Below are 57671 nucleotides of genomic sequence, written 5' to 3'. Positions count from 1 at the left end.
TTCTTCGGGGCTGAGGTCGTAGATGTCTACATCCAGCGGATCGCCGGGGTCGATCTGGTTTTTGATGCCGTCGATACCGGCGCAAAGCATCGCTGCAAAAGCCAAGTAGGGGTTAGAGGTGGCATCCGGGCAGCGGAACTCCAGGCGCTTGGCCTTGGGGTTGTCGCCGGAGAGGGGAATGCGCACCGATGCTGAGCGGTTTCCTTGGGAGTAAGCCAGGTTCACCGGTGCTTCGAAGCCGGGTACCAGACGCTTGTAGGAGTTGGTGGTGGGGTTGGTCAGCGCCAGCAGAGCGGGGGCGTGCTTAAGAATGCCGCCGATGTACCACAGAGCCATCTGGCTCAGCCCGGCGTACTGGTCGCCCGCAAACAGAGGCTCACCGTTGTTCCAGATCGACTGGTGGGTGTGCATGCCAGAGCCGTTGTCGTTAAACAGCGGCTTGGGCATGAAGGTAACGGTCTTGCCCCACTTCTTGGCGACATTCTTGATGCAGTACTTATAGATCATCAGCCAGTCAGCGGCCTCGATCAGCCGCCCAAAGCGGATGCCTAGCTCGCACTGACCGCCAGTGGCCACTTCGTGGTGGTGCTTCTCAATGGGTACGCCCAGCTTGGCCATGGTCAGCAGCATTTCGCTGCGCATATCCTGAGAGGTATCGGTGGGGGCAACGGGGAAGTAGCCCTCTTTGTAGCGGGGTTTGTAGCCCAGGTTGCCGCCCACTTCTTCGCGGCCAGTATTCCAGCGACCCTCGACGCTATCGACGTAGTAATAGGCCGAGTGCTCGTTTTGGTCGAAGCGCACGTCATCAAAGATGAAAAACTCAGCTTCGGGGCCAAAAAAGGCAGTGTCGCCCAGACCAGTGGACTTGAGGTACTCGATCGCCTTGGTTGCGATCGCCCGAGGGCAGCGAGCATAAAGCTCCCCGGTGCGGGGCTCTTTAATGGTGCAGATCATGCTCAGGGTCGGCTCCGCCATGAAGGGGTCGATCCAGGCGGTGTCAGGATCGGGCACCATCATCATGTCCGACTCGTTGATGGCCTTCCAGCCCCGGATGCTGGAGCCGTCGAAAGCCACCCCATCGGTAAAACTGCTCTCGTCAATCTGGCTCTTGTGCAGAGTGAGGTGCTGCCAGATACCCGGCATATCAATAAATTTCAGATCGATTAACTCAATGCCGTCATCCTCAATCCACTTCAGGATGTCTGCTGGGGTTGCCATGAACTACTCCTTAGCCTCTTTAGCGTTCAAACGTGGGGAAACCGATTTAACTCGTCGTAGATGATGCCCTGGCTCCGTCCCAAATTCCCTGCCAAATCGGCAAGGCTGCACCAGGCAAGCCCTATGCAACACCGGTTTGTCGGCACGGGCACTCTGACCCTGCTGGTTCCACAGGTATCAGCTCATCAGAATTATCCTAGGGAGAGGGGTTAGTCCGTTTTGTATCACCTACTACTTTTTGTCAGGGAAAGCTAACAAAAGCGCTGGGTCAGACCATGATGTTTTGTAACAATTCGCTCATCAAGTCCCGTCTCTGGCGGGCTCGGGCAACCCAGGGGTTAAGCCCCCGTGGTAAACTTCTTCGAAGATAAAACCTGGTATTTATTAGGGTTTTGGCCTTTGGGGTTTAGAACCTTTAGCCAGGGACGGGCAGCCTGCGCCTGCCACCATTTATAAAATGCTGTTTGCCAAGTGAGAGTTGGGAGAAACCACCTATGCGGGACGCTGTCACCACGCTAATCAAGAACTACGACAACACTGGACGCTATCTCGATAGCAGCGCCCTCGACTCTATTAAGTCCTACTTTGACAGCGGTCTCGATCGCATCAAGGCGGCGGCAGTTATCAGCGCTAACGCCGCTGGCATTGTCAAAGAAGCCGGCGTTACCCTGTTTGCCCAAGTCCCCGAGCTGATTCGCCCCGGCGGCAATGCCTACACTACCCGCCGCTACGCCGCCTGCCTGCGCGATATGGACTACTACCTCCGCTACAGCAGCTATGCCCTAGTGGCTGGTAACCCCGACGTGCTCGACGAGCGAGTGCTGGCCGGGCTGCGCGAAACCTACAACTCTCTAGGCGTGCCCATTGCCCCCACGGTAATCGGCATTCAGCTGATGAAAGACATTGTGAAAGCCAAGATACAGGAAGCGGGTGTCGCCGATCCTTCTGTAGTCGACTATCCCTTCGACTACATCACCCGTTCGATCAGCGAGACCAGCATCTAGGCGAGGTTCGAGGAATGGTATAGCGAACGGCTGCTTCGTGACGACCTTTCCCCTGGCTCTGGGTATAGACTTTGGCACCTCTGGGGTGCGTGCCGCTGTGGTCGATCCGCAGCGGCATTTATGTTGGCAATATCGCCAGGGCTACCCCGACTTACCCGCCCCAGAATGTTGGCGGCAGGGGCTATTTGCTCTGCTAGAGGCGCTGCCGGAGGCGCTCGCTCCCCAGATTGGCCGAGTGGCGATCGACGGCACCTCGGCCACCGTGCTGCTGTGCAACCAGGTTGGGGAATCGCTGACACCGCCACTGCTCTACAACCATCCTTGCAGAGAATCCTTAGAAACCGTCAAAGCCTTGGCCCCTGCCCAAAGCCCCGCTGCCAGCGCCACATCGAGCCTGGCCAAGCTGGTGTGGTGGCACCAAACGTTGCCCTCCTCAATCTGGAGCCAAGCGACCTATCTGCTGCACCAGGCCGACTGGCTTAGCGCCCAGCTCCACGGCCAACGGGGGCTGAGCGACTACCACAACAGCCTCAAGCTGGGCTACGACGTGGGTGCCCTAGATTACCCCGTCTGGATGCAGGGGCAGCCGTGGAGTCGGTTGCTGCCGCGGATGTTAGCGCCGGGGGAATTGGTGGGATGCGTGACAGAAAGCGTGGCTCAACAGTTTGGCTTATCTCCCCAGTGCCAGGTGATGGCAGGCACCACCGACAGCATTGCGGCTTTTTTAGCTAGCGGCGCGATCGCCCCAGGAGATGGGGTCACCTCCCTGGGGTCAACCCTGGCCATCAAACTGCTCAGCAACCAGCGAGTCGATGTGGGAGACTACGGCATCTACAGCCACCGGCTAGGAAACCATTGGCTGGTAGGCGGTGCCTCCAACAGCGGCGGTGCCGTGCTCGAAAAATTCTTTGACCGAGAGGCGTTAGTCGCCCTGAGCCAGCACATCGATCCCGCCGTGCCCACGGAGCTAGACTATTACCCCCTGGTGCAGCCGGGGGAGCGTTTTCCCATTAATGACCCCACCCTAGCTCCGCGGCTCTCGCCCCGCCCAGAGGATGACAGCCAGTTTTTGCACGGCCTGCTGATGGGCATCGCCCGCATTGAGCAGCGAGGATACGAGCTGCTTACCCAGCATGGGGCCTCGCCCCTGCGGCAAATTTTCACGGCTGGGGGCGGTGCCGCCAACGAGACCTGGCGACAACTGCGAGCTGCCCTGCTGCCAGTGCCCATTAAAAACGCCGCCTCGGTGGAAGCGGCGGTCGGTAGTGCCTATCTAGCGTTTGGATGGCTGGGGGATGCCATTGAGTGATTCTTAAAGCAAATGAAGCGAGCGCGATCGCCCTTCCCCCAGCTACTAGGCTATGAATTAAGCTTATTGTCCCGGCGATATTGCAGGTAAGCCGCAACGAAAAGCCCGGCCAGGGTGACAGGAATAAACCCTAAAACGATGCCACTTAGCAAAGGCTCAACCACAGCAATAACTCCTTGTCTCAACAAAAGTCTATGGTCTAACCATAACACTAATCAGGGCCTGGACTTAGGCCCTGGCGATGTTGTCGGCAGACCTCAACCAGGGCTTGCGCGACCTCTGGGCAGCCGCCCCAGTGCAGATGCAGGTACGAGGCGTGAATACGATGTGGTGCCCAGCCCTCAGTGGCGTGGCGCTGCGTTGCTCCGTAGCGCTTGAGTTGGTACAGGGGCGAGGAAGAGGGCGTTTCTGCCTCAGAGCGGTGAAACTCGTGCCCCCAGATGGTTTGACCGGCCTGTAGGAGTAAACTGCTTTGTTCTGCCAGGGCGTGACGGTAGCCCAGGGTGAGTCGTCCGGTCATGCGCACACTGGTGGGCAGCACGCCGACCATGGGCCAGGCATTGTCGTTTAGATCGACCAGGGTAGTGGCTAGATACATCAGCCCGCCGCATTCAGCATAGACGGGTAAGCCTTGATGAATGAGCGCCTTGAGCGTTGACCGCAGGTCCTGGTTTGCAGCTAGCTCCGCCGCAAACATTTCAGGAAAGCCGCCGCCAAAGTACAACCCATCGGCATCGGCAGGAGGATGGGCGTCCCGCAGCGGGCTCCAGGGAATAATCTCAGCTCCTAAGGCGGTAAGGATGTCGAGGTTGTCGGGGTAGTAGAAGCTGAAGGCGGGGTCTTGAGCGATCGCGATCCGGGGTGAGGGGGTGACAGGGTGACGGGGTGACGGGGTGACGGGATAGCTTGCTGGTGTTAACCCCGAAACGCTTGATGTTTCTAAGAGGGGCGTGAGGGCATCCCAGTCAAAGCAGGTGTGGCCGAGATGGGCGAGGCAATCGAGGATGTCGGGGAGTTGGGGGAGTTCAGCGGTGGGCACTAGGCCCAAGTGGCGATCGGGGAGGGCGATCGCAGTTTGCCGCCACAACACGCCAAGAATGGGCAGGTCGATGCTGGCCAGGGCATCGGTGAGGAGTTCGAGGTGGCGATCGCTGCCCACCCGGTTTAACACCACCCCGGCAAGCTTGACGCGCGGATCGAGACTGCGGTAGCCGTGAACGATGGCCAGCACCGATCGCGATAGACGACTGCAATCGACCACCAGCAGCACCGGCAAGTTCAGCAGACGGGCGATATGGGCGGTGCTGGCAACATCCGAGAGCCCAGACGCACCGTCGAATAGGCCCATGACTCCCTCGACTAGGGCAAAGTCGGCCCCTTGGCAGCGGTGGGCAAAGCAATGCTGAACGTAGGTTTCTGAGGTCAGAATAGGGTCGAGGTTGTAGCAAGGTCGCCCCGTCGCCTGCTGGTGAAACATTGGGTCGATGTAGTCTGGCCCCACCTTAAACGACTGCACGCGGGGCGATTTTTGCGCCAGGGCCGCCAGTAGCGCCAGGGTGACGGTGGTCTTACCCACGCCGCTGCGCTCGCCCGCGATCACCAGGCCGCCGGGGCTAGCCGCTGTGCTCAAAACCCTGCCCTCATGGTTGGCTTCCTACTGTTAAATCTGTGCCAACCATCTTATCGGGGGACGGGTACCGACGGTGGCGGTTGGGTAATCTGGGAATATCTACGGTACGGGATAGCCCAACGCGATGACGACTCCTTCGCTACTGGAGCAAGCCAAGGATGGGGATGCTGCGGCGATCGCCGCCCTGCTTACCCACGCCCTCAAGCCTAAGGGCATTACCGTGCGGGGCGATCGCCACAGCTACTGTTTGCAGCTGTGGTTTAGCGGCTGCCCCGCCCCACCTCAACCGGCAACGGTGGCCTACGTTCGCCGCACCATGGAAAAATTGCAGCCGTCTGTCACTGGTATTGTGCAACTCTACGGCATACAAACAGGCGATGCTCAGCCTGTTTGGAGTGAGGAAATTGCCCTGCTGTCGCTGTCCTCAGAGGCTTCCCTGTCTGACGAGTCACAGTTCCGGGAGACGTCAACCTTACCTGATGAGGGCAGAGCTACTACCCCGGACCCCCAACCGAGTCCCTTCACCGCTGCCCCAACGCCAGTAGCAGTGGTTCGTGCCTACGAGGAACTGGGGCTATCTCTGGGAAATCCGTTGCCTCAGGTAGAGGCTGTGTATTTCAAGCGGCGGGCAGAGTTGCTTCGCCTGGGCGATCGCGCTGCCCTGGAGCCCCTCAAGTGGGCTTTCACTACCCTCAAAACTCATCTAGAGCAGAGTGCTGTTGCCGAGGCCGATTCTGCTAGCACCACTCTGCTAGAGGCGATCCCCACTACAGGTATAGAGCCGGGGCGGCGATCGCCACTCCGGCAAACAAAACTCCAGCCCAACCCACCAGCAGACGACACCGATTTGCTGTCATTTCAAAACCGCTACAGCAATGGGCTAATCTTTCCGGGGTTGCTGCTGCTGGGGGTGCTGATGAACGCCATGCCCATCGTGAATGCGCTGCTGTTCGGCATCAAAATTTGGCTCCATGAGTTTGGTCATGCCACCGTCGCCTGGCTGTCGGGACGGCAGGCGCTACCCCTGCCCATCGGCTGGACGAGCTACAATCCCCAGCGATCGGGTTTAGTCTACCTTGCCATTCTTGTTTTGCTGGGTCTGCTCTTCTGGGTCGGACGACGCGAGGGCCAACGTTGGCCTATGGTGCTGGCCACAGTGCTGGCTGTGGTGCAGTTCTATATGACCTGGCTGCTGCCCGCTGAGCGATTTGACATGCTGATGGCCTTTGGCGGCGTGGGGGGCGAAATTTATCTGTCTGCCCTGCTGATGGTGGGCTTTTACTTCCCCCTCCCCCACTACTTTCGGTGGGATTTTTACCGCTTTCCGGTGGTGCTGGGGGCGGCCTTTTGCTTTTGGGGTCAGGTGTGGCTGTGGCAGCAAGTTCCCAAGGGCAAAGCCTCGATTCCCTTTGGCAGTCTGTGGGGTGAGGCCGAGCATGGCGACATGAACCAGCTAATCGACATTCACGGCTGGATGCCGGGCAATGTCATAGGCACCTACGGCACCTTGACCCACCTCTGCCTGCTGGGAATTGTCGGCATTTACGCTTACACCCTCTTTTGCCAGCACCGCCAAACCTTTGTGGCATTGGGCCGCCAGTGGTTACCCTAGCGATGCCACTCGATAACGCCGCCGGGTTTGTCGATCAGGGTAATGCCTTTAGTCTGAAGCAGATCGCGGATGCGATCGCCCTCAGCAAAGTCCTTCGCGGCCCTAGCCTCGCGCCGCTGGGTCAGCAGCGCCTCAATCTCCCCATCCGAAAGCCCATCTTCGACAGCAGCTTCAACCTCGGGAGCCACCTCTAACCCAAGCACCTGGGCTAGGCACACCAGGGTTTGCCACTGTTGGCGGAGAACATCGCTAGCGGTATCAGCCTCGCCAGTATGGGTGATCAGATTTCCCGCGCGGCGCAGGTCTTTGGCCAGGTCGAATAGCACCGCTAGTCCCCCAGCCGTGTTGAAATCGTCATCCATGGCCGTCTGGAAGGTTTGTACCAGTTCACTCTCCTGGTCAATGCGCATGGCTGCCGGATCGCCAAAGGCAGAATCCTTGACATCGGCCCAAGCGAGCTTGGCGCCAAACTGGTAGCCAAACAGCAGGCCATCCTTGAGCGTGCCCCAGCTCGTCTGGGCAGCTTGGATAGCTTCATCGGTAAAATCTACCGGCTTGCGGTAGCTGCCTTGCAGCAAAAACAGCCGCACCGCCATGGGGTCGGGGGCGTTGGGCGCATCTAGCAAATCCCGAATGGTGGTGAAGTTGCCGAGGGATTTCGACATTTTCTCACCGCCCACGTTCACCATGCCGTTGTGCATCCAGTAGCGCGACAGGGGATGGCCGGTGGCCGCCTCCGATTGAGCGATCTCGTTCTCGTGGTGGGGAAACACCAGATCGCTGCCGCCCACGTGGATGTCGATGGTGTCGCCAAGGCGATCGCGAATCATCGCCGAGCACTCAATATGCCAGCCCGGTCGCCCCGGCCCCCAGGGCGACTCCCAGAAAGGCTCGCCTTCTTTAGCGCTCTTCCATAGGGCAAAGTCGAAGGGGTCTTGTTTAATCGAATCTTCGGCCACCCGACCGCTGGCCCCAGCCTGCATGTCGTCAAGCTTGCGGCCCGAGAGCTTGCCGTAGCCCTCAAATTTACGCACTGAATAGTACACATCGCCGTTGGCGGGGTAGGCGTAGCCCTTCTGCTCTAGTTCGCTAATCAGCCGCTGAATGCCATCCAGGGTTTGGGTGGCATAGGTGTACTCATCGGCCTCCATCACGTTCAAGCGGGCAATATCCTCTAAATAGGCCTGGGTGTAGCGCTCTGCCACCGTCTGCATAGAAGAATCTTCTGCCTTGGCCCGATTCAGAATTTTGTCGTCAATGTCGGTGAAATTTTGCACGTAGTGAACCGCATAGCCCCGCCACAGCAGGTAGCGTCGCACCGTATCCCACGCCACGTAGCAGCGGGCGTGGCCCAGGTGCGAATGGTCATAGACCGTGACGCCGCAGCAGTACATCTTCACCCGGCCCGGCTCGTGGGTTTCGAGGGGTTCTTTTTTGCGGGCCAGGGTGTTGTAGAGAACGATGCTCATGGTAGGGGCGGGCAACGGTGCAAAATGCCCATTATATAAAGAACGCCAACAGAACGATTCAACACTGAAACCGCCCTCAGTGCAACGCAGCGCTTCAGGCTCGCCAACAGTCCCAGCTAGCATAACGACAAGAGTCGCGGCAACATTCTAGAAGATTGTCGCGGGCAGAGTCACAGCATACCTACAGGCCGGGGGATTAATTTGGCCCAAGTCAACCTGTAAACTCAAATATGTAAGATTTGATGCGAAACATTGGGAGCCATGGTTAGTCGATCCAGCCTGTGTCGGATAGTTGTAGCCACGCTGATGGTGCTAACCCTTTGCCTCAGCTGGGTGAGCCCGGCCCAGGCCACCAACTACGATCGCCAAAACCTGAGAAAGTCCAACTGGTCTAACCAAGACCTGCGCGACAACAACTACACCCGCGCCGACATGGCCGACGCCGACATGAGTCACGCCAACCTGCGCGGGGTTCGCCTATTTGACACCACCTTGGCCCGCGCCAACATGGAAGGTGCCGATATGACGGGGGCTACCCTTGATGGGGCTCGGTTCTTTCAGGCCAATCTGACCAACGCCATTTTTGAGGGGGCCTACGCCTTTGGCACCGACTTTCGCGAAGCCATTATCGATGGGGCCGACTTTACCGACGTGCTTCTCGACCCCAAGGTCAACAAAATGCTTTGCGATGTGGCCAAGGGTACCAATCCGGTAACGGGGCGCAATACCCGCGATACCCTCTACTGTTCCTAGGTTTAGATCAGTCTCCGCTGGGAGTAATCCTGTGACTGCGATTCTCCTATAGCGAAAGAGGGGATGGCAAACTGGCCTATAGCGATCGCCTGACTACCGATGAAAACCTCTTAACCTTCGTAGCAACGGCTATGGAGGTAACCAGGCAGAAAGAAAAGCCCCTGTGCTGAACCAGCACAGGGGCCAAAGGCATGAACTTCAGGCGGTCAAGACCTCCTACGCCGCAACGGGCTCAGCCGAGTTGATCGTAATGACCAAGTCGTTAAAGTCATTGTCAAACAGGTCTTCGAAGCCCCAAACGTTGCCGTTGCGCTGGATCCGGGATTCACCGATGGTAGCCAGGTTATTGATGTCACCATCCACCAGCAGCACAGGGGCATAGTAAGTGCCACCGGGCAAGGTCAGGTTTACGTTAGTCGTCATCAGGTTGTCGACAAACAGCTCGGCATCGAGCAGGTTGGCGGCAACAGCTGTCTCGTAACCAGCATCCCCAGCCACAAGACCATCCACGCGCCCCTGGGCATCGGTTTCGTAGAACCTCAGCACGTTATCAAAGGTCGCCTCGCGGGTCACGGTAATATCAACGACGACATCGCCATCGATACCAGTCAGGTCAACTAACTCAGCCACAGGCGGCTCAAACGACTCATCCCCAAACAACGTGCGGTACATCATTTCATAGATGAAAGTGTTGTCTAAGGTAGAGGGCAGCAGGTCGGCATTGAGACCGTAGGCTTTAGACACGATGCTACCGGGGAAGTCGGGGGTGCCCACCCAGGCTACACCGAAGTTGCCCATGGGGCCGTCGATGCTGTCGGTAGCGGCAAACGAATCCCAAGGGAACTCCACACTGCCGGTGCTGCCGGTAGCGCCATCCAGGAAGACAGGGGTACCTGCCTCGGTGGTGGGGTTGGCGTAGATGAACGGGACCTCAGCTTCCTCTGCACCCAGAGCTGGCCCTGAGATGGGGTTACCCGAGGGGCGGGTATAAGGGGCAAATTGGAACACCTGTAGACCACCGGCATCGCTATCGGCAGCGGTGACCACCAGGGTGTTGGGGTCAACGTTATCGACGTAGTCCATGGCGACACCAATGGCGGCATCGGCCCGACGCACACCTTCGATAGTACCTGCCGCATTGTTGCTGTTGCCGAAGTTGTCGGTGCCCTCTTCTTCAAGCACCACAAAGAACCCGTCGGGATCGTTGGACACCAGCTTGAGGGTGGCATCCAGCATTTCGGCAACGGTGGGAGCCGTTTCGACGTAGAGAGGCTGGGGAGAATCCGTATTCAGCCCCAGATCTTCTTCGGTGGTAGCGTCAAAGGTGGCGTCAGCCGCAAAGACCCCCAGCAGCTTTTCGGGAGGATTGTTGCCATTCACCACCTCATTCATCTGGTCTTCGGTGTAGACCACGGTGTAGCCCAGGGACTCCGCCAGCTCAATTAGGTTGGTGGTGGGGCGACGCTCGGGGCGCGTTTCTGCGGCGCTCATGTCGGCGTCTACGTGGAACCCAGTTTCACCGATGGGCAGCATGTATAGCTCGCCACCGCCCATGATGACATTGGTGCCAGAGCGAATGGTCTGCTCGATAATTTCGGCGTACTTGTCGCGGGCGCGGATATCGTCGCTGTCGCGGTTGGTGGTAGCGGCGGCAAAAGCAGCGGTGCCCGGCTCAGCCATTTGACCGGACTGAATCAGCGCGGTGGCTTTGCCAGCATCGATCGCCTCTTCCAGAATGGTTTTGCCCACATTGCCAGAGGCTGGCACCACAACGGAGTTGTCTTCTTCTAAACCAAAGGACTCGTTGAAGACCTTGACCCCAGTAGCGTGGGTGACGGCCCCAGCGTTAGAGGTGCCGGTCAGCTGGTTTTCCATGTGGCCCAGGTATACCCCGGCGTTAGACATTTTGTCCCAGTTGAGGCGACCGTCTGGCCCCTCGTCGATGTTGCGCAGCGCCATATAGTGGGAGGGGCTGGTGCCATCGGGGTGAATAAAGATGACGTTGCCAGTCTCAGCGGTGGGGGCAGGCGCAACCTTAGTTTCGTCAGGAATGCGAGACTCAAGTTCTACGTCGAACAGGGTTTCGTACATCAGCTCATAGATGCCGGTGTTGTCGACGGTGGAGGGCAGCTTCTCGGCGTTGAGGCCCTCAGCCTTAGAGACAATCGAGCCAGGAAAGTCAGGAGTACCAGCCCAGCCCACCGCAAAGGGAAACACATCTCCGTCAGCATCGGGGGCAGCGATAAAGGGTAGGGTGCCTACGCCGCCCACGCCGTCGAGGGGTACCGGACGATCTTCGAGGGTGGGGTTGTTGTTGATGGTGCCTACGGGTTCCTCTGCATCAACGGGGTCGCGCACTTGCAGACCACCCGCATCGCTATCGGCAGCGGTGATGATCAGAGTGTTTTCGTAGCGGCTGAGAAAGTCTTGGGCCACGCCGATCGCCGCATCGGCCCGCCGCACTCCCTCAATGGTGCCAGCGGCGTTGTTGTTGTTGCCAAAGTTATCGGAGCCTTCTTCTTCGACGATCGCGATCGAGCCATTCTCAAAGTTGGGATGGGCCTCCATCAGCTGCTGGGTAACCTCCAACATTTCGGCGAGAGTTGGCGCAGTCTCTAGGTAGAGCGGCAAGCCAGCCTCAGCCAGCACTTCTTCGGGGCGATCGTTGAAGGTGTGAACGGGCGCAAAAACCCCCAGCACCTTTTGGGGCGTTGCCGACTGCTCTAGCAGGGCATAAAGCTCATCGCGGGTATAAACCACGGTGTAGCCCAAGAGCTCAGCCAGCTCAATCAGGTTCTCAGAGGGGCGACGAACGGAGTCGCTGGCGATCGCATCGTATTCTGCAGCGGTGCCGTGAAAGCCATCGGTGCCCACTGGCAGCAGCGTAACTTCGCCCCCCGCCAAAATAAAATCAACCCCTGATTCAATCACCTGACGAGCGATTTCAGCGGTTTGGCCCCGAGGCACAACCGTTCTGCCATCGACCTCAACATCGCCGGTCTCAGCCACAAAGGCCGCCGTACCCGGTTCGAAGATAGCCCCAGACTGCACTAGCGCGGTGACCTTGCCAGCGTCGATCGCCTCTTCAACAATGGTTTTACCCGTGTTACCCGATAGCGGCGTAATCTCCGAGCCATTTTGCTCTAGGCCAAAGGATTCGGCATACACCTTAGCCCCAGTGGCGTGGGTGACAGCACCCCCGTTAGAGGTGCCGCCGAGCTGGTCTTCCATATGCCCCAAGTAGACCCCGGCATGGTCCAGGTTGTCCCAGTTGAGGCGGCCATCGGGGCCTAGATCGGCAAATCGCGCGGCGGCGTAGTGAGATGGGCTGGCTCCGTCAGGATGGATGAAGATAACGTGGTTGTTAGCCATTGGTATGCTTCCTTACAGATTGTGTCTCTAAAACCGGGCAAGCTCTACGCAGCAACCTTTCATCTCGCCTAGCCCATCCCGATCGCTGCCAACCTTGGCAAAGCGCACTAAAGCAGGCCACACGGGTTGTGACCGTGCGACGTCTCATTGACTGAGCCTGATACCTCAGAATTGAGACAAGGGTTAGAGCGGGGCAACTCCCCTGATCGCTTTAGAGGGACTTAGGATTAAGCATCGAGAGCTGGTTACTGCTTGACCGCCGCTTGATAATCTCTCACAGGAACTTTAAAGAGAGGCTGACATCGGGTTAACGGATCCCCCGTAATTGGTTTAACCATTTGGGAAAATTCTTAACCGTGCGTTCCATCCCACTCCACCGACCTGTTCAGGTAGCCCTTTCAGGTCAATGGAGTGAGTTAGGAACTGGTTTAGCCTCAGGCTACTTAGGCAACAGCCTCAGTCGAGTTAATGGTGACGACTAGGTCGTTGAAGTCGAAGTCGTTTAGATCCTCGAAGCTCCAAACATTCCCGCTGCGCTCAATGCGAGACTGCCCCAGGGCCGCATCATCGATCGTAACTAGGTTTTCAGAACGGCCTTGAATCAACAACGCTGGTGCGTAGTAGGTGCCACCCGCCAGCAGGATGGATTGATTGACAACGCTGAGGTTGTCAACGGTTAATCCGTCTGCATCGAGCAGATTAGCCGCAACCGCTACCTCATAACCGGCTTCACCCGGTAGAAGCCCGTCCACAGCACCCCGAGCGTCGGTCTCATAAAACTTCAGGATGTTGTCGTAGGTTGCTTCGCGGCTCAGGGTAACATTCACGGCAACATCGCCATCAAAACCGGTCAGGTCAACTAACTCCGTGATAGCGCCTCTAGACAATCCGGCGACACCCAAACGGGCATCGAGATCTAAAGGCTGGTTGAGCTGGATCTCGATGATTTCGTTGTTGTCAATCCCTGGCGGACGGCCCACCGAGAAGGGGTAGTTGTTGTCATTGGCCACCAGGATGGTGTCTTCATCAAGCACCAAGACACCCTCAATGGTTTGGAAGGGGAAGTCAAAGGTGGTGCTGCCGTCTCCGTTGAGATCGTTGGGGTCACTGATGTTCAACAGATCGACCAGTTCTTCTTTTTTGACAAACCCTTCGCTGTTGAGCTGAGACAGGTCAACTTTAAAGATCTTTTTGAACTCTGCTGCTTCCCCCTGGTTGTTATCCCGCTCAATTACGAGAAACTCGTTGGCATTGATAGGGGTGAAGTCGCCGATCGCATGGGTCGTCGACTCCAACTGATACAGACCTGCCAACCCTTCGAAAGAACTGCTGGCCACATCAAATTCGTAGATGCGCAGGGAGCCAGCGGGGTCGCCAACCACCGTGCCTTCAAGCATGGGGTAGAGGGTGGCGCGATCGGGGCTAAAGGCCATGCCCTCAAACCCACGTGAACCGCTCAGATTTGCCACTGCTGGCTCGTCAATAAAGGTGCTGCGAGCGGTGAAGCCGGTGCCGGGGAAGTCGGTAAAGAAGCCGTCTACCCCTAGCTCAATGAACTGCTTATATTCACTGATGGGATTGCCCTCATAGCTGTCGGGGAGGAAGAAGCTCTCATTTCGCAGCGTATAGAGGTGAACCAGCAACCCAGCGTCATGGGCGTCGGCGATCAGGGTGGTGGGGGTGCCGGTGACGCGATCGCCATCACTAATTGACCCATCACCATTCAGGTCATCGGGCTGACCGTTACCATCGGCATCCACCGTGCTCAGAGGCACAATGCGCTGTTTGTTGGGGCCAATGCCAGCCGCATATTCAGTAATCTCTGCCAAGCCAGCCGGTGTAGACAGGTCGGTGTAAGTGCGAGCATCGCCAGCCACTACAAAGTCGTAGGGCTGACCCGAACCGCCAAAGAGCTGCACCAGCGGAATGTCAATCTCGGCGGCGGGCATGATGGTGTCGTTTAGCGCCTTTAGGTTCGCCACCTCAAAGGACTGAATATAAACTCGGCTAGGGTCAGTGAAGCCTTCTGCCACCAGGGTTTCCACCAGGATTTCGCTGGTGTTGAAGCCCCGCTGCTCAAAGAAGGTGGGGTGCTTGGTTTCGGGGTAGATGCCGATCTTGCGCCCGGTTTCTAACTCGACCTCTTGCACCAGGTCAATCACCTCAGCCAGGGTGGGCACCTTCAGACCATCGTTGTCGAATTCGGTACCCCGGATAGCTGGAATCCGCTCAATGGCGTTGAGCTGCTTGACCTCTGCCAGGGTAAAGTCTTCGGCAAACCAGCCGCCCCGCAGAACGCCGTCTAGGTCTTTCACCGTGAGGCGCTCAGCAAACTCAGCCCGCAGGTAAACATCGGTGCTGGTGTCGGTGGTGTTGAGCACGGGGTTGCCGCTGGCATCCAGCTGGATGGTGCCGTCAGGATTCAGCGCCACCACCCCTAGCATGGGCTCGTGGCGAGCGATTAGCACGCCGTCTTTGGTAACAACTAGGTCGGGTTCGATAAAGTCAGCACCCTGGGCGATCGCCAGCTTATAAGCTTCCAGCGTGTGCTCGGGCCGCAGGCCAGAGGCACCCCGGTGGCCAATCACGATGGGAGCATCGCCCGTCAGCGTGTCAAACTCTGTAGTGGCGAGCACTTCAGGGTTTTGGGGAGAACGGACAAAGTCACTGGTAATTTGGTCGCGCACCAAGTCACCCGTACCAGGGAAGTCGGTAAAGTAGCCATCCACACCCAGGTTGATGAACTGCTCAAACTCCTTATTGGGGTTGCCCTTCTTAGTGGTGCTGTCCTGGTAGTCAGAGGCCAAAAATCGCTCTTCGTTGCGGAAGGTGTAGGCATGGACAAACAGCCCCGCATCGTGGGCATCGGGAATCAGCGTAGAGGGAGCCGTGGTCGTTTTATCGGCATCGTTGACGGCGCCATCACCATTCACATCATCAGCCGCACCGTCGCCGTCAGCATCCACACCCTCGACGGACACAATCATGCGCTTCCAGGGGCCAATGCCGTCGGCATACTCAGCGATTTCGGCCAGTCCTTCAACCGTTTGCAGATCGCCGTAGGTGCGGGTGTCGCCACTGACAGTAAAGTCGTAGGGACGCGCGTTGACATCCTCATAGATGAGCGAGCCGTCCAGGGCCACATCAAAGGCGTCCAGCAGCTGCACAAGGGGAATGTCGGTCTTGGTGTTTAGGTCCTTTAGGTTAGAGACCTCAAAGGATTGGATAAACACGCGGCTGGGGTCGGTGAAGCCCGTGGCTTCTAGGGTCGCCAGCAGAGGCTCTTCCAGCGACAGAACGAGACCGTCGTGGTAGGTGGGGTGCTTGGTTTCGGGGTAGATGCCGATCTTCTTGCCGGTATCTAGCTCGGCCTGCTTGACCAGGTTGATCACCTCTTCAAAGGTCGGAATCTGGAATACGCCATTAAACGCATCGGTGCGATAGCCCTGGGGCATGATGGCGCGCAGGGTCTTGATTTCTTCTAGGGTGAAGTCGGAGGCAAAGAATTCGTTTTCGTAGGTGACACCATCAATCACGCCGCTACGCTTGCGATCGGCAAATTCGGGGCGGTTAGCGACATCAGTGGTGCCTCCCAAAATCGGCTCGTGGCGAGCAATCAGCACGCCGTCTTTGGTAGCCACCAGGTCGGGTTCGATAAAGTCTGCACCACGGGCGATCGCCAGACTGTAAGCCTCTAGAGTATGCTCGGGCAATTCACCACTCGCGCCCCGGTGAGCAATCACCAGCGGAGCTTCGCCGTTGAGAGTGCTCAGAGGTTTGACATTGGGAGTAGCAATGGGCGCATCTAGCAGCACACCGGTGGCGTCAAAGTGCAGCAGGTAGGGGCCAAACTCATCCCCAACCCAGATTTCACCGTTGCCGTCGACGACAAACGATTCCACATCAAAGTCAGCACCAGTGAGGAAACGCTCTGTCGTCTCCCCGTTCACAATGTCGAAAGGAATCAGGTTATTGGGATCGCGGAACTGCACAAAGCCCTGAATGTCTACAGTGCCATCCCCACCTTCTGACCCAGCCAAGCTCGGATCAGCCTGATAGAGCCGCAGCAAGTAGTCAGCACTGTTGGTCTTAGCACCAAAGCCATTGTCAGAGAGGAACCAAAAAGTCGAGCCATCGCCACCAGGGGCAAACTGAACGCCGCTGAAGCCTTGAATGGGCTGGCCGTCGAAGGGGCCGGTGCGACCATTGCCAGAGATGGGTGCACCAGTGCCATCGTTGCCGCCAGCGTCAGGGCCTTCAGCAAAGGTGTCAGCGGGCAGCGAGGCAAAGCCAGTTAGCTCTGCACCCTGAGTTGTATTCAAATCCATAGCTGTCAGGCTCTCCCAAATAACTCGCTTTAATCCGTTCAACTAGGTATCAAAATTCCTTGCTGAGTTATCAACTCAGCAAATTATTCTCACCCCAATTTCCAGGGAAAATGTTCTCACAAAAGCTTTGAAGCGAGATTAAATGTGGGCTATTCTAGGGTTAACTTTGTTTCCCTTGTAAATTAAGAAATTGTTTAAAGAGGGAGCTGTTGTAGAGTTGGCAACCAACGGATCCCGTCTACCTCCATTAAAAGAAGGTTAGTTTTAGAGTCCTTCTTTTATTGAAAATACCTATTAGGTTTGGAACGATTCAACGTAGCCAAGTCATGTTTCTTGGCTGATTCACTTTAGAAGAAAATCCCTTAAAGGAAAAATTAGCAATAAAGTTTGGTTTAAGTTTAGAGAAAATCTAAGTTAAATGTCTGCGCAGTCGATGGGATGTTGATAAGGCAGGTGCGATCGCATTCCTACGAACATTTTGCCAGATCCAACTTTCAGGGCATGCCAATTTTGTAGAACATGTCTTGAGAAGATCCCTTGCTAGCTAAGCAGGTAGCCAAATGGTCAATAGCCCATCTGACTTAAACGATTCATGCTAATGCAGCGAAGTCAGCAGCTTCAGTCTCTTGGCAAAGTTGGGGCGTCAGGTCGATTGCTGGGACTAACGCAGTAGCGATTGCGGCCTGCCAGTTTGGCTTGATATAGGGCAGCATCGGCAGCGGCTAGTAGCTCGCTGGGTGAAGTCTCGCTGAGGGGTACGCAGCAGGCAATACCAAAGCTCAAGGTGATGTGGTCCGCTACCGACGAAAACCCGTGGGGCAACCGGGCTTGGGTAAACTGATGTTGAATTCTGGTGGCTACCGCCATGGCCCCTACCAGGGTAGTTTTGGGCAATAGGATCACAAATTCTTCTCCCCCATAGCGAGCCAGCACATCGCCAGGACGCTGAATGTGATCCTTCAGCAGTTGGGCCACCTGCTGCAAACACCGATCCCCTGATGGGTGCCCGTAGTGGTCGTTGTAGGGCTTGAAATAATCCACATCACACATGATCAAAGCCATCGAGGTAGTAGCCCGCTGGGCCTGTGCCCACTCCTGAATGAATACCTGATCAAAATGGCGACGGTTGGCTACTTGGGTGAGGGCATCTGTAGTGGCAACTTGATTCAGTTCTTCGTTTGCCTGCTGTAGTTGCTGAGTCAACTCTTGCAGCTGCATTTCTGCTCGCATCTGGGCATCAATGTCTTGAAATGCTCCATAAAGGCGGGTGCAAGTGCCGTCGATAAACTCCGCCTGCCCCAGCGATCGCACCCAGCGTAGGTTTCCCTTAGCGGTCACGAGCTGTAGCTTCTCATCCCAAGGCTGCCCGATGAGGCGCGCGCGCTCAATGGCAGCAGCCATGCGCTGATGGTTAACGCCTGAAGGATAAAAACTGAGGGCTGCGGCTAAGGTTGGCTCAAAGTCGGCATCGGCCTCATGAATTTCTCGGGTAATAGGGGTCCAGTGCACCAGGTTCTGTTGCAGATCGACTTCCCAGCCGCCGACGCGGGCGACGCTATTGGTTTGCTCTAAAAAGACTTTGGTGCGCTGAAGCTCTTCTTCCATGAGCTTGCGCTGAGTGATGTCGCGCCCCTCTGGAATCAGCAGCACCACCTGGCCTTGGTCATCTAAAACCGGCCGCAGGGAAAAGTCGATGGTCAGCATCTGCTGATTGGCCCCCTGCACGGCCACCTCGTAGCGCACAAACTCTCCCCCGACAGCGGCGGTGATCGACTGCTTAAGCTGCTCCTGGGCTTCGCAGGAAAAATTCCACCAGCCCGTATCCCAAATGGGGCGATCGACCACGTCTTCTCGCTCAAAACCACCAAAGGCCAGGGCAGCTTGATTGGCCTCCAGCAAAACACCCTCTGGCGTCAGCAGACCAATAAACTGATACATCTGGTCAAAAATGGCCTGAAAGCGCTGCTGGCTCTCCCGCAAAGCCTTTTCCGCCGTTACCCGATCAGAGACATCCCGCACCATCACCAGCACTTCATCCCCCTTCAGAGGCACAATCCGCGCCTCTTCGTAGTAGGGCTGGCCATCTACAGTGATGGTGTATTCGTAGATCTGCCGCTCGCCAGTGTCGAGCGCCTGCTGGATGAAGTGCAGCCGCTGATCGGCTAGCGCCCTGGGCAGCATCTCGTAGATTGACTGCGGACGCTGGGTATCAACATCACCGTAGAGGGTGATCTCACCGCCCGAGATAAAGTCGTAGCGCAGACCACGGCGATCGATGCGCATGAGCAGATCGGGAATCGCTGACAACATGGCCTGCTTAGTGGCTTCACTCGCTTGCAGAGCCAGCTCAGTCTGCTTGCGCTCGGTAATGTCTTGGATGTAGCCCAGGAACTGAGTGACGGTGCCATCGGCAGCATAGATCACCCGAGTAAAATCATCAATCCAGCGATATTCACCGTTGGCATGGCGCAGTCGATAGGTTTGGGCGTAGCAGGGGGTTTGGGTCGCCGTAGCTGTGGCTACCTCTGCCTGGACCCGTTCCATATCATCGGGATGAATCAGGAAAGCAAAGGCCACGTGCCCCTCTACCAGCGCCCTCGATTCATACCCCAGTTGAGCCTGCACATTAGGGGAAATATACTCCACTGGCCAGTCAGCGGTCGTTCCCCAGCGGATGACCATCGTTGGGCCGCCAACGAACAGGCTGCGTTCTTCTTCGAAGGCTTGCTCAATCTGTTTGCGATCGCTAATGTCTTGCACAATCGCAATGTCTGAAATCGCCTGCCCATCAGCATCACGGAGAATAGACAGCACCAGATTAGTCCACCGGACGCTGCCGTCCTTGTGAAAGTAGCGCTTTTCTAAGGTGACTGACGAGGCTTGCCCAGCGTAAAGTTTGGCCAGGGCGGCTTCAGTTTCTTGCCGTTCATCGGGATGGGCAATGTCTTGATAGCGCAGCTGGAGTAATTCTGCCTCGCTGTAGCCCAGCATGTCGCAGTAGGCCTGGTTAGCCTGCAAAAAATGACCGTCTAGATCTGCTTGGTTAATGCCCAGGGCAGCTTGCTGAAAAATGGCCCGCAGCCGGCTTTCACTCAGGCGCAGGGCCTCCTCTAGCTGTTTTTGTTCAGTGATGTCAGTGGCAACGCTGTCGAGGCGAACCGGCTTGCCCTCTGGGTCATAAACCACCCGAGAGCGATCGCGCACCCAGCGCAGTTCTCCATCAGCTCGGGTAATGCGATACTCCAGATCAAAGCGTTCCTGCTCGCCAAGCTGCCCTAAAAACTGCTCAATTTTGGGTTGGTCGGCGTGGTAGATCAGACTGCGCCACAGGTCAGCGGCATCCAAAAAAGCCTCTTTAGAATAGCCAGAGAGAATCTCCACAGCAGAATTGACGTACCGAGTGGTCATCGTTTGTAAATCGATTGACCAAACCACACTGTCGATATTGCTGAGAATGCCGTCCAGCAAAGAGTGCTTGTGGGCGAGCTGAGTTTGAACAACCCGCAATTCCTCGGTGCGTTCTTTAACCTGCTGGGCCAGCATTTGGTTGAGCTGCTCCTTGAGCACCTCGGCCTGCTTACGCTCGGTTACATCCCGCAGAATAGACAGGTGAAAGTGGGGCGAAACATTGGCCGTAGCCGCGTACTCCACAATGCGTTCTTCCCCGTTGTCAACCCGTAAAGCAATCTCTCCCTGCATGTGGCCCTGGGCCAAAAACATCTGCCACTGTCGAAGTAGGTCAACCCCAAGGGGCAAAACACAAAAATCGGCAATGGTGCGGCCAATAATCTGCTCTCGAACACAGTTCAGCAGCTTGCAGGCGGCAGGATTAGCCTCAACATACTGGCCCTGATCGTTAACAATCAGCATGGCATCGAGGGCCATGTTGAAGAGGTTACGACCCTGAGATTCTAAAGACATTCCCTCTTCCCCTAAACCAGCCTGAGGCAAGGGACTAAGGTTTACAGACAAACCGTTAGGAGTTAGAGACACAATAAAGTGTGGAGCAAAAGACAACAGAAAAATGGAAACACCCTAGAGGGCAGGTTGCACCACAAAGGGTTTTAGAAAACGCGGGGCAAAAAGAAGGTTTTAACCGGGAATGTAATCTGAGTTGTTTAGTCACTCTAAGGCGGGAGCAGCCTTCGTTCTGTATCACTGTCGCTATGCCCATAGCAATGACCTATTTTTCCCAATTGCTCGGCAATTTATCCTGCCCAGTCTCCTACTCTCGGCCATTGGGCTTAGGTGCCGTTGGCACCTAAGCCCAATGGCCCTCAAGAACAGCTTCCTAAATCAGCTACCAACAAAACAGCCCCTGCCAGACGTTGCTGGCAGAGGCTGTTCATTTAACGGATTAAACGCGCTTAGCTAGCGGCAGCACCACTGCGGCTGTAGGTAGCCCAGAAGCTGGGGTGCACCTTGCCCTGGATGTGGTTCCAGTAGTGGGCGGCTTCGGCGGGCAAACCGGCTTCGGCGGCCAGACGGCCCAGCATCGATTGCTGACGCTGCTTCACGGAGCGATGACGGTTCATCATGCTCATACGGGCTTTGTCTTCGGTGCTTAAGGCGCTGGCTACGGCGGGAGCTGCCATTGCGGGGGCTGCGATCGCAGCCACAGGTGCGACCTCAACCACAGGCATGGCCTGGGGAGTGCCGGACTGGTGGGCCACACCGCGATAGACCAAGTCTAGGGTGGGCTGCTGCACAGCAGCTTTTTTAACGGTGCGGAATCGAATATCTACGCCGCGAAACTTGCCAGCCTCATCAGTTAGGTTGGATTCCACAACGGGGGGAGTGTAGTCGTAGCTTACGCCGCGATAGGTGAGTTTCATGGGGTCGCCTCCAAAAGATCAAGGGTTTGATCAGAACATTGGGGCGCGTTCCTTCGGGGGCTATTAACCCCTACTTCCGTCTCACTTTAGCCAGTAACGAAAAAGCGAGATGAACGAATTTCTGATTACTTCTGTATAATAAGCTACAGTTTTGATGAATGTCAAGAGAATTTCTATTCTGTACAAGCTTCTACACAATCCTAAAAGCCTGGTAAATCAAACATTTGAAGCACCCAGCGGCAGCTCAGAGAAAATTTGCCAGATTTGCCCATCGTGGCGGAGCAAGGTCAGGGTAGGCACTTCAAAATCGGCCGAGAAAGGGCGGTGCTCAAACTCAGCCCAGGCTTGGTGAAAGGCAGCGGGCGTGAGATCACGAAAGCCCACGGTGACGTGAGGGGTAAAGGGGCGAGGGGCGCGACGATGGTCACCGGCTCGATAGCCCTTCCGCAGCCCACAGTGAGTTTCTAAATAGGCCACTAAGGCGGGTTGAACGGCCATCAGCGCTGCCGTCTGGTGCACATCTATATAAATCACTCGCGGCGGAAAGGCATTAAACCCTTCTAGAACAATGGGAACGGGCCGCTGCTGACGGGCAAATCTATGCAGATGGTGCTGTAGCTCGTCCAGCCGCTCTAGAGACCAATCAAAAGGCGGCTGTAGGGTGATGTGAGGCGGGGATCTAAGGGCAGCCCTGCTGCCAAAGCGCTGCTCAATTTCCTGCTTGATGACGGTAATGGTATCCTGCACCGGCTGGGGCGGCAGTATGGCTACAAAAAATCGCGCAAATTTCGGCGATGGGCTAGCCATGCGGGGCAAACCTTAACTATGGGAGCTGAGTCTAGGGCCAGCGATCGCGATCACGGTCATAAAACGACAGCCGAGCGTAGCCCATAAAGGTAGACTTCACCGTTTCACCCACCGGGTAGGCCGTTGCGCCAAACAGGTAGACCCCGCCGAAACGAGGATTCCGCACGGGCCGTAGAGCCAAGGTGATCGGTACCCCAGGTTCGGCAGGCGGATCGAAGGAAATCGACAATTCGCGAGCGTCCTGATCTTGGGCGAGTTCCCCAAGGGGCAAACGTACCCGCCCCTCGGGGGTGTTAGCAAAGGCTTCGGTAGCCTCTAGTCGATAGCGAAAAATCGGGTCGTAGCCTTCGTTCAAGCGAATCACCACCCGGTCTAGAGGCTCAACCGCCGCCTCGGGAAAATCAAAGGTGAGGTAGTAGGTGACATTGCTGTCGCTGACCAGATTGCGGGTGGCGTAGCTTTCGGTCAGGCGCGGCGGATACGAAAAGCCCACGGTGCCGTCAGAGTACTGAATCGCCGGGGCGGAGGCTAGCGCTAAAAATCCCCAGGTAGAGCCCAGGGTCAGTAGACCGGCACCGGCCAGCGCAACGCCTCGTCTAAGAGATGGCCTAGGTAGGGATGTGAACATAGCGCGATCGCAACAACGGGCTACCTCACCTTTGGCAACAACCACATCGCCAAACTGAGGCTAGATAACTCCAAGTCTAGCGCCGTCAGCCCGAGAATTTGGGCCAAGAATTTGGGATCGCTCTAGTTGTCAAACAGATTGAGCTGAAGTTCTGGCTTCACCCGCATGACGACTAAAGTCATGTCGTCGTCGTTGCTGCGATCGCCCCCAATGAAGCGATCGATCAGGTCAAAGGTATAGTCTAAAATCGCCTCGGCTGATGTGCAGTTACGGCAGGCCCACTGAAGAGCCCGCTCCAAGTTTTCTTCCTCAAAGCGCTCACCGCGAGGGTTAGAGGCCTCGGTAAAACCGTCGGTGTAAAACACTACCGTGTCGCCCGGCTGAAGCTCCACCTCGGCTTCGCAATACTCGGTGTTCATATCCAGGCCCAGCAGCATACCGGGGGTATCGAGCCGGGTGATGGTGTTGGTGGCAGCCTGCCACAGTAGCGGTGGATTGTGAGCAGCGTTGCCGTAAGCCAGGCGGCGAGTTTTAGGATTGTACTCGGCATAGAATAGCGTCACAAAGCGGTTCGAGCTTTCTAAATCGCTGTGCATGACGAAGTTTAAGTCTTGCAAGATGCGGGCGGGCGAATGGCCGTTAAGCACCTCCGTACGCAGCATGCCCCGCATCATCGTCATGATTAATCCGGCGGGCACACCTTTGCCCATGACATCGCCAATGGCAAAGCTCCAGGGAGCCGCCGCTGTCTGCGGTGAGTCGGTCTGGCGCAGCTGGTCAAAGGTGGTGGGAATAAAGTCGTAGTAGTCGCCCCCCACCCGGTGAGCGGTGCGGCACTTTGCGGCCAAATCCATCCCCTGGACGGCGGGGCACTCGCGAGGCAGTAGTTGCAGCTGAATTTCGGCCCCAATCTCAAGTTCGCGATCGAGGCGCTCTTTTTTGCGCACCGCCGCCGTTAGCTCGTTGTTTTCGATCGCCACCGAGGTTTGGTCGGCCACCAGGCGCACCAGCTTCTGGCGAGTCTCTGTCCAGGCGTAGTCGGGGTCGCGGCTAAACACATAGAGCCGCCCCCTCTCCACATTTTGTACAATGATAGCGGTGCCAAACAGCTGAAACTCATCGCCCAGGTAGCGGTTGACCTGGCGATCGAGGGCCAGCATGGCGTTGCGTGCCATCGACATCATGCTGCTCTCAGGGGCGGCTTGAAAGCTGGCGGTCACCTGACGGGTAGCGGCTTCCAGGGCCGATCGCACGTCCTGGCACTGGTCTTCGCTCTGGCAGTGCAATCGCTCTAGGCGCACCTGCCCATCGGCCCGAAACAGCACTAAGGCACCACCGCTAGCGTCAGTCACCCGACTGGCAATCATGGGAATCAGCTCAAGGAACTGATTTAAGTTGTTGAGACTGCGGAGGGCGAACCCCAGTGAACTGAGCAAGTCTTGAATTTTGTACTGCTCACGCTGCAGCCGAGCCACCAGTTCTTTAAGAGCAAACACAGGTGGGGTATCTGGCAAAGCGCTATTGCTAGCGCTCTCAAAGGAGGGTAATGGCCCGGATGGCATGGGGAAAGCTGTCATGGACGACCTGTGCAAAATGCTCTCGTGAGACTCAACAAACCAAATGACCAACTAAATATAGGGGCTAACTGAAAATTTGGCGCACGTCTTTAAACTCAAGCGGAGAAAATCCCTATTTTTGGCGGGATATAGCAACTTTTGCGAAGGCAATCCCGGCTGCCTGCAACCGGCGATAGCCCATAGTAGCGCACAAATTGAAGGCCAAGGATAGCATTCCCAAAAGGTCTTAACTACCTCTGGAGGAGGAGATAGTCCGGTGAGGACGAGATAGGTAGTGGATAGATTTTATTTATGGCTGGGGCGCGATCGCCACCACCCTCGGCAGAGCGCCAACGCATTCTCCTGGCTATGGCAGACCACCGGGTAATCGAGTTGAGGACGATTCAAAATAAACAGAGAAATATTGAGCTGTTCAGCCGCCGCGCGCTTGATATCTTCTCCCCCAGGTGCGCCAGAGGCTTTGGTAATGACCTGAGTAATACCCCACTGCTGCCAGAGTGCACGTTCTAGATCGGCAGTAATAGGAGGGCGCAGGGCAATCAGGCGATCCGGGGTGAAGCCTGCTGCTAAAGCCGCTTCCAACGCTACCGGCGACGGCAAAATACGGGCGAACAGGGTAGCCTGAGCCTGCCAGGGGGTGAAGTGGTGCAGCCAGCGATAGCCGAGGGTGAGCAACGTCCGCTGTTCTAACAGAAGCTCAGGGGTGAGCACAGCATGGAGGTCTTCTATATAGTGAATGCGCCCGTTGGAAGAGGGCGCTATAGCCGGACGTTCGTAACGCCAGTAGGGGAGGTTGAGGGTCTGGGCAGCAGCGATCGCACCCTTTGAAATCTCTACCGCAAACGGATGCGACGCATCTAGCACCGCCCCGATCCGCTGAGTCTGAATAAACTCCCCCAGCGCTGCCACATCCAACCCACCGACTAGAACCTTTAGATAGGTGCTCTTTTTATAGGCATGCTGTGCGGCCACCGTTGTCACCGTCACCAGACAGGAAATGTGCTCCGCCGCTAGGGCTGAGGCCAACTCCACCGCCTCCCCTGTACCCCCAATCACCCATAGCACTGAACCTCGATTGCCCACAAATTCCCCCCGCTCTCGTGTGTTCTTCCCGAGCCGTAAAAATGCGTTTTTCCATCCTTTCGCCTCAAAAGATTGCAGCAGACTCGCGGGTCTGTCCCTACACTCTGCTACCCTTTCCCTCATGATCTGCCTAGCCCGGCCATGAACCAACTGCTGCTGATTCCTATTGTTGCGTTTGCCAAGCTGCTGACCCTGGCCCTACGGGTATCGGGTCGGGGGTCAGGTACTGCGCTGCCAGGTTACCTTGTAGGCCGCTATTTTCCCTTTGTTCTAAAGGCACTGGTCAGCCAAATTCCGGTGGTGGTGGCCATTACCGGCACCAACGGTAAAACCACCAGCCAAACCATGCTCAGCGCCGTGCTTGACCAAGTGCCGCAGGCTAAGGTGCTGCGCAACAAAGCCGGGGCCAACCTTAGCCAGGGTATTTTGTCAGAGCTACTCAAGCAGAGTAACGCCGTTGGTCGCCTCGACTTTACCCATGCGGTTCTTGAAGTCGAAGAGGCTACCCTGCCCCGCATCGCCAGACTGATCAAACCCAATATCATTGCCGTCACCAACCTCTACCGCGACCAGCTCGATGCCTACGGCGAGATCGATCGCACCGAAAAGTTAATTCGCGATGGCATTGCCCAATGCCCTAGCGCCGCCGTGGTCGTCAATGGCGACGATCCCCGCACCTCTCGCCTCACTCAGGGGCTGGGGAATGCCACCTACTTTATGTCTCTCGCCCCGGAGTACGCCCGGTTTTTGCCTTATGAAGGCAAGCTCAACAGCCGCGTCCCCGGCAGTCAGGGGCTAGAGGCGACAAATATCCACATCAACGAAGACTTGACCACCGATTTCTCAGTTCAAGGGCAAATTAATAATGAGAGGGTGAACCTGCCCCAGGCCAAAACGGTGTCGCCAGGGTTCTTTCATGTGTATAACGCGCTGACTGCGATCGCGATCGCCAACCTACTGGGCATAGACGGAGCCACTGCGATCGCCGGGCTCAAAACCTTCAAACCAGCCTTTGGCCGTGGCGAAATTCTCACCCGTCAGCAGGGCGATAAACAGGTCAACTATCGCCTGCTGCTGGTGAAAAATCCCGCCAGTTTTAGCCTCAGCCTAGAGCTGCTGCGCAACATCCCCGCTCTTAAACTCATTCTTGCCATCAACGACAACACCGCCGACGGCAAAGACGTCTCCTGGCTGTGGGATAGCGAGCTAGAACGGCTCAACCACGCCGATATTGACTGGATTCTCTGCACCGGCATTCGCGCTAAAGATATGGCGGTGCGGCTCAAATACGCCCTGGATGCTTCCCTCAGTCCTATCCCCGCCGAAGAATCCATTCGCCAGGTAACTGATTTATCGTTTGAAAAAGCTGGCTCCGGCGACACAGTCTTTGTACTGCCTACCTACACCGCCATGCTCGAATTCCGCAAGCTCATGGGCAAAACTTTGGATGTGCTCTAAGGCTTTGCCCCCTAAACCCCAACCCCGTCTCAACTCAAAATTCACAATTCAAAACTCCTCCATCCTCCCCATTCCTCTCTCCTCCCATGCCCTACGCCCTCACCATCACCCACCTCTACCCTGACTACCTCAACCTCTACGGCGACACCGGTAACCTCATCGTGCTGCGCCGCCGCTGCCAGTGGATGGGCATTAACTGCACGGTAAACGCTCTGACGATGGGAGAGATAGCGCAAAGTGGCCAGACCGATTTTTACTTTATGGGCGGCGGCCAAGATACTGACCAGGTGGCGGTAGTCAACGACTTCCACCAGCTCAAGCACGAGGCCATTCGGGCCGATACCGAAGCAGGGGTGGTGTTTCTGGGGGTGTGCGGGGGCTACCAGCTCATGGGCAACACCTTTTTGATGGGCAATGGTGAAGAAACTCAGGGTTTAGGCATTATCAACGTCAACACCCGTGCGCCCGGCACCGACGTCAAGCAGCGGTGCATCGGCAATCTAATCGTCGAAATCGATCCTGCTACCTACGCCGAGATGCAGACAATGTATGCGGCTTCCCGAACCATTCCTCGAACCCTCGTGGGGTTTGAAAACCATTCAGGGCAAACTTACCCAAGCGACGGCGTACAGCCTTTAGCCAAAACCATCGCTGGCTTTGGCAACAATGCCACCGCTGAGTACGAAGGAGCGCGCTACAAAAACGTCTTTGGCAGCTACATGCACGGGTCGCTGCTGCCTAAAAACCCACATTTTGCCGACTATCTAATTGGGTTGGCCCTACGCCGCAAGTACGCCGAGGCCAACCTCACGCTGCCCGCCCTGGCTGACACCGAAGAATTTGCCGCCCACGAGTCTGTGATTCAGCGCTATGGCTAACCCTCAGCTATGAAGGCAACTCCCAAAATACTGGTAGGCCAACGAAAAAGTCCGTGGCTGGCGGTCAACTTATCGGCAGCGCTGCCTGGTATGGGGCAAATTTACCACGGTGCGATCGCCCGTGGTTTATTTATCGTCGTGGCTCATCTAGGGCTCGTTGTCTTCATCTTCTGGTCGATCTTTGCGCCTCGGGGCAACACCCTGCGAGGGCTAATCACCCTCATCCCATTGTTCAGTCTCTACATATTCAATTTGTGGGATAGTCACCATGCTGCCAAGCAAGGCATTACTCTCAACAAGTTCAGCCCATTGCGCTACCAATCTAGCGATCCTTGGTACCCCGTATTTCTCTCCCAGATATTACCGGGGCTAGGGCACCTGTTTTTGCAGCAAGCCATCGTAGGGGGGATGCTGCTGATCTTGGGCATTCTCACGGCCTACCTGGCCAACTTCAACCCAGCTCTGCTACCCATACCGCCCATAATTTGGGCGATAGGTTGCGGATTGGTCTACCGAGCTGCTCCCGCCCGTCAGCGTCAGTGGAGCTGGCTAGGAGGGTTGCTTGTGACAGTGCTGATCACCCGTCTGGCGATCAGCTCTATCCCATTTGTCGTGCCGCAGAAAGTGGTGCAGTGCATTGTGCCCAGCGAGTCGATGCTGCCCACGCTAGAAGTGCGCGATCGCATCTTCGTCCGCCCTCGCCCTTTTGGGCATCCCCTAGCTGTGGGCGACATCGTTGTCTTTTCCAACCCCGAGCGCACTCCAATTGAACAAGCCGGAGAACTCAAAAATTTAATGGTAAAACGGGTCATTGCTCTACCCGGTCAGCAGGTAGAGATCCGCAACGGCCAAGTTTGGCTTGATGGCATCCCTCTAATCGAATCCCTTCTGGTCGAGCCTATCCTTTATCAATGGGGTCCAAAATCAGTACCCAGTGACCACCTGTTTGTACTTGGCGACAACCGCAACAACAGTCGTGATTCCCACGTATGGGGGTTTCTGCCCCGAGCTCACGTGGTAGGCAATGCCTACAAAATCTATTGGCCACCCCAACGAGTACAGCCTTTACCTTAGCTAGAAATGTTCTCAAATAATTTAGTCGTTCACCATAAGTTTAAGTTATTAATTCTCCAGCTTTTCCAGAGTTAGATTAATTCTCTACCAAGGTATTTTGAGCGTAATTTTGTCTACCAAGGCTAATGTGAACAGCTCCCGCTATATTTATGTAGTTTTCACATGCTGCCTATCTGACTTCACCGACTGCTCACAATCATCGTCCGGGTCGGGGCTAAGCTAGCCAGCAGGCGTATCTTGGGAAAGCCTGAATATGCATATAGTCACTACACAAAGGGCTTTACGTCCTGCTTAGGCACACCGACACACTCTAGTGATGACTTTATTAGTCCTAAAGCACACAACTTCATGATCAAGTTAAAAACTCGTTAATGCGATTGAAGACAGCAGTTAGAGTGTAGAAATCTGACGTAAGCTACGACAAGAATACTTAAGTTAAAGACGGGCTTAATCCAACTTGATCCCCAGCTCTACGACTAAATATAATTCATAAAAAAAGAGGATTGTAAATTGACATAGGTAGACTTTTATCGGAACAAATGAGTTGGGGTTCAGCTCAGTTTCCGCAAGTTGAGCACATCGGTTCGAAGGCCAAAACTTCCTAGTTTATTAATTTCTAGAGGGTTTATGAAAGCAGTTATATTAGCTGGCGGTTTAGGTACTCGTCTAAGTGAAGAGACCAGCATTAAGCCAAAGCCTATGGTCGAAGTTGGAGGATATCCAATCCTCTGGCACATTATGAAAATTTATTCTGCCCACGGCATTAACGATTTTGTCATTTGTTGTGGTTATAAAGGCTACGTCATCAAAGAGTATTTTGCCAACTACTTTTTGCACATGTCTGACGTCACCTTTGACCTCCGCTACAACCAGATGAATGTGCACACAGGCAATGCTGAGCCTTGGAAAGTGACGCTGGTAGATACCGGTGAAAACACTATGACTGGAGGTCGGTTAAAGCGAGTTCGGGAGCACATTGGCAACGAGCCCTTTTGCTTTACCTACGGAGACGGGGTTGCCGACGTCAACATCACCGAGCTGATTGAGTTCCACAAGCAGCAAAACACCCTTGCCACCCTCACGGCAGTTCAGCCTCCTGGGCGCTTTGGAGCGATCGCCTTACACGAAGGCCAAACTGTCATCGAATCCTTTGCCGAAAAAGCTGACGGCGACGGCGCTTACATCAACGCTGGCTACTTTGTGCTAGATCCCCAAGTAATCGACTTCATCGCTGACGATACAGTGATGTGGGAGCACGAACCAATGCGGAAATTAGCCTCTATGGGTCAGCTGTCGGCCTTCCGCCATGACGGTTTCTGGCAGCCGATGGATAGTTTGCGCGACAAAAACATGTTGGTCGATCTGTGGCAAGCCGGAAAAGCTCCCTGGAAAGTTTGGTAATTCTTAAATGCTAATCTGCCTGGCATGCTAGGCCCAAAAAATCACCAGCATTTATTCCCACCTAACTTTTGATTCAGTCCCTTGATCTGACTGGGAGCATTGGCATGATTTTTGAAGAAACATCCTTGTCGGGAGCCTTTACGGTTTCCCTAGACAAACGAGGAGATGATCGCGGCTTTTTCTCGAGAGCGTATTGCACTCAAGAGTTCGAGAGCCAAGGGCTAAAACCGGTCGGTATTCAGTGTAATCTGGCTTCAAATTATCTCAAGGGCACACTACGAGGCCTACACTATCAGGTGCCCCCAGCAGCGGAAGCCAAGTTTTTTCGCTGTATCCAGGGAGCCAACTACCACGTCATTGTGGATATGAGGCCAGAGTCTCCCACCTATCTAAAGCACTTCGGCGTTGAACTGTCGGCGGAGAATCGCTTGGGCCTATACGTGCCAGAGCTATTTGCCCACGGCTATCAGGCACTGACCGATGGGTCAGAAGCGTTCTATATGGTTAGCGAGTGCTACACCCCTGGCTGCGAGCGCGGCCTGCGCTACGACGACCCAGCCTTAAACATTCGCTGGCCCTTGCCCGTGACCACCATCTCCGACAAAGACACCGCCTGGCCCTTGCTCCCCAGTCTACTCACCATCTAACCCGAGGTCTTTTCTATGATCATTGTTGATACAGCGCTCAAGGCGCGTCACGAAGCCGGTAACCCAGTGCGCGTTGGCCTGTTGGGGGCAGGGTTTATGGGGCGGGGGGTGATTAACCAAATTGTTAATTACACCCCCGGCATGGTGCTCACCGCGATCGCCAACCGCACAGTAGACACCGCCGTTGAGGCCTACGCCAAATTTGGTGTAGAAAATGTCAAGGTCGTCTCCACCCTGGGCGACATGGAAGATGCGATCGCCCGGGGCTACTCCGTCGTCACCGACGACCCGACTTTACTCTGCCAGTCCGACAGCATTGACGTGCTGATCGAGGCGACAGGCCACGTAGAATATGGCGCTCGGGTTACCCTGGCGGCGATCGAGCACAAAAAGCCCATGGTGCTGATGAACGCCGAACTCGACGGCACCGTTGGCCCTATTCTCAAAGTCTACGCCGACCGGGCTGGAGTGATCATTACCGGCTGCGACGGCGATCAGCCCGGTGTGCAGCTCAATCTCTACCGCTTTGTTAAGAGCATTGGCCTCAACCCCTTGCTCTGCGGCAACATCAAAGGTCTGCAAGACCGCTACCGCAACCCCACCACCCAGGAGAGCTTTGCCAAGCAGTGGGGCCAAACCGCCCACATGGTAACCAGCTTTGCCGATGGCACAAAAATCTCCTTTGAGCAGGCCATTGTCGCCAACGCCACCGGCATGAAAGTGGCCCAGCGGGGCATGCTGGGCTACCACTCGAAAGGCCACGTCGATGACATGCTCGATCTCTACGACGTAGAGCAGATGAAGTCCCTTGGCGGCATTGTTGACTACGTGGTCGGGCCAAAGCCTAGCCCCGGCGTGTTTGTCTACGCCACCTGCAACGAGCCGACCCAGGCCCACTACCTCAACTACGGCAAGCTTGGAGAAGGCCCGCTCTACAGCTTCTACGTGCCCTATCACCTGACCGTCTTTGAGGTGCCACTGTCGGCGGCTCGGGTGGCACTGCTGAACGATGTCATCATCGCGCCCCTAGGAGCTCCGGTCGTAGACGTAATCACGACCGCCAAAATCGATCTTGAGGTTGGCCAAACTTTGGATGGCCTGGGTGGTTACCACACCTATGGCCAGTGCGAAAACGCCGACATTGTCAACCAGGACAATCTTTTACCCATGGGCTTAGCCGAAGGCTGTCGCCTCAAGCGCCCTGTCGCGAAGGATCACGTCCTTACCTATGACGACGTTGAGATCCCGGCGGACAGCGTTGCCCATCGGCTGCGGGCGGAGCAAAATGCCTACTTTGCCAAGGCTAAAGTAGCTGCAGCGGTGTAGCTAGTTGTAGCCTTCTTCAGCGGAGTTTTGATCCATGCCCACGGCCACAGGCGGCTGGGCAAGGGCACCCAATGGGGGTGTCCGCCCATGCCTTATCCTGCTCATCTCTAATTTCTACTTTCTATAAGGAAACTGTAATGGTTCAAGCACCGAGTCTAGCCTCTTTAAATACTGCGGAAGACGTTATCCAGGCTGACCTAACCTATATCTGCAATCACCTATCGGAAGAATTTGCCACCCTGTCGGGTAAAAACCTGTTGATTACCGGCGGCGCTGGGTTTTTGGGCTACTACCTGGTGCAGTCTGTGCTGCACTGGAATGAAGTTAATGCCACCGCTAAGCCCATTCACCTGACCATCTACGACAACTACATTCGGGGCGTGCCCGAGTGGTTGACCGACCTATCTAGCAACCCCCACCTGGAGCTGGTCAAGCACGACATCACCAACCCTCTGCCTGAGAATGTTGGTGATTTCCAGTTCATCATTCACGCGGCCTCGATCGCATCACCGACGTTTTACCGCAAGTATCCCATCGAGACGATGGATGCGAACGTCAACGGGCTGCGCTACCTGCTGGAGTACTGCCTACAGCAAAAAGCCAAGGGCACGCCGGTAGAGGGCTTTTTGTTCTATTCCACCAGCGAAATCTACGGCGACCCCAGCCCCGAAAATATCCCCACCCCCGAGACCTATCGCGGCAATGTGTCCTGCACTGGGCCTCGGGCCTGCTACGACGAGTCGAAGCGCTACGGCGAAACCCTATGTGTCAACTTTGCCATGCAGCACGAGTTGCCTATCAAGACCGCACGCCCCTTTAACAACTACGGGCCGGGTCTAAAAATCACCGATCGCCGGGTACTGCCCGACTTCGCCCGAGACATCTTCAACGGCCGCGACATCGTCATGCTCTCCGATGGTGCCCCGACCCGCACCTTCTGCTACATCGCCGATGCGATCGTCGGCTACTACAAAATCCTGGTCAAAGGGCACCCCGGTGAAGCTTACAACATCGGCGTTGAAACCCCCGAGATCTCGATGGCCAACCTGGCAGAGCGGGTCGTTGAGATTGCCCGTGACCAGTTTGACTACGGCGGTCAAGTTGTACGCCAGACAAGCGCCGACCAAGACTACCTGATCGATAACCCTAACCGCCGCTGCCCCATTATCGATAAGGCCCGCGATCATTTGGGCTACGACCCCAGCATCACCATTGACGAAGGGCTGAAACGCACCATGGTTTGGTATTCCGGCAATCGCGAAGCAGAGGACGCATAAATGAAAATATCTGTTGTGGGAACGGGCTACGTCGGCCTCGTGTCGGGCACCTGTCTGGCTGAGAAAGGTCACGATGTTCTCTGTGTCGATATTGACCAAGCCAAGGTCGATCAGATCAATCAGGGCATTCCGCCCATCTACGAGGCTGGCCTAGAGGACATGCTCAAGGCCAACGTGGGTACCCGACTGCGGGCCACTACTGACCTACGGACGGCGGTGATGGAATCACAAATTTCCCTAATTGCCGTGGGTACTCCCTTTCGGGGCGATGAAATTGACCTGAGATTTATTGAGACTGTGGCTCGCCAGATTGGCGAAGTGCTGAAGGATAAGGCTGACTACCATGTAGTCGTGGTTAAGAGCACCGTTGTGCCAGGCACCACCGATGAAGTTGTGCTCTCCATTCTGGAAGAGGCCTCTGGCAAAAAGGCCGGGGCTGACTTTGGCGTCGGCATGAACCCCGAATTTCTCAAAGAAGGCGAGGCGATTCCTGACTTCATGTACCCCGATCGCATCGTGCTAGGCGGCATTGACGATCGCACCCTAGCCATTATGCGGGAAATGTACAGCGTGTTCGAGGGGGTTGACCAGCTCGAAACCAACTGTAAAACCGCTGAGATGATCAAGTACACCGCCAACTCCCTGCTGGCGACCATGATTTCCTTTGCCAACGAAATCGGCAATCTCTGTGCCGCCGTCGGCGGGGTAGATGTGACGGAAGTTACCAAGGGAGTCCACCTCGACAAGCGTCTGACCCCGATTTTGCCCAGTGGCGAGCGCATCGTTCCCACCTTTACCACCTATATTGAGGCGGGCTGCGGCTTTGGCGGCAGCTGCTTTCCTAAGGATGTGAAGGCGCTCAACGCCTACGGGGCTAAGAAGGGCATGCCGATGCAGCTGCTCAATGCTGTGATCGATGTGAACGCCGTGCAGTACAAGCAGGTAATGACTCGCCTCGCCAAGCACTTCCCCAACCTGGATGCGGTGCGGGTAGCGGTTTTGGGCCTGGCCTTTAAGCCCGGTACCGACGACATGCGCGAGTCGCCTGCCATCCCCATTGTGCAGGAGCTGCTAGCAGGGTCAGCGAAGGTGAAGGCCTTTGACCCTGTGGCCACTCACGAAGCCCAAAAGATCTTTGAAAACCAGCCCATTCAGTACTGCGACACCCTAGCCGAAACCGTTCAGGATGTGGATGTGGTGTTGCTGCTCACCCGCTGGAATGACTTTAAAGCTCTGCCAGAACTGCTGGGAGGGGTGGCCAATCCTCCCCTAGTGATTGACGGTCGTCGCATGCTCGACAAAAAGGCCTTTGCCCGCTACGAGGGGATCGGTCTATAGAGTTGAGGCTGACTTCAAAATCAGTCAGCCTCAACTCTGTCTCTACCGTTAGGCAAGAACTAAAGGTACCGGGTCAAATTGACTCGGTACCTTTCTTTTTTGGTGACAGCTACATCGCCAATTTCAAGCCTTCCCTTGCTGCGAATCACGATTAAGTCCCCCGTGGCCAGAGTGTAACTGGCTTGGGTTATTGGCTTCCAATTCACGCGCACGTCGCCGCTGTTGATTAGGTCAGCCATTTTGCTGCGCGACATGCCAAATCCGGCGGAGGCTACCGCATCGAGCCGCAGGGAGGCTTCGACGGTAGTGAGGTCTTTTTTCTGGGGGGGGCGCACCCGCAGTTGATCCCACTCTAGCGGCTGGGCCTTTACGGGTACAGAGCGGACCTGAGTGAGCGATTGGGTGAGAAATTCTGCTAGTTCAGGCACAACGATCGCCTGTGCGCCCCGCTCGCCAAGAACGATGATGTCGCCTACTTTGTCACGGTGAAGGCCGGTACCGAGCAGCGCCCCCAAAAAGTCGCCATGACTGGCGGGATCGAACATGAAGTTTCCCCCTACGGTCAGCAACGATAGGGGAATCTGGCTCTGATCGAGGGGAATATCGATCCGAGCGATCGCCAACCGCTGCCGCTCAGCTTGGGGATAACCACCCCAGGCGAGACTGTGAACATCGGTTAATCGTTGGAGCAATGCTGCGGCCTCGATTTGCTCGGGGGGCGACAGAAAGTCGGTAACGACGATATCCCAGGTTTTGATGGCCTGGTCGGCTTGGTCTAAGACACGGGCTAAACAGTCGTGGTTGTCGATCGATTTCAGCAGATCATCCTTGGGCAGCATGGGCAGAAAGCGTTTAGCGACAGATCAGTAGTTCAGTAATGGGGTGGACTTGGGCAAACCCAACCTTCGGGCACTGATCCTAGCTTACTGTCAGGCAGACCTGGGGGAGAGGAGGGAAACCAGGTGGCTATGTTGTGGCTGGATAAATCTGGCCTTTCGACATAAACACCTAGTTTCTGCAGCGGTAGTTAGTTTGCGATCGCTTCAATTACCTCCTTGCGCTTAGCGTAAATGCTCTTTAGGTGGCGCTTCACGGTATTAACGGTAATGTAAAGCTCCCGGCCGATTTCATCGTAGGTGCGATTGGCCCGGCGCAGCACCCACACGGCTCGTTCACGGGGGGTGAGGTTATACTGCACCGCCTCAAGCATGGCAGAGGCATGGGCCGCGTAGGTCTGATTTTCTAAAGAAATCAGCAGATAAGCACTGGTCGTGGCAGGCAGTTCGAGCCACTGAATACGGGCTCGAATTTGATGACCAGAGCACGACCTAAACTCTTGAGTGAGCACTAGTAGGGTTTCGGGGTAAAACTCACGGCTTTCTTGGAGGTGCACGCACATAGCCCTAAGGCTGGGGGGCAGAAAGTTGGAGCTATCACCGCCGCTGAGATCGCGGCAGAGGGCTCGACCCTTCTGATTGCTGTGGATGCAGGTGCCGTCTTCGGTTAAGACCAAAATTCCATCAACAAAGCCTTCAAGCACGGCGCTGAGCAGAGGTAAATTGGCCTGGGCTGCTGGGGGGGCAATAAAACGAGCATTAGAGAGAGTGGTGGATGAACTCATAGTGACCATGGGGCTACCTGGTTTAAGACACAGCAGAGTTAAGGGAGTCATCCGGGAACACAGCCGGTTAAGTTGCGCTGGGATGTTTTGCGCTGGAGTTGGCGATAAGGAGAACCTCAACCTGGAAGGTGGGATCTCCGTACACGAGGGACAGTTTTCTAAGTGGTTTCTACAGGGTCGCAGCGGCGGCGAAGGTGAATTGCCCGTGGAAAAACGGTTAAAGCTGACAGATTCTTCACCAAGATGAAGCGTTGTTCTGGAAAATCTGGCAAGTTTCTATGGGAATTTACTAACTTTTTAAGTCAATCTACTGGCCTACAGAAACCGCTTTCGGATTAAAGGGCTTACGTGGATGCTGTTTCGCCGTGTTCTGAGCCGGGGGCAGCAAGGGCTCGGTAGCTACCAAAGCGTCCTGCCCGATCTGCTGTGCTGGCCGCTAAGTCATTGACGCAGTCCGCGGAGACGGTTGAAAAAATATGCGCTTGTCTATATTGTTATGGGCGTTCTACTGGGTTAGGGGCCATAGCAGCGATATGATATCGGCCAATCGACGACTGTTACAGCGTTTGCGGGGGAGCGTGATGGCCGCTGCGATCGCACTTCCTCTCCTCTCTCCAGCCCTGCATGTGGCGAGCTATGCCCAGGACGCACCGCCAGCGGCGGCAGAGACCGCCCTTAACCAAGGGTTGACCCTTGTTCAGCAAGGGAAAATTGACGAGGCTTTAGCTCAGTTTCAGCAGGCGGCAACCCTTGACCCTACCCTGGCCGCTGCCCACTACAACATTGGCCTAGCGCTGCGCCAAAAGGGTGAGCTGCAAGAGGCAGCCTCCGCCTTCTGGGCCGCGATTCGAGCCGATCCACAGTTTGCACTGGCCTACGCAAACCTAGGCGGGGCTCTAATTGAGGGCAATAACCTTGACCAGGCAGAACAGTATTTGCAGCGGGCGATCGCAATCCAGCCCGACCTGGGCAATGCCCACTACAATCTGGGCTTGGTTTACCAATCTCAGGGGAAGTTTCCCGAGGCGCTGGCGGCGTTCGAGCGGGCAGGTCAATATAGCCCCAATGCCCCTGAATCGTTTTTGCAGCGGGGCATTATCTACCTACAAACCGAGCGCAACGCCGAGGCCGAGGCTGTGCTGCAACAAGCTCTGACGCTTCAGCCCCGCTACGCCCAGGCCCACTACAACTTGGGAATTGCTCGATTTAACCAGGGTCAAACCGAAACCGCTCTCAACTCGTTTCGCATAGCGACTCAAATCAACGGCGGTTATGCCGACGCCTACTACAGTGCTGGGTTAGCGTTTATTCAGCTCAGTCGTTTTGATGAAGCCCGCACCGTGCTGGAATATGCCAAGAACCTCTACATCACCATGGGCAACCCAACCTGGGCGGCTAAAGCCCAAAGCCACCTAGGGCAATTGCCCGAGAGCTAGCGGGTTTAGAGAGGGACGGTTTAGCAATTTACGCCACTATTTCACCATCGATGCCCTACCGAAACTTGAGCTTGCGGGAGGCGTAGAGGCACATTTTCAGCAAAATTAGCCCTTCTCTGACGTGGGCAATGTTTGAGCTACCGTAGGTGCGGGGCTGGTAGCGGATTGGCACTTCTACAATGTGGAGGTTGAGCTTGGCGGCCCCAAACAGTAGGTCAAAATCGCCAAAGGGGTCGAAGTCGCCAAAGTAGCTGCGCCCGGCAGCAATGCGCTGGTAGTCACGCCGCCACAGCACTTTGGTGCCGCAGAGGGTGTCTTTAAGCGGCTGCTCTAGCAAAAACGAAAAGAGTAGAGCAAAAATTTTGTTAGCCACCATATTGAGCCAGGGCATGGCGGTCTTGGAGCGAGGGTAAACCAACCGTGAGCCGTTGGCAAATTCTCCCCGTCCTGAGGCCAACACCTCGACAAAGTGGGGCAGATCTTCTGGGGGAACGGTCAAGTCGGCATCGAGAATCAGCAGAATGTCGCCGCTAGCCTGATCAAACCCGAGCCGCACTGCATCTGCCTTGCCCCGCCCTGTCTGCTGGAAGGCCTTTAGGGTGAAAGGCCCTCGGTAGGTCTGTACCAAATCTTGAATGGCTGGCCAAGTCTGGTCGCGGGAATGACCTTCAACAAAGATAACTTCGGTGTGAGCACCCAGCTGGGGCAGCCGAGCCACGGCAGCGGCAATGTTTCCCGCCTCGTTTCGAGCGGGGATAATGACCGAGCAGGTCGGCTGCTCTGAACTGGGAACGGATTGAGGCCGAGCCACAATAAAGGTGGTTAGGCACAGGTGCTTGAACACGGGTAGGGGCGCTAGATAGCGATTCACCAGGCCGGCTATCCCCGGCACAAACTTGGGCCAGAGAAACCGATTACCCCGCTGGAGGGGGCGGTAGCCGGTGATGGTGAGCAGGTTAGCCACATCATCCATGCTGAGCCAGTTTTGAGGGGGCTGGGGACGGCGCTGCCCTATTCGTTCGGCTAGGCCCAGCAGAGGTTCCCAAAGGTGGCTGTGGAAGGTGAGAATAAGGCGGGTGTGGGGTTGGCAGAAGGGCTGCAATCGCTGGAGCACAGCTTGAATATCGCCCAGGTAGCCCAGCACTCCTGACAGCAGAATGTAATCGAACTGGCGGTGTTCTAAGGCCAGTTGAGCGGGTTCGAGCGCCTCGGCATCTAGCGTGTAAAAGGCGAACTCAGGATATTTCTGGCTGGCGATCGCCGTCACCGCTGGAGCAAAGTCAATGCCTACCCCAATCGCTGGAGCTGTGGCATGGAGTAGGTCGCCAGTACCGCAGCCGACTTCTAGGACGCGGCTGCCGGGCGGAATAATAAATTGATGAAGCCGAGCCAGATCACCGTAGTAGTAGCAGTTGCGACGACTCCAGCGATCTAGCTCGGGGGCAGTGTAGTCAAAGTAGGCCCGAATATCTTGCTTGAAGTCTTGCTTGGGGGCCTCAAGCAAATTAGTGGAATGGGCTTGAATCACAGACGTTTAGGACTTCTTGAGGGGCTCAGCAGCGTCATCCCGCTCAATGTAAAGGAATAAAAAGGCCATGGCAACAGCGGGAAAAACAAGCCCCACCAAAGGAACCAGAATAGTAGGTAAGAATGCAGCTGGCATAGGGTTTCTACCTCAATAGCAACATCACAGCGTTGAGCATAAGACTACTGCGAATCGGCGTTCTATATGTCTATCTTGTTACAAACTTTCTCACTCGACGAGTTTGCCTCCTCCAAGAGCAGGCGGCTGTGCCACCAGGCCTGGGTTTCGCGATCGAGCTTGGCGGTGTAAAGAGTGGTGACAAAGGACTGGGCTCCATAGCCCTGGCCGACAATTTCAACGCAGTAGGAGGGCGACTTGCGGGTGGCCATATCGGGCACAAACCGCTTGCCGATGCGCCGCCAACTAGGTTCTTTGCCCCGCCACTGAATGCGACAGCAGGGCCAGGGGAGCTGATCGCGATCGAACAGGCGACAGCAGGGACCGACGACGCGGTAGGTAAGGTGGGCCCCTGGGCTTTGAAAAACGTGGCCCGTAGACCAGGGATGCTCTGAGGAGGGCGGCAGGGGCGGTATCATAACAGCATGTAACAAATGGCCAATGTTGAAGTAGTCTACGGGATTTTCTATGGCTGAGCCAATTACTCCAGCGGTGAGCGATCGCATCTGCAAGCACATGAACGACGACCACACCGAAGCGGTTCTTCTTTACGCCACCGCCTACGGCAACCAACCCACCGCCACTGCCGCCGTGATGGAATCTGTGGACCCTCAGGGCATGACCCTGGCAGTGACCGTAGACGGTGCCCCAACTACTGTACGAGTGCCCTTCGACCACACCCTAGAGGGAGCCGAAGATGCCCACCACACCCTAGTTGCCATGCTTAAACAGGCAAAAGCTAGGGCTTAAGCTGAGATCCTTGCTATGAGCGTCTCTATTCAATTTTTGCCCGATGGTGTCACCGTCGAAGCCGAAGCGGGCGAACCCCTGCTGGCGGTAGCCGATCGCGCTGGGGTGAGCATTCCCACCGGCTGCCTCATGGGGTCGTGCCACGCCTGCGAAGTCGATTTGGAGGGGCAAGCAGACCCGATCTGCGCCTGCATTTCGGCGGTGCCGCCGGGCCAGGACAGGCTTGTCGTCAACCTGTATGTCGATCCAACCTGGTAGGCATGCTGGCTAAAACCACTCAGCTATACTCTGAATCCTTTGCCGAACGCCGGGAACAGGCTGCGAGAACGGGACGTAGTGGTTGCGCTGCGATGGTCAAAGACCGGCCTCAAAAAGTCATCGCCCTCTGGGTTGGGTCCTAAACCGTTGCCGCTCGTCACCAACTCCTGTAAATAGCTCCACGCCTGCTGTTGAGCGGCATCCCAACTGAGGTGCTGGCGGTAATGCTGCCAGGCCGAGAGGGCCAGAGCTTGATAACGAGGGTAATCGGCCATGACGGCGGCGATATATTGTGCATAGTCGTTAGCAGTGGCCTCTACCGGGAAGGCGCGGCCGTTAACATCGGTTTGCAACACGGTGGGGATGCCCCCGACGGCGGCAGCCACGCAGGGGAGTCCAGCGGCGTTGGCTTCACTAATGGCGACCCCAAAGGTATCGGCTTTGGTAGGAAAGATTAAAAAGTGGGCGGTGCTCAGGAGGCGAGCAAACTGGGCCTCGCCTTGGGAAGTAGCGCGGTCGATGAACCCAAATGACTGCACAAAGCTGGGGCGATCGCCCGTCCATTTAGGTTCGCAGCCGACGACCCAAAGTTCTGTCTGCACGCCCTGCTGGTTGAGGGTTTGGGCGACCTCTAAGGCCAGCGGCCCGCCCTTGCGCTCCCAGTCAACCCCAAGAAACAGCAATCGGCAGGGGCCGGGGGGCCGCTGTGCGACAGTGGTTTCGATCTCGGTCTGAGTTAGATCTTGGGCTCGGCTAGCGCCTCGGGGAATAATGCGAATTTTGTCGGCGGGCAGACCGTAGAGATCCATCGCTGACTGGGCTGCCCACTGGGAGGTGAGAATGACGCGATCGCACCGCTCCAGGGCCGCCTTCTCTGTAACGTGCAACCGCCGCCGAGTCTCTAAACACAGATTGGTTAGATAGGGGTAAAAATCCACCAAACTGCCCAGCAGAGCATCGGTCCAAAGCACTACAGGCAACGCCGTGCGCACCCGTGCTAAAGGAATCGCATTTTCAGGACAGAGCAGCAGATCAGCCTTAGATCGGGCAAGTTGAGCTTCAAGCTGGCGGGCATAGTAGGACGCAACCCAAGGTTCCACAGGGCTGTAATAGCTCTTCCCCAGCCGTTGGTAAACCAGCCACTTGAGCCGAGTAATGGGCACCTTGCGCCGGGTCAGCGGGCCGAGAAACTCCAGCTCAGCGCCAGCATTTTGCAAAAGGTCGGCAATTTTTTGCCCGGCTCCGTAAAGGCCCAGGTGGCGACGGGGCCAGGTGGCGCGATCGCGCACATCGTAGGTGGTGGCGTAAGCAATTTTCATATGAATAAGGGTTGAGCTATGGCTAGCCCAACCCTCTCAGCGACTCAGCCTAGAATGCCCAGGGAATCTCATCCGGCAACGATTGTTAAATAAGGCGAATCCAGTAGCGATCGCGCCCTCTTCTTTTTGCTTGATACAGCGCGGCATCGGCGGCGGCAATCAGGGCTTCGGGCGACTGGTCTGCCGTGGGCACCACGCTGGCGATGCCAATGCTGATGGTGAGGTAGTCGCTCACAGACGATTGAGGGTGAGCGATTTTGAGGGCGGCAACTTCCTCTTGAAGGGCCTTGGCGACAATCTCAGCCCCAACGCGGCGGGTGTTGGGCAGCACCACCGCAAACTCTTCGCCCCCGTAGCGGGCCAGCAGGTCGGCAGCGCGCTTGACGGCACGGGTGGCAGCGGCGGCGATCGCGATCAACGCCTCATCCCCCTGCTGGTGGCCCAGGCAGTCGTTGTAGGGTTTGAAGAAATCGACATCAAACATAATCAGCGACAGGGGCTGCTGCTCGCGCACCATGCGCTGCCACTCTTGCTCCAGGTACTCGTCAAAGCGGCGGCGGTTGGGAATGTGGGTCAGCCCATCTAGAGTAGCCAGGCGCTCTAGGGTTTCGTTGGCCTCAGTCAGGGCGGTTTCCATCCCCTTGCGATCGGTAATGTCGATGCAGTTAGTGATCACGCCATTGACGGTGCCGCTGGCATCCTGGAAGGGGCTAATCACAACCTGATACCAGCGGCGAACGCCACCTCGGTCGATCACTTCCTGCTCACCCTGGTAGGGAATTTGAGTCGCAATCACCTGTTGAAGAATGCGGTGCTGCTGGATGGCCTCAAAACTCGAAACGTTGGGGTTAACATCGGTGTCAAGCTTGCCCACCATATCGGCGGGAGTAATGCCGTGCAGGCTGGCGCTGGCCCGGTTGGCCATCTGCACCCGGCCCTGACGGTCTTTGACCACAATGATGCTGGGAATGCTGTCGATCACGTTCTGCAGAAACTGACGCTGGCGAGCGATTTCCGCCTCGGCCTGCTTGCGCTCCGTAATGTCGCGCACGATCGCCAATACCTGGTCAGGGCCACTGGTGACAATCCGAGCTTCTTCATAGCGCCAGCCGTCGGCCGTCGAAAAGCGATATTCGTAAACCTGAGGTTCGCCGGTTTGTAGCGCCAGCCTAATGTAGTGCATGCGCTCGGCAACCATGTCGGCGGGGAGCACCTCATGCATGGGTCTGCCGACATGGGCGCTGGGTTCAGCAATCAAGTTGACCGCTCCGGCATTCATCACGTCGAGGCAGACGCCGTCGCCGGAGAACCGCACCAGCAGGTCGGGAATCGCCTCTAGAATAATTCGCTGGGTGGCCTCGGCTTGGTGTAGAGCAGCGGTGCGATCGGCTACCTGGCGCTCCAGGGTTTGGTTGTAGTCGGCCAGCAGCGTTTGGGCCTGCTTGCGGGTGGTGATGTCTTGAAAGGCAGCGATCGCATATTCCACCTGCCCCCCCTGGTCAAAGATAGGGGTCGTCACCATCTCAATAGGTATAGCCTGATTGCCGGGCCGCAGCTCAATATCGTCGGCCCAGCCAGGCTGCCCTCGCAGCGCATGGGCAATGGGCAGCGCCGCAGTCGGGTAGCGCTGGCCAGTGCTGGCCTGGTAGGCAATGCAGGTTTCGTCTAGGCCAAGCGACGGGATCGAGGGCATGTCTTCAAGACAGAGCAAAATGCGGGCCTGCTGGCTCGCAAACACCATCTGGCCGTGGCGATCGTAGACAGCGATGCCTAGGGGAATGCCGTCTAAAAACTGCCGCCAGCGCCGCTCACTGCGCTTGATCTCGCGGTTGAGGTGCTCTAGCTCGGCAAACGAATCGTGCAGTTTGGCCGCCATGGTGTTAAACGCCCGCGCCAGCTGCCCCAGCTCGTCGGTGCTCTCGATGGGAACCGGGGTTTGCCAATTGCCCTGAGCCGTCGCTTGAATCGCCCGCCGCAGCTGGGAAATGGGTTGTAGCACCCGGTTGACCACCGCCAGCCCCACCACCACCGCGCTGCCAATGACGCCCAGGCTCACCAATGCTACGGCCCAGTTGCCGAGATAAAAGCTCAAAAACCCCAACAGCCCAAATGCACTAACCAGCTGGAGCACAAAAATCGCTACCAACACCGTGCTGAGAGAGAAGGGCTGAAGCAAACGGCTCAATGGTCGGTAAAACGGGAGTTTTGGCACTGGGTTGAGCGGCAATATTAAGTGAAGCAAAACACCCTACCTACCTTTCTAGAATAAAGCGCCTAGACCAGCCCTGAAACATTTGCTGTGCCACATGTTTACAGAAGGTTAGGGCTATGCTTATAGGCCTATCCTAGGGGTTAAGTAAAGGCCAGGCCGTGATCTCAAACAGCCATTTCAGCACTCTGGAGAAACAAGCCAGGTGATTTAAACCAGTTGCAGCGGCAAAGTCTTGGTTCTAGGCGACTCTAGTAAGCTGGTATAAAAAATGCAGAACCGTTCACGGTTTCCTTAAGGACCAACTGACCCAGATTGGAGTCTCTTAGCCTCTCCTTAACCCCAAAGGGGTCTAGGCCTGCAATAGTATAGGGTGTTCATGCTTGCTGGCCTGTAGCGCGATTCTGGTGTCCTCATGTCAAACGCCTATGCTCCAACCTCTACAGCTGTAGCCCTCAAGGCCGAAAATCTCAACGTCTACTACGGCTCTACCTTAGCCGTACGCAATGTAGACTTATTTATTCCTCGAAATGAGATTGTCGCCTTTATTGGCCCCTCTGGCTGTGGCAAGAGTACCGTTCTGCGCTGCTTTAACCGCATGAATGACCTAATCGCGTCGTGCCGGGTAGAAGGCAAAATCACCTTCCAAGGCAGCGATATCTATGCCAAGCAGGTAGACGCCGTAGAACTCCGCCGCAGGGTTGGCATGGTGTTTCAAAAGCCCAACCCTTTTACTAAGTCAATCTACGAAAACATTGCCTGGGGCGCTCGTATTAATGGCTACCAGGGCGATATGGACGAGCTAGTGGAAACATCTCTGCGCAAGGCCGCCGTGTGGGATGAAGTGAAAGACAAGCTTAAGCAGAGTGGCCTATCGCTCTCGGGCGGGCAGCAGCAGCGTCTCTGCATCGCCCGCACGATCGCTATTCAGCCCGATGTCATTTTGATGGATGAACCCTGCTCGGCCCTCGACCCGATCTCGACCATCAAGATCGAGGAAACCATGAAGCAGCTCAAGGAAGACTACACAATCATCGTTGTCACCCACAACATGCAGCAGGCGTCGCGAGTGTCTGACCGCACGGCGTTCTACAATGCCGAGGCCACTGGCAAGGGGAGCAAGGTTGGCTATCTGGTGGAGTACGACCATACCGAAGTCATATTTAACAACCCTCGCGAGCAGTTTACCCGCGACTACGTGTCGGGCCGTTTCGGCTAGGTTTGCCCAATAACGCTTGGTTGTGAACCGTGTGGTTGCTGTAGATAACCACACGGTTCATTACTTTAATAGCTCGGGTGAGCAGATGATTATGGTGAGACAAGCCCCTTGATACCTGAGCGTCGTAACTTTTAGAGGCCATACAACCAGGCAATCAAAAGTGGCGTTATCACCGTCAAAATTATGTTGAGGGGCAAACCGACTCGGGTAAAGTCAAAGAATTTATAGCCCCCCGGGCCATACACCATCGTGTTGGTCTGGTAACCGATGGGCGTGATGTAGCTGTTAGAGGCAGCAAAGGTAACAGTAAAAATAAAGGCCATGGGGTTCAACTCTAAACTTGTTGCTACCCCCGCTGCGATCGGAATCATTAAAATGACAGCAGCATTATTTGAGAGCAGTTCGGTCAGAAGATTAGTCACCAAATAAAAAATCATCAAGAGGACGATGCCCGATGCTCCACCGCCAATGGCGGCTAGCTGCTGCGCCAGCCAGTCGGTGGTACCAGAGTTTTCCATGGCTGTGCCGAGGGGAATCAACCCGGCCAGCAAAAAAATGACGTCCCACCGCACCGAACCATAGATTTCTCCTGGTTTGAGGCAGCCTGTAATCACCATTGCCATCACCCCCATCAGAGCAGTGACGAGAATAGGAGCCCAGTTTAAGGCGGCACCCACAATTACGCCCAGGATGATGGCGATCGCAATCCAGGCCTTGTCAACCCGCAGGCCCTCAGCCTCCCGCTGCTCCAGAACCAGTAGCTCTCGGGTGGTTTGCAAGCCGGTAAAGCTGCTCTGGGGACCTTGCACCAGCAGCAAGTCACCGAAGCGGAGGGGAACTCTGCCCATGCGATCGCGCACCAGTTCTTCGCCGCGGCGGATAGCTAGCACTGTGGCGTTGTAGCGTTGGCGAAAGCGCATTTCCTTAAGGGTGGAGCCGACCAAGCGAGAATTTGACAGAATCAACACCTCAGCAATGTGCTCTTCGCCGGTATCTAGCTCATCTGCAAGGGGTGGTTGGCCAAATTTGACCTCGGGCAGAATGTCTAACCCGCGCTGATCTTTGAGGCTAAGCAGTTCATCCCGGCCGCCTCGAATGAGCAGTAGGTCGCCCGCTTGCAGCACCTTGTCGGCTAGGGGTTGAGCAAAGTGGCTGCCATCGCGAATGATCTCCAGCACGTCTATGTCAAATTTCCGCTGAATCTCGCTCGCCTTTAAGGTCTGGCCAATTAGGGTTGAGCGTGGGGTAATGACCACCTCACTCATGTAGTCTTTCAACTCGTAGTTGGCCAAATTGGGAGACGACGATTTGCGATCGGGCAAGAGCCTGGGGGCAAATAGCGATAAGTAAGCCAAACCCACGATAAACGTGATGACCCCGACTGCGGTGAACTGAAACAGCCCAAATTCCCCATAGCCCAGGTCTTTAGACACTCCGCTGGCCAAAATATTAGTTGACGTACCGATCACCGTAATCATGCCACCTAGCACCGTGACGTAGGACAACGGGATCAGCAGCTTCGACGGAGAAATATTCTGCTTTTTGCACCATTCTTCTACAATCGGCAGAAAAACGGCCACCACAGCTGTGTTATTGATAAAGGCCGTAATCGGCCCCACCAATATACCCATCACAAAAATCTGCCGAGAAGGCTCCTTGCCTCCCCATTTCATCAGCCAGTTTCGCACGATCTGAATGACACCCGTTTTAGCGATGCCAGCGCTCAGGATGAACATGAGCATGACAGTAATGGTGGCTGCGTTCCCAAACCCGGCGATGCCTTCCTCAGGCGTAACTAGCCCTAAAACGATTAATACAGTGGCGATCGCCAGGGCGGTCAAATCTACCGGTAGCCACTCTGCCACGAAGGCGATCAGAGAGCAGATTAGAACCACCAGCATCAGAAAAATAGGATTTTGAATAAAGTCCATGCCCATTTGAAGCTTAGATTAAGCTTAAGTTTTGCACACCGCGTGCTTGAAACGGTTGAGGTTCACCTGAAATCCATCTAGCTTTTTTCTGGTTTCGAACTAAAGTACAAACTTGCTGCATAGCGGCGCAATGTCCTTACGACCACAGGACTTTGAGGGATATTGCAACAGCAGTTATCGAACAGTGATTGCTGTCTTTCAATAATTGACCTCAGCAACTCTCTTTGTCTAATTTGGTCTGACGGATAGTGAGAATGTTTTCCTGAGCTTGCGTACTGGGTTAGGAGCAACCTGATCTGGCCCTACAATTAGGTTCTAAGGTAGTACTATCCTCCAACGATTTTTCTTAAAAGCCTATGACTAGCCCCGATGTTTCGACCTCGGCGCCGGGCTCGGCGGCCGTTCCCAAGCCCAATCTGAGCCTCTTGACCATGCTGCGTCTGGGGGTGTTCAACATGGGTTTGGGCATTATGTCGCTGCTCACCCTGGGGGTGCTCAACCGGGTGATGATCGAAGAGCTGCGAGTACCGGCGTTGGTGGCAGCTGGGGCCATTGCGGTACACCAGTTTATGGCCCCAGCTCGGGTATGGTTTGGCCAGATGTCTGACTCTAGGCCAATTTTTGGCCACCACCGCAGCGGCTATATTTGGCTTGGCATTGTGACGGTGGCGGTGACAGCGTTTTGCGCGTTGCAGGTGGTGTGGCAAATTGGCAGCCGCATTGCTGAGGAAGGTTGGGGGCCAGCGGTATACCCCTGGGTGGGGCTGCTGGGGCTACTGTTTGCGGTCTATGGCCTGGCGTTGAGTGCCACCTCTACCCCATTTACGGCGCTGCTGGTAGATGTGTCGGATGAAGACTCGCGATCGCGCCTGGTGGGCATTGGCTGGGCCATGCTGATGGTAGGCATTATCGCCGGGGTGATTATCACCTCTATTGTGCTGAAGCCAATTGAGCTGAATGCCCCCTTTGATCAGGTGCGCAGTGCAGTGAATCGGCTGTTTGTGATTGCCCCGGCGGTGGTGTGCGTGCTGGCGGTGGTGAGCACCTACGGCATTGAGCGTAAATATTCGCGGCTAACCCAGCGATCGTCACTGCGCGATCGAGAAGACAGCCTCACCCTCGGTCGGGCTCTCAAAATTCTCACCGCCAGCCGGCAGACGGGGCTGTTTTTCACCTTTTTGCTGGTGCTTAGCCTCAGCCTGTTTATGCAGGATGCGGTGCTGGAGCCCTACGGTGGCGAAGTCTTTGGCATGACCATTGCCGAAACCACCCAGCTCAACGCCGCCTTTGGCCTGGGCACGCTGCTGAGCATTATTGTCAGCGGCTGGCTGATAGTGCCCCGCCTAGGCAAAAAGCGTACGGTGGTGCTGGGCTGTAGCTGGGCAGCGGTGTGCCTGGTAGGTATTACTCTGTCAGGGCTGACGGGCAGTCCGGCGATTTTGCTGACGGCGGTATTTCTGTTTGGCACGGCCTCTGGCATTCTCACCCTGGGGGCGATCGTGCTGATGCTGGATCTGACGGTGGCGGAGACAGCGGGCACCTTCATTGGGGCTTGGGGGTTGGCTCAGGCGATCGCCCGAGGTAGCGCCACAGTCATTGGCGGCGGCGTGCTCGATCTGGGTCGCGCTATCCTGAGAAGCTTTAATGGAGCGGCGGAAGTGGGGCAGCCCCAGGCATTTTTGGCCTACGGGCTGGTGTTTACCCTGCAAGCGATCGGGATGCTGGTCGCGATTTGGCTGCTCAGCCGGGTGAATATTCAAGAGTTTCAAGCCAATGCCAAGGCGGCGATTACCGCTGCGATGGAAAGCGATATGGATTGAGCATGTCACAAAATTTTTGGGATGAGGTGCTGGCTTTTGCCCAGGCGACCACAACAACCGTGGGGCAAAAGCTGCTCGAAGACTTTGGCCAGGTGCAGGCCGATTTAAAGGCCGATGGCAGTCTGGTAACGCGGTGCGATCGCTGGGCCGACGACACCCTGCGCACCGCCATAGCGGCAAACTTTCCTGACCATGGCGTGCTCAGCGAAGAGGTGGAGCACATTTTCCCCGCCACCGACTGGTGCTGGATTATTGACCCCATCGACGGCACCACCAACTTCACTCGCGGCATTCCGGTGTGGGGCATTTCCCTAGGGTTGCTATATCGAGGCACCCCAGTCTTTGGCTTTGTAGCCATGCCGCCTTTAAACCAATCCTTCTACGGCTACTGGCCGGCAGATAGCGGTCTAGACATGCCCAGCGGAGCCTTCTGCAACGGTCGCCCCATCCACAGCAGTGAGGCAACCCCCGACAAAACTCAGTTCTTTAGCCTCTGCGCCCGCAGCACCGCAGTGCTGGAGAAACCCTTTCCCTGCAAGATTCGCATGCTGGGCTCAGCAGCCTATAACCTGCTGATTGTGGGGGCCGGGTGGGCGATTGGCGCAGTAGAAGCGACGCCCAAAATCTGGGATATTGCGGCGGTGTGGGCGATCGCCCAAGCCGCCGGAGCCACCTGGGTACCGCTAGATGACGTAGAACCTTTTCCGCTGGAAATAGGCAAAGACTACAGCACTCGGCCCTACCCCACGCTGGCCACAGCCCAGGCTCCCTTGGTAGAAGGCTTCCGGCCGTTGGTGCAGCAAGTGGCCAATCGTTAGGCGGCATCCTTGGGGCATGCAGAAAAGCCCAGAATCACAGGGACTCGGTGACGGCAGGATGCACAAACTGCTTGCCGCAGACTTTGCACAGGTAGCACTGCTTGCCCCGCCGCCGCCCGTTTTTAGCCAGCTCCTGAGATTTACAGTGGGGGCAAATCATTACATCCATTACATGGCCGTGGATCTGATCGCCTACATAGGGAGTCAGGTACGCGGCCATGAGCACAGGAATTTGCTGCACAAGGCGATCGCGCTTTTCTTCATCGGGCTGTCGCAGTGCCGCTAAAATCAACGCATTGCAGCTGTGGACGCAGACCTCCGCCAAGAGATCGCGCCGCTCCGTTGGCAGGTCTGGGTTGCGCTGGTGCAGGATGGCAGAGAGAAATGCGATCGCCTCCTGGGTCAGGCTGTCGTCGATGGTTTGGAAGCGATCGCGCGCCGTGTAAAACTGCACAAACATCACCCGTGACACCGGCTGCTCAAACAACGCCACCACACCAGCGGTTAGCTGAGCCAGCATCTCCTTCAGCGGCAGTCGCCAAAATTCTTGGGCATTGGCCTGGCCCCACATAACCTGCACCCGCTCCAGGTGACGTAGTTCCATGGCGTTAAAGATCGCCGCTTTATCAGGGAAAAACTGATACAGCGATCCGATCGCTGTGCCCGCCCGCTCCGCAATCTGGTGAGTAGTCGCCGCCTCATAACCCACTTCATCAAAGACCAAGGCAGCGGCCTCTAGAATCTTTTCGACCCGCTGTTGGCCCCGGCGCTGCTTAGGCTGACGACGCAGACTGCTTGACGAATGCGAGTCATTTGTCATATTTTTAAAACACGATGAATTTCTCACAATTTTATATCTATCGGAGGCCTCTATGCAGTCCATGCTTCCCGGTGCGCCCTGGCTTGTGGCGCACAAGTCTATGCTGGCTACTAACCAGCCCCGCAAAACTTCCCTCTACGGTAATGACTACGTTCTGTGGAAAGATGGCGTCGGCGAGGTTCGTGCTCTGCCCAACGCCTGCCCTCACATGGGTGCCATGCTGTCAGAAGGCTGGTGCGAAGGGGCAAGTGACGGCAGCAGTCGAGTCGTTTGCCCCTTCCATGCCCTAGGGTTTGACGGTCGAGGTTGCACCGTGCTGCCAGGTTCCAATCAGCAAACCCTGCCTCAACTAAAGCCGCTAGAGCTAGTTATCCAAGGCGATTTTGTTTGGTCCTACGGGGGCTACGAGCCCAAGATACCGATTCCGGGGGTACTGAATGCGATCGCAGCTGAGTACACCTTCATCGGCCACACCGCCGATTGCGCGGTGGAAACCGACCTACTCACCATGCTGCTCAACATGCATGACTACAACCACCAAAACGGCACCCACCGCGATCTGTTTCGCATTGCCGAAGTGCAGTTCCACCAGTTCATCGATCGGGGGCATGAATCCCATGCCTACTACGCCATGCCAACCGCCCCCTACGCCCTAGCGGAAAAACTGCGTCGTCCAGATTTGTTTTTGCTGCCCAGCACCATCGAGGCCCACCTCGAAAATCACTTTCCATCTCTAATCATTTTTCATGGAGAATCACCCTTGGGCAAATTGGTGCAGTGCCATCTGTTTGTGCCCGAGGCCGAAAACCGCACCCGCACCTATATTTTGCTGTTTGGCTTAGCCAAGCATCCCCTCTTCAATCTGCTCGGACGAGCCTATCTCAATTTCGGCAAGGTGGTAGTCGATCAAGACGCGGCAATTTTGGGCAAGATCTACCCCGATGCGCCGCAAAAAATTAGGCTCAACAACGAGGTGGGCATGGACTGGGTGCGCCGCAACTTTGCCAGCTTTCCTGGTGTGGTTGAGCCTACATTTTCTAAATAAACCTGCGTCTAAATCGATCTACTGCTCTGGCACCAGCTCCGAATTCACCTCGTTGATGGGGCGGCGGCGCAACTCTTCCGACTCGGTGCGGGGCAGCAAGTCAAAGACCTCTCGCATAACATCGTCGATCGCCTCGTAGGGGACCATGCCAACTTCGTTAAACACCAGCTCCCCCTGGGCGTTAAACACCAGGGTTTGGGGAACAGCATCCTTGAAGTAGTAGCCGGGCTCGTTAGGCTGATAAGAGTCTTTGACGGGAATTGAGTCGGCCATAATCGGCACAAAGTTGGCCACCCGACCGTAGGGGGCTTGCAGCTGGGAAACAACCGACGCAAATTTCTTACAGTCGCTGCTGTCGTCCACGTAGATCACCACAATAGCGGCCTTGCCATAGCGCAGCGATTGCTCCAGGCTGACCTTGGGCGGCACCAGCGACCCGTTGCCGGCATAGAGCGCAAAGATATTGCCGTCATAATTGTCGTCGGTGAGGCCAGCTAGGGCAGCGGGTTGCCCGCCCAGACTCAGCCACAGCACTAGGGCCGCGCAGGCCAAGCCCAGGCTACGACTCAGGCCAGTCATAACTTTTGGGGAAATGGCTAGGGTAAAAAACGTTGCAGTAAGCCAGCGCAGCATGACAATGTCCTTGGTCTAGGGGCTGAGGCCGAGGCGTAATAGCCGCGAAGCCACAGACTCTATTAGGCCACAGAATGGCGGCGCTTAAAGCTGAGCAGCGCGAAATTCCTCTACTACGGCCCGCATGGCGTCGGCATTGGCCATGCGCAGATCGTCGGGGGTCCACACCACCACCTGATAGTATTCTTCGCCCATTTCAATGGTGGTGTGCAGGTAGGCCACGGCCTGCTCAGACACATTGCCTCGCACCTCGTACTGCACCGCCGGAAAACTGCTGACGCGCTCGACGCCGGTGCGGGCCTGGTTAGCCAGCACCTGACTAAAGCCGCCCTTGAGAATTTGCAAATAGAAGTTGGCCTGCTCCTCGATGTTGCCGGGGGCTACGGCCTCGCGATTTTCGCCTAGCACGACCAAAAACATGTTTTCGTCAAGGTTGTAGGCCTCGAGGTCGGCGTTGTCGTGCAGGGTGCCTGTGGGGGCAGCACTCCAGCCGTTTGGCAGGCGGATCTGCACGGGCTTGATGCGGCTCACCAACATATCGCCGCGAAACCCACTGTCAACATACTGGTTGCTCATCTCGCCAGTGCCCTCGGGCGATCGCGACAAACCCAGGGTGCTGCACCCCGCTAGCCCCAGCGCCACTAGCCCCGCCACCAGAACGGGCCGCACCCGCTGCCCTGCCCCTGTCACTCCAGCCATAGCTCACCCTTTCGCGGTCGTTGGTTTGGTTTGCCTTAAGGGTATAGCAACACCTCCGCAATGGCCCCATCCTCTCTTATGCTAGGTAGGGGTTTAAGGTGCAAGGTATCAGGTGCAGGGTTTGAGATCTCAGATCGGCCTTGAACCCTAAACCTGAGACCTTTTACCCTTCCCCATTGCCCCGAATCTAGAGTTAACCCCATGTTACGAGCTGGCATTGTTGGCCTGCCCAACGTTGGCAAATCTACCCTGTTCAACGCCGTGGTGGCCAACGCCAAGGCCCAGGCCGCAAACTTTCCCTTTTGCACCATTGAGCCCAACGTAGGCATTGTGGCGGTGCCCGATGCTCGGCTGCGAGTGCTAGCCGACATCTCTAGCTCAGTGGAGACCGTGCCAGCTCGGGTCGAGTTTGTCGATATTGCGGGCTTGGTGCAGGGGGCCAGCCAGGGCGAAGGGCTGGGCAACCAGTTTTTGGCCAATATTCGCGAGGTGGATGCGATCGTCCACGTGGTGCGCTGCTTTGAGGACGACGACATCATTCATGTCTCCGGTTCGGTTGACCCGGTGCGCGACATCGAGGTGATCAACCTCGAGCTGGCCCTGTCTGATCTAGCCCAGCTCGAGCGCCGGGTCGATCGGGTGCGTAAGCTGGCCCGCGCCGACAAAGAGGCCCAGGCTGAGCTGGCCATTCTCGAAAAAATATTGCCGGTGCTCAACGAGGGCAAACCCGCTCGCCAGGTGGAGTTCGACGCCGAAGCCGAGGCGATCATCAAGCCCCTGGGACTGCTCACCCGCAAGCCCGTTATCTATGCCACCAACGTCTCTGAAGAGGACCTGGCCAGCGGCAATGCCTGGGTGGAGCAGGTGCGGGCGGTGGCAGCGGCAGAAGATGCCCAGGTGGTAGTGATTTCGGCCCAGGTGGAGTCAGAACTGGTAGATCTGAACGACGAGGAACGCAAGGACTTTCTCGAAGCCCTTGGCGTCGGAGAAGGCGGCCTCAAGACGCTGATTCGTGCCACCTACGAACTGCTGGGGCTGCGCACCTATTTCACCACCGGCCCGAAGGAAACCCGCGCCTGGACCATTAAGGCCGGCATGGTTGCCCCCCAGGCTGCTGGCGTCATTCACACCGACTTTGAGCGGGGCTTCATTCGCGCTGAGACGGTGGCCTACAACGACCTGGTGGCCGCAGGTTCGATGGCTACAGCCAAAGATAAAGGTCAGGTGCGCAGCGAGGGCAAAGAGTATGTGGTGCAGGAGGGTGATGTGATGCTATTTCGCTTCAACGTGTAGCTCGCCTGTTGCCATCCTTATAAAGCGGGTAAAAAACCCTCGCCGCAATAGTGGTTTGTAGGGGAAAATCTATCTACAATTTGACCCATTGGCAGGGCTGGTTCTCTAGCTCCAGGTTTGTAGGTATATCGCTGTGGCTTTACCGCTTCCACCCTATCTTCAGTTTCGCTCGGCGCTGCATCGGCTTCAGGGGGTTCCCCCCTGGGCGCTGCTGTCGCTGGTGTTGAATGGGCTGCTGTTTATTACGGCGATGGCGATGCTGCGGCAGCTGAGCCAGGCGGGGGATGCGGTGCTGCCCCAGGCCAATGCCTTTGCGGCTGACCCGCACGTTACGGTGGCCCCCTTTGAGCCTGAATTGGGAACGCGCCACAGCCTCGACTACGAGGAGTGGGTAGCGCTGCTGGCCGCCGAAGCTGAGGCTGTGGTAGCTATTGATGCTCCCAATCAGACGGTTTTGCTAGGCGATTCGCTGACGCTGTGGTTTCCGACCAACATGCTGCCGGGGCGCAGAACCTGGCTGAATCAAGCTATCTCAGGAGAAAAATCGACCGGGCTGCGCGATCGCCTCTACCTGCTCGACAACACCTCGCCCGAGGCGGTGTTCATTATGGTGGGCATCAACGACTTAATCTGGGGCGGTTCTGAGGCCGACCTGGTGTACAACGTCCGCAAAATGGTGAACTACCTGCACCAGAAGCATCCCCAAACGCGGGTAGTGGTGCAGTCTATCTTGCCCCACGGCGGTGAGATGGCCACCTGGGAAGGACGCGATCGCCTGGTGGCTGTTTCTCCCGAGCTAATCCGCACGGTCAACGTCCAGCTCAAGGCTGTAGCCGCCGAGACCGGGGCTGAGTTTTTGGATTTGTATCCGCTGTTTGTCAATGGCGACGGCTATCTGCGAGCCGACCTCACCACCGACGGGCTGCACCTCAACCAGGATGGCTACATGGTGTGGCGCACCGCCCTCGCCCTGCTTAATGAGACAGAGTTTCAACCCTAGGGTAGGCAACGGTTGGGGCTTGCCAAAACTGTTCTGCGCCTTCAATGGGTCGTGAGAGTGAGCGATTCCCCTTTGGGGACACTTTGTGAACGCCCAATACAGTCAGCGGGCAAGCCCCTGGCACCAGGCTAATAGCCAGATCTACGATCGCAAAGTTGAGCCGGCGATCGCTGTGGAGAACCTCTACCTGGGCAGAGGTCGTCCCTTGGCCGCGGTGGGGCAGGACGTAGGTGGCCGTGATCGTATAGGAACCGGCCGGCAGGTCATAAAAGCAGTAGTGGCCGTCGCCACCGCTCTGGGTTTGGTCGGGTCGGGCTAGGGCCAGCGGCTGCTCTAGGCGATCGAGCAGCCACTGGGCTGTTGCCAGAGGAGCCAAAGACCGCTGCCAGTCTGCAATGAGGTCACTGTAGTGGGCTTGAACTTCGGGGCGATGGGCGATCGCAGCGGCTAAAAGCCCCATTATCCCCTCGGTAAAGGCTACCGGAGCGGTGGTAATGCGCACCACGGCCTGGGGCATGATATCGCCGGTAGCAGCGTTGGTAATAGTGCCTGCGATCGCAACTCGGTAGGGCTGATTAGTAGTTTGGGAACCGAGCATAGCTATCTTCCAAAAAGAACGAAAAGCGAAAAGCGAAAAAAGGAAAAATGCCCGATAGGCTTGATTTTTGGGCAGTCTTAACCCAGGCTCTATCTGCTGTGAAATCAGAACTGCTAGGCACTCAGCAACCCAAAGCGCAAAGACGTTACCTAAAGATTCTGAGGTTTGAGTCTGTTTAAGGTTTGGCAAGCAAACTTACAGCCAAACCTGTTTAGAAAAAACAAAGTAATCACAAAAGCAAATTAAAAGCGCCTATGCCTGAGCGGGCAGGCATGCCTAAAACCAGCGTAGGTTTTAATGAGTGCGCAAACTTAACAAGAGAGCAACTGCCAAGAATTTATCGTTAGCGTCAACATATACTCGCATCGAGTCAGAAGCTTTTCTAAGCTCAAACCCATGCTACTGCTATTCAGTACGCCAGTGAAGTGCCATTAAATTAAGTTTGCATCACAAGCGTTTTAGATAAGGCTAGGAGAGAGCATTTAAGCGTCAAGATAAAAGACCTGGGAGAAGTAATTCAATAGTCTAGGTCTAGACAGAAAGCCCACTAACGCTCGCATTTGGCTCACATCCAAACCAGCTCCAGCCGATAGCGATACAGCGCCACGGGCTGATTTTGAGCCTTGAGAAAATTGGGATCTTGGGGCGATAGGTACACCGCCGTCACTTGGTCAGCCCACACACGATTGTCCAAACTCAACCCCTCGGAAGCCGCTGCTCGACGATAGGCGGTAGTAATTTCCACCTCGTTGAAATAAGGAACCGCAACACCACCCCGAAACACCTGCTGAAATCGTTCTACAGTGATAAATTCGGCTTCCCGAGGCACTTCAACAGCGCGGGCTGTCACAGTCGATTCAAGCTGGCGATCGCCCTTCAGCAGCGTCACCTGGCGGTTAGGGTTGTCGGAGTCTACCTTGACGGCCTGCACCGCTGTTCCCAGGTAAGCGCGGGCCATGCTTAACCCGTTGAAGGCGCGATCGGCCACAGTTTGAGGCAAACCGGCTACAGCAGGAATTAAACGCTGCGCTGCCCCCAATGGGCTACGTGCCCCCTCGGGCGCTATAACAAACTGCACCGCGCAGGTCACTGGTACACCCAGATAGGCGCGGTTGCCCTCAAAGCCGGGGGTCACCAAGTCAGGAGCCATTGGGGCAGCTAAATCGACCAGAGTGCTGGTCAGCTGCCATTTACCCCGCAACCAGTCGGGGTAGATCAAGTCACCTTGGGCCGCAGGCAAAGCGGGCTTAGTGCCCCACTGGGGGAAAGCCGCTAGGCGATCGCTCAGGCTTTGATCACCCTTTAGAGCCATTGCTCCTGCCGGAGCCTGACCGCTGCACAGTAGCCACACCGTCAGCAGCAAGGTGAGCCAGAACAGACGGCGGCGCAGGAGAGTGAGCAGCGATCGGGGCATAGATGAGTGACCAAGATGACAGGCTAGAGCAACTTAAATTCAGACTTAGCATACCTTAGGTG

45 protein-coding genes, 2 pseudogenes and 1 riboswitch (1 of these 48 cut by a window edge) are annotated in these 57671 nt (G+C 56.2%); of the genes and pseudogenes, 21 read left to right on the top strand and 26 right to left on the bottom strand.

Going from position 1 to position 57671, the window contains the following annotated elements:
* On the bottom strand, positions 1-1218 hold the 5' portion of the coding sequence (gene glnA, locus H6F57_RS12990; protein ID WP_190629170.1) for a type I glutamate--ammonia ligase. It extends 201 nt beyond the left edge of the window; only the first 1218 of its 1419 coding nucleotides appear in the window; its start codon is at positions 1216-1218; the stop codon falls past the left edge of the window.
* Positions 1219-1712: 494 nt separating this feature from the next.
* Here glnA and apcB point away from each other — a divergent pair, with 494 nt between their 5' ends.
* Positions 1713-2222, top strand: coding sequence for an allophycocyanin subunit beta (gene apcB, locus H6F57_RS12985; protein WP_190629168.1), 510 nt, complete (start codon positions 1713-1715; stop codon positions 2220-2222).
* A 37-nt stretch (positions 2223-2259) separates the two neighbouring features.
* A complete protein-coding gene (locus tag H6F57_RS12980) occupies positions 2260-3531 on the top strand; it encodes an FGGY-family carbohydrate kinase (protein ID WP_190629166.1) in 1272 nt (423 codons plus the stop codon).
* A 50-nt stretch (positions 3532-3581) separates the two neighbouring features.
* Here the strand turns inward: H6F57_RS12980 and petG are convergent, their stop codons facing one another.
* Both petG and H6F57_RS12970 read right to left on the bottom strand, forming a co-directional pair.
* Positions 3582-3695 carry a cytochrome b6-f complex subunit V gene (petG, locus tag H6F57_RS12975; protein ID WP_190517464.1) on the bottom strand — a complete coding sequence of 38 codons (114 nt, stop codon included), beginning with the start codon at positions 3693-3695 and terminating at the stop codon, positions 3582-3584.
* Between the two features lie 47 nt (positions 3696-3742).
* On the bottom strand, positions 3743-5161 hold the full coding sequence (locus tag H6F57_RS12970) for a cobyrinate a,c-diamide synthase (protein WP_190629164.1): 1419 nt from the start codon (positions 5159-5161) through the stop codon (positions 3743-3745).
* Positions 5162-5285: 124 nt separating this feature from the next.
* On the opposite strand from H6F57_RS12970, the gene H6F57_RS12965 reads away from it, so the two are divergent.
* A complete protein-coding gene (locus H6F57_RS12965) occupies positions 5286-6773 on the top strand; it encodes a hypothetical protein (protein ID WP_190629162.1) in 1488 nt (495 codons plus the stop codon).
* Here the strand turns inward: H6F57_RS12965 and cysS are convergent.
* Positions 6770-8242 carry a cysteine--tRNA ligase gene (gene cysS / locus H6F57_RS12960; protein ID WP_190629160.1) on the bottom strand — a complete coding sequence of 491 codons (1473 nt, stop codon included), beginning with the start codon at positions 8240-8242 and terminating at the stop codon, positions 6770-6772. The genes H6F57_RS12965 and cysS overlap by 4 nt on opposite strands.
* 261 nt (positions 8243-8503) lie before the next feature.
* Here cysS and H6F57_RS12955 point away from each other — a divergent pair, with 261 nt between their 5' ends.
* Complete coding sequence (locus tag H6F57_RS12955; protein ID WP_190629158.1) at positions 8504-8995, top strand: pentapeptide repeat-containing protein; 492 nt, start codon at positions 8504-8506, stop codon at positions 8993-8995.
* 216 nt (positions 8996-9211) lie between these two features.
* Here the strand turns inward: H6F57_RS12955 and H6F57_RS12950 are convergent, their stop codons facing one another.
* The 8 genes from H6F57_RS12950 to H6F57_RS12915 all read right to left on the bottom strand — a co-directional run bounded on the left by H6F57_RS12950 (position 9212) and on the right by H6F57_RS12915 (position 25625).
* A complete protein-coding gene (locus H6F57_RS12950; protein WP_190629156.1) occupies positions 9212-12367 on the bottom strand; it encodes an alkaline phosphatase in 3156 nt (1051 codons plus the stop codon).
* Between the two features lie 443 nt (positions 12368-12810).
* Complete coding sequence (locus H6F57_RS12945) at positions 12811-16695, bottom strand: glycerophosphodiester phosphodiesterase family protein (protein WP_190629154.1); 3885 nt, start codon at positions 16693-16695, stop codon at positions 12811-12813.
* Positions 16696-17313: 618 nt separating this feature from the next.
* On the bottom strand, positions 17314-20616 hold the full coding sequence (locus H6F57_RS12940; RefSeq protein WP_190629151.1) for a PAS domain S-box protein: 3303 nt from the start codon (positions 20614-20616) through the stop codon (positions 17314-17316).
* Between the two features lie 446 nt (positions 20617-21062).
* Positions 21063-21530 (bottom strand): DUF4278 domain-containing protein, encoded by a 468-nt coding sequence (locus H6F57_RS12935; RefSeq protein WP_190629149.1) that lies wholly within the window; start codon positions 21528-21530, stop codon positions 21063-21065.
* 42 nt (positions 21531-21572) lie between these two features.
* Positions 21573-21648, bottom strand: a riboswitch (Glutamine riboswitch).
* Between the two features lie 98 nt (positions 21649-21746).
* The gene (locus tag H6F57_RS12930) at positions 21747-22337 is read right to left on the bottom strand and encodes a 2'-5' RNA ligase family protein (protein WP_190629147.1); all 591 of its coding nucleotides are present in this window, start codon (positions 22335-22337) and stop codon (positions 21747-21749) included.
* Between the two features lie 31 nt (positions 22338-22368).
* Positions 22369-22965, bottom strand: coding sequence for a DUF2808 domain-containing protein (locus H6F57_RS12925; protein ID WP_190629144.1), 597 nt, complete (start codon positions 22963-22965; stop codon positions 22369-22371).
* Between the two features lie 122 nt (positions 22966-23087).
* Positions 23088-24542 (bottom strand): PP2C family protein-serine/threonine phosphatase, encoded by a 1455-nt coding sequence (locus tag H6F57_RS12920; protein ID WP_190629141.1) that lies wholly within the window; start codon positions 24540-24542, stop codon positions 23088-23090.
* Between the two features lie 285 nt (positions 24543-24827).
* Entirely contained in the window at positions 24828-25625 is a 798-nt protein-coding gene (locus tag H6F57_RS12915) for a cobalt-precorrin-6A reductase (protein WP_313933625.1), read from the bottom strand.
* Positions 25626-25766: 141 nt separating this feature from the next.
* Here H6F57_RS12915 and H6F57_RS12910 point away from each other — a divergent pair, with 141 nt between their 5' ends.
* The 8 genes from H6F57_RS12910 (at position 25767) to H6F57_RS12875 (ending at position 35024) form a co-directional block, all read left to right on the top strand.
* Complete coding sequence (locus tag H6F57_RS12910) at positions 25767-27083, top strand: Mur ligase family protein (RefSeq protein ID WP_190629138.1); 1317 nt, start codon at positions 25767-25769, stop codon at positions 27081-27083.
* A gap of 86 nt (positions 27084-27169) precedes the next feature.
* Positions 27170-27961, top strand: coding sequence for a glutamine amidotransferase (locus H6F57_RS12905; RefSeq protein WP_190629137.1), 792 nt, complete (start codon positions 27170-27172; stop codon positions 27959-27961).
* 9 nt (positions 27962-27970) lie between these two features.
* The gene (gene lepB / locus H6F57_RS12900; RefSeq protein ID WP_190629136.1) at positions 27971-29035 is read left to right on the top strand and encodes a signal peptidase I; all 1065 of its coding nucleotides are present in this window, start codon (positions 27971-27973) and stop codon (positions 29033-29035) included.
* 627 nt (positions 29036-29662) lie between these two features.
* Entirely contained in the window at positions 29663-30436 is a 774-nt protein-coding gene (gene rfbF, locus H6F57_RS12895; protein ID WP_190629135.1) for a glucose-1-phosphate cytidylyltransferase, read from the top strand.
* Between the two features lie 104 nt (positions 30437-30540).
* Entirely contained in the window at positions 30541-31083 is a 543-nt protein-coding gene (locus H6F57_RS12890; protein ID WP_190629200.1) for a dTDP-4-dehydrorhamnose 3,5-epimerase family protein, read from the top strand.
* A 15-nt stretch (positions 31084-31098) separates the two neighbouring features.
* Entirely contained in the window at positions 31099-32409 is a 1311-nt protein-coding gene (locus H6F57_RS12885) for an NAD(P)-dependent oxidoreductase (RefSeq protein ID WP_190629134.1), read from the top strand.
* 137 nt (positions 32410-32546) lie between these two features.
* The gene (locus tag H6F57_RS12880) at positions 32547-33686 is read left to right on the top strand and encodes an NAD-dependent epimerase/dehydratase family protein (RefSeq protein WP_190629133.1); all 1140 of its coding nucleotides are present in this window, start codon (positions 32547-32549) and stop codon (positions 33684-33686) included.
* Positions 33687-35024, top strand: a complete 1338-nt coding sequence (locus H6F57_RS12875; RefSeq protein ID WP_190629132.1) for a UDP-glucose/GDP-mannose dehydrogenase family protein — start codon at positions 33687-33689, stop codon at positions 35022-35024.
* Between the two features lie 59 nt (positions 35025-35083).
* Here H6F57_RS12875 and H6F57_RS12870 read toward each other — a convergent pair whose 3' ends face one another.
* Together H6F57_RS12870 and H6F57_RS12865 are read right to left on the bottom strand one after the other, a co-directional pair.
* Positions 35084-35863, bottom strand: coding sequence for a photosystem II S4 domain protein (locus tag H6F57_RS12870; protein WP_190629131.1), 780 nt, complete (start codon positions 35861-35863; stop codon positions 35084-35086).
* A gap of 188 nt (positions 35864-36051) precedes the next feature.
* The gene (locus H6F57_RS12865) at positions 36052-36654 is read right to left on the bottom strand and encodes a helix-turn-helix transcriptional regulator (RefSeq protein WP_190629130.1); all 603 of its coding nucleotides are present in this window, start codon (positions 36652-36654) and stop codon (positions 36052-36054) included.
* Between the two features lie 524 nt (positions 36655-37178).
* On the opposite strand from H6F57_RS12865, the gene H6F57_RS12860 reads away from it, so the two are divergent.
* Entirely contained in the window at positions 37179-38081 is a 903-nt protein-coding gene (locus H6F57_RS12860) for a tetratricopeptide repeat protein (protein ID WP_199289833.1), read from the top strand.
* A gap of 55 nt (positions 38082-38136) precedes the next feature.
* Here the strand turns inward: H6F57_RS12860 and H6F57_RS12855 are convergent, their stop codons facing one another.
* From H6F57_RS12855 to H6F57_RS12845, 3 genes are all read right to left on the bottom strand, one after another.
* A complete protein-coding gene (locus tag H6F57_RS12855; protein ID WP_190629196.1) occupies positions 38137-39585 on the bottom strand; it encodes a glycosyltransferase in 1449 nt (482 codons plus the stop codon).
* Positions 39586-39615: 30 nt separating this feature from the next.
* The gene (gene psaI, locus H6F57_RS12850) at positions 39616-39744 is read right to left on the bottom strand and encodes a photosystem I reaction center subunit VIII (RefSeq protein WP_190629129.1); all 129 of its coding nucleotides are present in this window, start codon (positions 39742-39744) and stop codon (positions 39616-39618) included.
* 62 nt (positions 39745-39806) lie between these two features.
* On the bottom strand, positions 39807-40202 hold the full coding sequence (locus H6F57_RS12845; protein WP_190629128.1) for a hypothetical protein: 396 nt from the start codon (positions 40200-40202) through the stop codon (positions 39807-39809).
* 49 nt (positions 40203-40251) lie between these two features.
* Between H6F57_RS12845 and H6F57_RS12840 the strand changes: the two genes are divergently transcribed.
* On the top strand, positions 40252-40533 hold the full coding sequence (locus tag H6F57_RS12840) for a DUF2470 domain-containing protein (RefSeq protein ID WP_190629127.1): 282 nt from the start codon (positions 40252-40254) through the stop codon (positions 40531-40533).
* A gap of 15 nt (positions 40534-40548) precedes the next feature.
* Positions 40549-40791, top strand: coding sequence for a 2Fe-2S iron-sulfur cluster-binding protein (locus tag H6F57_RS12835; protein WP_190629126.1), 243 nt, complete (start codon positions 40549-40551; stop codon positions 40789-40791).
* Positions 40792-40814: 23 nt separating this feature from the next.
* On the opposite strand, the gene H6F57_RS12830 is transcribed toward H6F57_RS12835, so the two are convergent.
* Together H6F57_RS12830 and H6F57_RS12825 are read right to left on the bottom strand one after the other, a co-directional pair.
* Complete coding sequence (locus H6F57_RS12830; protein ID WP_190629125.1) at positions 40815-42110, bottom strand: glycosyltransferase family 4 protein; 1296 nt, start codon at positions 42108-42110, stop codon at positions 40815-40817.
* A gap of 85 nt (positions 42111-42195) precedes the next feature.
* Entirely contained in the window at positions 42196-44295 is a 2100-nt protein-coding gene (locus H6F57_RS12825) for a diguanylate cyclase (protein ID WP_190629124.1), read from the bottom strand.
* Positions 44296-44734: 439 nt separating this feature from the next.
* Between H6F57_RS12825 and pstB the strand changes: the two genes are divergently transcribed.
* Positions 44735-45538, top strand: coding sequence for a phosphate ABC transporter ATP-binding protein PstB (gene pstB / locus H6F57_RS12820; protein ID WP_190629123.1), 804 nt, complete (start codon positions 44735-44737; stop codon positions 45536-45538).
* Positions 45539-45669: 131 nt separating this feature from the next.
* Here pstB and H6F57_RS12815 read toward each other — a convergent pair whose 3' ends face one another.
* Entirely contained in the window at positions 45670-47460 is a 1791-nt protein-coding gene (locus H6F57_RS12815; protein WP_190629194.1) for an SLC13 family permease, read from the bottom strand.
* Positions 47461-47825: 365 nt separating this feature from the next.
* Between H6F57_RS12815 and H6F57_RS12810 the strand changes: the two genes are divergently transcribed.
* Positions 47826-49289: a BCD family MFS transporter gene (locus H6F57_RS12810; RefSeq protein ID WP_190629122.1), complete on the top strand. Its 1464-nt coding sequence runs from the start codon at positions 47826-47828 to the stop codon at positions 49287-49289.
* A 2-nt stretch (positions 49290-49291) separates the two neighbouring features.
* Positions 49292-50107, top strand: a complete 816-nt coding sequence (locus H6F57_RS12805; RefSeq protein ID WP_190629121.1) for an inositol monophosphatase family protein — start codon at positions 49292-49294, stop codon at positions 50105-50107.
* A gap of 61 nt (positions 50108-50168) precedes the next feature.
* On the opposite strand, the pseudogene H6F57_RS27570 reads toward H6F57_RS12805, so the two are convergent.
* Both H6F57_RS27570 and H6F57_RS27565 read right to left on the bottom strand, forming a co-directional pair.
* Positions 50169-50267, bottom strand: a pseudogene (locus tag H6F57_RS27570) (TetR/AcrR family transcriptional regulator); the annotation flags it as partial.
* A 57-nt stretch (positions 50268-50324) separates the two neighbouring features.
* Positions 50325-50927: pseudogene (locus tag H6F57_RS27565) on the bottom strand (TetR/AcrR family transcriptional regulator); the annotation flags it as partial.
* 52 nt (positions 50928-50979) lie between these two features.
* Between H6F57_RS27565 and H6F57_RS12795 the strand changes: the two are divergent.
* Complete coding sequence (locus H6F57_RS12795) at positions 50980-51972, top strand: Rieske 2Fe-2S domain-containing protein (RefSeq protein ID WP_190629119.1); 993 nt, start codon at positions 50980-50982, stop codon at positions 51970-51972.
* Positions 51973-51990: 18 nt separating this feature from the next.
* On the opposite strand, the gene H6F57_RS12790 is transcribed toward H6F57_RS12795, so the two are convergent.
* Positions 51991-52605: a thylakoid membrane photosystem I accumulation factor gene (locus H6F57_RS12790; RefSeq protein ID WP_190629118.1), complete on the bottom strand. Its 615-nt coding sequence runs from the start codon at positions 52603-52605 to the stop codon at positions 51991-51993.
* A gap of 84 nt (positions 52606-52689) precedes the next feature.
* Positions 52690-53304, bottom strand: coding sequence for a hypothetical protein (locus tag H6F57_RS12785; RefSeq protein WP_190629117.1), 615 nt, complete (start codon positions 53302-53304; stop codon positions 52690-52692).
* A 201-nt stretch (positions 53305-53505) separates the two neighbouring features.
* On the opposite strand from H6F57_RS12785, the gene ychF reads away from it, so the two are divergent.
* Positions 53506-54597 (top strand): redox-regulated ATPase YchF, encoded by a 1092-nt coding sequence (gene ychF, locus H6F57_RS12780; RefSeq protein ID WP_190629116.1) that lies wholly within the window; start codon positions 53506-53508, stop codon positions 54595-54597.
* 133 nt (positions 54598-54730) lie between these two features.
* Positions 54731-55597, top strand: coding sequence for a GDSL-type esterase/lipase family protein (locus tag H6F57_RS12775; RefSeq protein WP_190629115.1), 867 nt, complete (start codon positions 54731-54733; stop codon positions 55595-55597).
* On the opposite strand, the gene H6F57_RS12770 is transcribed toward H6F57_RS12775, so the two are convergent.
* Both H6F57_RS12770 and H6F57_RS12765 read right to left on the bottom strand, forming a co-directional pair.
* On the bottom strand, positions 55572-56195 hold the full coding sequence (locus tag H6F57_RS12770) for a hypothetical protein (protein WP_190629114.1): 624 nt from the start codon (positions 56193-56195) through the stop codon (positions 55572-55574). The genes H6F57_RS12775 and H6F57_RS12770 overlap by 26 nt on opposite strands.
* 565 nt (positions 56196-56760) lie before the next feature.
* Positions 56761-57609 carry a DUF6816 family protein gene (locus H6F57_RS12765; protein WP_190629112.1) on the bottom strand — a complete coding sequence of 283 codons (849 nt, stop codon included), beginning with the start codon at positions 57607-57609 and terminating at the stop codon, positions 56761-56763.
* Between the last annotated feature and the right edge of the window lie 62 nt (positions 57610-57671).

Origin of the sequence: Leptolyngbya sp. FACHB-60, from assembly GCF_014695775.1 — a bacterium.
GTDB lineage: Bacteria > Cyanobacteriota > Cyanobacteriia > Phormidesmidales > Phormidesmidaceae > Nodosilinea.
Note: the sequence above shows the minus strand (reverse complement) of the source record. Positions and strands in the feature narration are given on the sequence as shown.

Bases quoted from the DNA above. Each gene is read 5' to 3' on its own strand.
- apcB (WP_190629168.1), top strand. From the start codon at position 1,713: ATGCGGGACGCTGTCACCACGCTAATCAAGAACTACGACAACACTGGA.
- H6F57_RS12965 (WP_190629162.1), top strand. From the start codon at position 5,286: ATGACGACTCCTTCGCTACTGGAGCAAGCCAAGGATGGGGATGCTGCG.
- cysS (WP_190629160.1), bottom strand. From the start codon at position 8,242: ATGAGCATCGTTCTCTACAACACCCTGGCCCGCAAAAAAGAACCCCTC.
- H6F57_RS12955 (WP_190629158.1), top strand. From the start codon at position 8,504: ATGGTTAGTCGATCCAGCCTGTGTCGGATAGTTGTAGCCACGCTGATG.
- H6F57_RS12950 (WP_190629156.1), bottom strand. From the start codon at position 12,367: ATGGCTAACAACCACGTTATCTTCATCCATCCTGACGGAGCCAGCCCA.
- H6F57_RS12945 (WP_190629154.1), bottom strand. From the start codon at position 16,695: ATGGATTTGAATACAACTCAGGGTGCAGAGCTAACTGGCTTTGCCTCG.
- H6F57_RS12940 (WP_190629151.1), bottom strand. From the start codon at position 20,616: ATGTCTTTAGAATCTCAGGGTCGTAACCTCTTCAACATGGCCCTCGAT.
- H6F57_RS12935 (WP_190629149.1), bottom strand. From the start codon at position 21,530: ATGAAACTCACCTATCGCGGCGTAAGCTACGACTACACTCCCCCCGTT.
- H6F57_RS12930 (WP_190629147.1), bottom strand. From the start codon at position 22,337: ATGGCTAGCCCATCGCCGAAATTTGCGCGATTTTTTGTAGCCATACTG.
- H6F57_RS12925 (WP_190629144.1), bottom strand. From the start codon at position 22,965: ATGTTCACATCCCTACCTAGGCCATCTCTTAGACGAGGCGTTGCGCTG.
- H6F57_RS12920 (WP_190629141.1), bottom strand. From the start codon at position 24,542: ATGACAGCTTTCCCCATGCCATCCGGGCCATTACCCTCCTTTGAGAGC.
- H6F57_RS12910 (WP_190629138.1), top strand. From the start codon at position 25,767: ATGAACCAACTGCTGCTGATTCCTATTGTTGCGTTTGCCAAGCTGCTG.
- H6F57_RS12905 (WP_190629137.1), top strand. From the start codon at position 27,170: ATGCCCTACGCCCTCACCATCACCCACCTCTACCCTGACTACCTCAAC.
- lepB (WP_190629136.1), top strand. From the start codon at position 27,971: ATGAAGGCAACTCCCAAAATACTGGTAGGCCAACGAAAAAGTCCGTGG.
- rfbF (WP_190629135.1), top strand. From the start codon at position 29,663: ATGAAAGCAGTTATATTAGCTGGCGGTTTAGGTACTCGTCTAAGTGAA.
- H6F57_RS12890 (WP_190629200.1), top strand. From the start codon at position 30,541: ATGATTTTTGAAGAAACATCCTTGTCGGGAGCCTTTACGGTTTCCCTA.
- H6F57_RS12885 (WP_190629134.1), top strand. From the start codon at position 31,099: ATGATCATTGTTGATACAGCGCTCAAGGCGCGTCACGAAGCCGGTAAC.
- H6F57_RS12880 (WP_190629133.1), top strand. From the start codon at position 32,547: ATGGTTCAAGCACCGAGTCTAGCCTCTTTAAATACTGCGGAAGACGTT.
- H6F57_RS12875 (WP_190629132.1), top strand. From the start codon at position 33,687: ATGAAAATATCTGTTGTGGGAACGGGCTACGTCGGCCTCGTGTCGGGC.
- H6F57_RS12870 (WP_190629131.1), bottom strand. From the start codon at position 35,863: ATGCTGCCCAAGGATGATCTGCTGAAATCGATCGACAACCACGACTGT.
- H6F57_RS12865 (WP_190629130.1), bottom strand. From the start codon at position 36,654: ATGGTCACTATGAGTTCATCCACCACTCTCTCTAATGCTCGTTTTATT.
- H6F57_RS12860 (WP_199289833.1), top strand. From the start codon at position 37,179: ATGATATCGGCCAATCGACGACTGTTACAGCGTTTGCGGGGGAGCGTG.
- psaI (WP_190629129.1), bottom strand. From the start codon at position 39,744: ATGCCAGCTGCATTCTTACCTACTATTCTGGTTCCTTTGGTGGGGCTT.
- H6F57_RS12845 (WP_190629128.1), bottom strand. From the start codon at position 40,202: ATGATACCGCCCCTGCCGCCCTCCTCAGAGCATCCCTGGTCTACGGGC.
- H6F57_RS12840 (WP_190629127.1), top strand. From the start codon at position 40,252: ATGGCTGAGCCAATTACTCCAGCGGTGAGCGATCGCATCTGCAAGCAC.
- H6F57_RS12835 (WP_190629126.1), top strand. From the start codon at position 40,549: ATGAGCGTCTCTATTCAATTTTTGCCCGATGGTGTCACCGTCGAAGCC.
- H6F57_RS12830 (WP_190629125.1), bottom strand. From the start codon at position 42,110: ATGAAAATTGCTTACGCCACCACCTACGATGTGCGCGATCGCGCCACC.
- pstB (WP_190629123.1), top strand. From the start codon at position 44,735: ATGTCAAACGCCTATGCTCCAACCTCTACAGCTGTAGCCCTCAAGGCC.
- H6F57_RS12810 (WP_190629122.1), top strand. From the start codon at position 47,826: ATGACTAGCCCCGATGTTTCGACCTCGGCGCCGGGCTCGGCGGCCGTT.
- H6F57_RS12805 (WP_190629121.1), top strand. From the start codon at position 49,292: ATGTCACAAAATTTTTGGGATGAGGTGCTGGCTTTTGCCCAGGCGACC.
- H6F57_RS12795 (WP_190629119.1), top strand. From the start codon at position 50,980: ATGCAGTCCATGCTTCCCGGTGCGCCCTGGCTTGTGGCGCACAAGTCT.
- H6F57_RS12790 (WP_190629118.1), bottom strand. From the start codon at position 52,605: ATGCTGCGCTGGCTTACTGCAACGTTTTTTACCCTAGCCATTTCCCCA.
- H6F57_RS12785 (WP_190629117.1), bottom strand. From the start codon at position 53,304: ATGGCTGGAGTGACAGGGGCAGGGCAGCGGGTGCGGCCCGTTCTGGTG.
- ychF (WP_190629116.1), top strand. From the start codon at position 53,506: ATGTTACGAGCTGGCATTGTTGGCCTGCCCAACGTTGGCAAATCTACC.
- H6F57_RS12770 (WP_190629114.1), bottom strand. From the start codon at position 56,195: ATGCTCGGTTCCCAAACTACTAATCAGCCCTACCGAGTTGCGATCGCA.
- H6F57_RS12765 (WP_190629112.1), bottom strand. From the start codon at position 57,609: ATGCCCCGATCGCTGCTCACTCTCCTGCGCCGCCGTCTGTTCTGGCTC.